This is a genomic window from Pseudomonas sp. W2Oct36 (assembly GCF_041060465.1).
In the GTDB taxonomy this organism is placed as follows: Bacteria; Pseudomonadota; Gammaproteobacteria; order Pseudomonadales; family Pseudomonadaceae; genus Aquipseudomonas; species Aquipseudomonas graminis_B.
The window spans coordinates 115,344-169,481 of sequence record NZ_JAUERW010000012.1; the positions used below are offsets into that span (position 1 = coordinate 115,344).

The following is a 54,138-nucleotide window of genomic DNA, read 5'->3' on the forward strand; positions in this document are numbered from 1 at the left end:
GCGATTGGCGACAGTGTCCAGCTCGCTGCGGTGGGTCAGCTCCGCCTGAGCGGTGACGATGCGCGACTGAGTCTTGCGCAGCTCTTCTTCGAGTTCGATGTTCGGCACACGGGGGGCCAGCGCAGACAACTTGTAGTCCAGGGCCGCGGTCAGTTCCACGCCGCCGGCGATCCGCCGGTTCCCGATGATGGCGGCTTCAGCGCCCAGCTCATCGCGAACCAGTTTCATGGCTTGTCGCATATCGGCGGCGAAAAAACGCTTAACTTGCATGACTCACTACCTCAGCCGTTAGGCCCGACAGTCGCTACGATGGTGACTTGCTTATTGTCAGGAATTTCCTGGTAAGCCAAAACATGCATATTCGGTACAGCCAACCGTCCAAAGCGGGACAACATGGCGCGAACCGGACCTGCGACCAACAAAATAACCGGCTGCCCCTGCATCTCCTGACGCTGCGCCGCTTCGATCAACGAGCGCTGAAGTTTCTCAGCCATGCTCGGTTCGAGGAGAACGCCTTCTTCCTGACCCTGACCTGCCTTCTGCAGACTATTTAGCAATATCTGTTCCAACCTTGGCTCGAGGGTGATCACAGGCAGCTCCGGCTCAATGCCGACAATGCTTTGGACGATTGCGCGGGACAATCCGACCCGTACTGCAGCCACCAGCGCGGCGGTATCTTGACTACGCGCAGCGTTGTTGGCGATAGCCTCGGCGATGGAGCGGATGTCGCGAACCGGTACCTGTTCGGCGAGCAGCGCCTGCAGCACCTTCAGCAGGGCCGACAGCGACAGCACACCCGGGACCAGCTCTTCCGCCAGTTTTGGCGATCCCTTGGCCAGCAGGGTCATCAATTGCTGGACTTCCTCGTGGCCGATCAGTTCATGAGAGTGCTTGTAGAGAATCTGGTTCAAGTGGGTCGCCACCACGGTACTGGCGTCCACCACGGTGTAACCGAGGGATTGCGCCTGGGCGCGCTGGCTGATTTCGATCCACACGGCCTCCAGGCCAAACGCCGGGTCTTTGGCAGTGATGCCGTTGAGGCTGCCAAATACCTGGCCGGGGTTGATGGCCAGTTCGCGGTCGGGGTAGATCTCGGCTTCGGCCAGGGTCACGCCCATGAGCGTCAGGCGATAGGCGCTGGGCGCCAGGTCGAGGTTGTCGCGAATGTGCACCGTCGGCATGAGGAAGCCCAGCTCCTGGGAGAGCTTCTTGCGCACGCCCTTGATCCGCGCCAGCAGTTGCCCTCCCTGGTTGCGGTCCACCAGCGGAATCAGCCGGTAACCGACTTCCAGGCCGATCATGTCGATCGGGGTGACGTCGTCCCAGCCCAGTTCCTTGGATTCCTGCGCGCGGGTCGGCGATGGCAGCAGCTCTTGCTGACGCTTGACCTCCTGCACCGCCGCGAGCTTGACCTGGTTCTCTTTCTTCCACAGCAGGTACGCGCCGCCTGCGGCGACCAGGCCGAGGCTGATGAAGGAGAAGTGCGGCATGCCCGGAACCAGGCCCATGACGATCATGATCCCGGCGGAAACCGCGAGTGCCTTGTGGGAGGCGAACATCTGGCGGCCCACCAGCTTGCCCATTTCTTCCGAACCGGACGCACGGGTCACCATGATCGCGGCCGCGGTGGACAGCAGCAGTGATGGCAATTGCGCCACCAAACCGTCACCGATGGTCAGCAGCGCGTAGACCTTGCCGGCGTCGCCGAAGGTCATGCCGTGTTGCAGGATGCCCACCAGCATGCCGCCGATGAGGTTGATGAAGAGGATGAGCAGGCCGGCGATGGCGTCACCGCGGACGAATTTGCTGGCACCGTCCATGGAGCCGTAGAACTCGGCTTCCTGGGCGACTTCGAGGCGACGGCGTTTGGCTTCGGGCTGGTCGATGAGGCCGGCGTTCAGGTCGGCGTCGATGGCCATCTGTTTGCCGGGCATGGCGTCGAGGGTGAAGCGCGCGCTCACTTCGGAGATGCGCCCGGCACCTTTGGTGACGACGACGAAGTTGATGATCATGAGGATGGCGAAGACGACGATACCGACGACGTAGTTGCCGCCGATGACGACTTCACCGAACGCCTGGATGACTTTACCGGCGGCGGCGTGGCCGTCCTGGCCGTGGAGCATGACGACGCGGGTGGAGGCGACGTTGAGGGCCAGTCGCAGCAGGGTGGCGACGAGGAGGATGGTCGGGAATACGGAGAAGTCGAGGGGCCGCAGGGCGTAGATACAGACGAGCAGGACGACGATGGACAGGGCGATGTTGAAGGTGAAGAAGACGTCCAGGAGGAACGGCGGCATGGGCAGCATCATCATGGCGAGCATGACGAGGAGCAGTAGCGGTACGCCAAGTTGTCCACGGCCCAGGCCGATCAATCCGGTTCTGGCGTGGGAGATGAGTTGTGAGCGTTCCACCGATGGGCACCTGCGCGTTAAATCAATCTTTTGACGCCGAAGCGTTGTATCGGGGTTATTGCAAGAAGGGGTCCAACATTTGACAGTGGGTTGAAAATATCAGAGTGCCAGTATTCAGATCCGCGATTTCCGTCGGGTGCCGGATGAGTCAAGATCAAAGGCATCTGCCTAACGGCAGACATTTCGCCTTCGGCGAGTTACTTGGAAAAGCACCCCAAGTAACCAAAGGTGCTTGCTCCTGGTTGGGCCCCTCCTTCGTCGGGGTTCCTTCACTCCGGTCCCGCTCCGTGGGCCCGCCGCCATCCGCCATCCATGGCGGGGGGCGGCTCTCGCCGCATCCATGCGGCTCGGCCCACTCCGCGAGACCTGCGTTCAGCCTGCACCCAAGTCGCGATGGGTGGTGTCTGGACTTTTTGTGCATGAAGATCAGAAGCGCGCTTACGCTTGGTAGAACCGGCTTTAGCCGGGAATAGGCCTGTGTGACCACCACCAATTTCACTGAATGCACGCGCTGCTTTTTGTGGGACCGGCTTTAGCCGGGAAGGCGTCAGGTGGGACACCGCAAGCCTAGCGTCCCGCACCCACGGCTGATCGCCTCGAGGGCGGCTCGAGGGGACTGATTTATTTACAGCGCTTCACCGTAAATTAATCTGTCCCCGCCAAGCGCTTGTCCCCACCAAGCGCTAGATCACTTTCACTGCCCGCCCGATGAATTGAATCGGCCCGGTGGGCTTGCCGGTCGGGGAGCCGTTGGGGTTTTCGAGGGTGAGTTCGAAGAGTTGGTTGGGTTGCAGGGGCGGCAGTTTGTTTACGGAGACGGAGAGGGTCTGGCCGGGTTTGACCAGGCCCAGGGACACGGGGCCCTGCCAGCCGTCGGCTTTTGTCCAGAACTGGAGGGCTTTGTCGGCGGGGACTGGGGTGGCGCCGAGCGGTATCAGCTGGATTTCTTCCGGGTTGCTGGCCTGAATCACCCAGCCGGGGGCCTGATTCTGTGGGGCGACGAGGACGACGAGGTAGGTCGTGGGGTTTACCGGTGCTGTCCGGGTCACCAGCATTGTGGCCAGCAGCAGCGTGGCAAAAAGACCGGCGCCGGCAAGTCCGCGCCACACCGGCAGAAGACCCCACCATGAATGCGGTTTCACGGGAGGCGCTACGTCGGGGGCTCGGCGGTCGTGGCTGCTGACGCTGCGCGCGATTCGATCCCACAGTCGTGGGCTTGGGCTTTGCGGTTCGGCCAGCTCAGTCAAGGCCAGCAGGCGCCCTTCCCACGCGTCCACCGCTGCGCGCAAATCGGTGTCCGTGGCGAGGCGGCTCTGGACGTCGAGTCGTTGCTCGGCCGGCAGTGTGCCTAACACGTACTCGCTGGCCAGTGCGTCCAGCTCATTGGCGCTGTCTTTCGACGGATAACCTGTCATCCCATGCACTCCCGCAATGCCACCAGACTGCGTTTGATCCAGGCTTTCACCGTGCCCAGCGGCGCGCCCACTTTCTGCGAGATCTCCGAGTGCGAATAGCCGTCGACGTACGCATGAAGAATGCAGTTGCGACGCGCCGGTTCCAATTGTTCAAGGCATCCATAGACGCGCCCTGAGCGGGAGCGGTATTCAAAGGTGTCGACATCGGTTGTGACGTCCAATGCGGCGTCCGCCAGCAACGCGCTTTCGCTCTGCTCGCTGACCTGAATGATGTGCGCGTTATCACGCATGAAGTTCAGCGCCAGGTGCCGGGTCACGCTGAAGATCCAGCCACGGGCCGTGCCTCGCGCCGGGTCGAAACTGCCGGCGCGGGTCCAGATTTTGAGGAAGGCGTCGTGCACGATGTCCTCGGCCAGCGCGTCGCTGCGGACGATCCGCTTGGCGATGCCGAGCAGGCGTGCGCTTTCTTGCGTGTAGAGCTTGTGCAAGGCCTGCTGCTCACCTCGGGCGCAGGCCGCCAGACAGGCTTCGTAGTCAAAACAGTCTTCAGGTAAGGACAAAATGCTCAACCGCCAACGAAAAGAAATACCCCGACCCAGGGGCCGGGGTTGCGTCGGTGCAGCGTAGATGACTTTGTGCGCCAGCGACGCTGCATGACGTGGGACGTTGGTCTACTTGGCAGCCCAGAAAATATAGTCCGCCTGGTATTTCACGATTTCTTGCTTGCCCTTGGTCGCCATCGAGCACTCCATCTTCGGCGCGACACCGCCTTTGGTCGCCACTCGCTGGATGTAACTGACCTTGCTCATCGCGCCCTTGCCTTCTGCAGGGTTGGCTTTCACCAACTGATACGGAATGTCGCCCGTGCCGGCGGGGGCGACAGCGAGTTGCGTGCCGGTGATCTTCGAACCGTCAGCGGCCTGCCAGGTCGCCGGTGGCCCGAAGTACGTGCCGACCTGCTTGCCGCTGCGATCATTCAACACCGCTTTCGGGCCGACGAACGTCCATTCGGTCTGGCCGGCAGCGTTGGGCTTGTCGCGGCACTCATAGGTGATCTCGCCCACGCCCACCGTCTCCATCGCAATCTTGTGACCGTCCGGAACCTTCACCGCGTCCGGCAACGCCATCTGTGCGTACGCCGCCGGCGCCGTGGCCAGCAGGCAAGTGGCTGCCAATGAAACACCGAACGAACCCAGTAATTTTTTAGCGTTCATGCCATCTCTCCATTAGATAAACAGGTCAGCAGCCATCGCTACTTCTTGTACTACCCGGGGGAGAACGAACTGGATGCAGGGATTTGAAAAAAAATCTGCGCGGGGATCAGCGGGAGTACGGAGGAATGAGCAAAAGGGCATTGAGTCGATCAACATGGCGCCCGTCGCAAGGCCAGACCATGGACCCGGCGGACGGAACGAGAGTCCGCCGGGTACTGCAACGATCAGTTCAGCGGCTACGGCATCAGCACCGAGTCGACCACGTGAATGACGCCGTTGGACTGCATCACGTCAGCGATGCTGACCGCGCTTTTCCCGCCTTTGGCGTCCATCACCCACAGCTTGCCGTCATGGGGCATGACGGTGAGGGATTCGCCTTGTACGGTTTTCAGCACCACCTTGCCGCCGTTCATTTTGGCGTCCGCCATCAATTGTTTGGCGGTGTGGGTACCGGCGACAACGTGGTACGTCAGAATTTTGGTCAGGTCCGCTTTGTTCTCAGGTTTGACCAGCGTCTCCACCGCGCCTGCGGGCAGTTTGGCAAAGGCTTCATTGGTGGGGGCGAAGACGGTGAACGGGCCTTTGCTGTTGAGGGTGTCTACAAGACCTGCAGCTTTGACCGCCGTCACCAGGGTCGTGTGGTCCTTGGAGTTGACCGCATTTTCGACGATGGTCTTGCTCGGGTACATGGCGGCGCCACCGACCATGACGGTGTCGGCAGCAAAGACGGGCGATGCAGCGAGGCAGAGAGCGGCAAAGGAGGCAGCGGCAACGCGTTTGGCAAGGGTCAACATGGTAGTTCTCCCAGATTTTCAGGTCCTTCGGATGAAGGTGAGAGAGATACGAAGCCGGTGCCGAAACGGATGCATCACAGTGAAGATATTTTTCCCTGGGCGACGACCGGTCCGGTTGGCAGCCCGCTCGGTGACCCGTTCAACGGCTCCAGGGTGACGGCGAGCACCGCGCCACTGGCGAGCAGGTCTGCCAGTTGCGGCGGCACGCTCAATGTCGCGGAGGCATTGGCCGGCAGCACGCCCAGCGACCGAGGCTTGCCATCGGAGGCGATTACCCAGGCCTCAGCACTTTTGCCAGGCCAGTCGGCGTGGCCCGTGCTGACGAATAGCACGCCTCGCCGGTCGGGGTTGATCGCGGCGGCAAACAGCGTATTGCCGTCGCTCTGATCCAGACGCGCCAGCAGTGCCGGGCCCGGTGTGGGTTGAGGTCCGGAGACAGGTTGCTGAAGGATCAGTACCGATGCCAGCAACCCGGCAGCCAGCGCGGCTGTCGTCCAACGCCAGAGCCCGAGGTTGTTCCACCAGCCCGACGCCCGTGACGGCGGACGACTGGCACTCCCAAACAGCTGCTGCTCAATCGCGCGCCAGGCGCCAATGGGAGTACTGGATGCCGGCAACTGGCTGAGCCACTCGGCGAAATGCGCCTGCCATTTCGCCATTGTGCGCTCATGGCGCGGGTCCAGCGCAATCATCGCCTCCACCCGCTCACGCCCTTCGCGGCCGAGCACGCCAAGCACGTACTCCGCGATCAGCAAGTCCGGGGTTTCGTCAGGGGGCACGGGATGCTCGTTCATAGGCCAAGGCACAAGCGCAGTCGAAGCAGCCCGCGACGAATCCAGCTTTTCATTGTTCCCAGCGCAATGCCGTGGCGCTCGGCCAGCTCGGCGTAAGAGCAGCCCTCAAAGAACGCGACGCGAATGTAGCGTTGCTGGGCTTCTTCGAGGGTGTCTAGACAGCGGTCCAGTTGACTGCCTTGTTGTTCGCGCTCAAGGGCCTCCGGGATGGCGTCGTGGGTGGACGATTCCGGAATGGTTTCAAGTGGGTCGTGAGGGCGATGGGCCCTGCGCCGGTCAATCGCCTTGTTGCGCGCCATCGTCCCAAGCCAGGTCATGGCGCTGGCGAGTTGCGGATCGAAGCGAGAGGCCTTCAGCCACGCCATGATGTACACCTCCTGAAGCACCTCTTCGGCCTCGGCCCGATTGCCGGCATAGTGCAGGCAGATGCCGAACAGTTTTGCCGATGTCGCGTGATACATCGCCTCGAACGCCAACCGATTGCCCCTGCCGCACGCCTGCATCAGAACATTCAAAGCCTCGGCGCTGGATTGAGCGTCAGTGAAATGCGCTGCATTCGGTCGAATGGTCAAGTGGAGAGGCCTTGAAAGGGACTGCGGTCACTCTAGACGGTTTTTGTTGGGGCTGTAATCCCCCGACTACGCGAGCGACCCTTAAGTACGGAGATCAAGAGCAGATCGAGGGCAGATCAGTCGCCAAGGACTTGTGGGAGTGAGCTTGCTCACGAAGGGGCTGGTACATCCACCGAATTTCTGGTGTTTGAAATGCAGCATTCGCGAGCAAGCTCGCTCCCACAGGGAGGGCGTCTGGTCAGCAAAATCGCCAGCGCCCCGACCGGCCCCTTCCCGGCTAAAGCCGGTCCCACTAAAAAGCAGAGCGTGCAATCAGCGGGATTGGCGATGACTGTAGGACCGGCTTCAGCCGGGAAGCTTGTGATGTGCTTTTGATCTTCATACACAAAAGGTTCAGTCACCGCCAATCGCGACTTGGGTGCAGGCTGAACGCAGGTCTCGCGCAGTGGGCCGAGCCGCATGGATGCGGCGAGAGCGCCGTCAGGACATGGATGTCCGTTCGGCGCGGGCCCACGGAGCGAGACCGGAGTGAAGGAACCCTGAGGAACGAAGGGCCCAACCAGGAGCAAGCACCCTTGGTTACTTGGGGTGCCTTTCCAAGTAACTCGCCGAAGGCGAAATGTCTGCCGTTAGGCAGACCTCTCCCCGCCGCCCCGCGCAATCGGGGACAGATTAATTTACGGTGAAGCGCTGTAAATAAATCAGTCCCCTTTACGCTCTTGACGATCCTGAAGAAGCCCTACGAATCACGCCTCAAATCCGGCGGAATCGGCAAATTCTCCCTCAACGGATCAGGCCGCTTGCCACGCCCCGCCCGATACTGCCGAATCTGATACACATACGCCAACACCTGCGCCACCGCCAGATACAACCCCGCCGGAATCTCCTGATCCAACTCCGTGCTGTAATAAATCGACCGCGCCAGCGCCGGCGACTGCAACAACAAAATCTCATGCTGCGCCGCAATCTCCCGAATCTTCAGCGCCATGAAATCACTGCCCTTGGCCAACAGAATCGGCGCCCCGCCCCGCTCAGCGTCATATTTGAGCGCCACCGCATAATGCGTCGGGTTCGTGATAATCACATCCGCCTCCGGAATCGCCGCCATCATCCGCCGCTGCGACATATCCCGCTGCAACTGACGAATCCGCTGCTTGACCTCCGGCCGCCCCTCACTGTCCTTGTGCTCATCGCGCACCTCCTGCTTGGTCATCAGCAGCTTCTTGTGCGACTCCCACAACTGCACCGGCACATCGATCGCCGCGATGATCAACAGGCCCATCGCCATCCACAGCGTGCTCCAGCCCACCAGCTGCAAACTGTGCACCACCGCCATCTCCACTGGCTCCTTGGAGATGGACACCAGGTCGGCCTTGTCCTTCATCAGCACCACCAGCGCCACCGCCAGCACAATCAAAAACTTCGCAAACGACTTCAACAGCTCAATCAGCGCCTTGGGCGAGAACATCCGCTTGATGCCGGCGGCCGGGTTCATGCGGCTGAACTTGGGTGCCAGGGAGCCGGCGGCAAACAGCCAGCCGCCGAGGGAAATGGGGCCGATGAAGGCCGCCACGGTCAACGCCAGCAGAATCGGCTGCACCGACAGCAACGCGGCTTTGCCCGAAGCCATCAGCATGATCGCCATGCTGCGCTCGTCGAGAATCGCCTCGCGGGTGATGGTGAAGTTGTCGCGCATCAGCTGCATCATCATTTCCGCCATGGAGCCGCCAAACGCCAGCAGCCCCGCCGCGCCCACAATCATCACCACAACCGTGTTCAGCTCCTTGGAGCGGGCGATCTCGCCCTTCTCCCGGGCGTCGCGTTTGCGTTTGTCCGTGGGGTCTTCTGTTTTGTCCTGACCACTCTCGCTTTCGGCCATGTCAGCGCGCCTTGACCAGGTCTCTGAGCAACTGCAGGGCGTCGACCGCCAGCGGTTGGTATTGATTGAGAATGTCGCCGAGGGTGATCCACAGAATCACCATGCCCAGCACCAGCGTCAGCGGAAAACCGATCGAAAAGATATTCAGCTGTGGCGCCGCGCGGGTCATCACGCCCATGGCGATGTTCACCACCAACAGCGCCGCGATGGCCGGCAGCACCAGCACCAGTGCCGCGCCGAGCACCCAGCCCAGACGCATCACCAGCAGCCAGATGTCCGAGGTACTGATGCCCTGCCCCACCGGCAAGGTGGTGAAGCTCTCGATGAGGATTTCGAACACCACCAGGTGGGCATTCATGGCCAGGAACAACAGGGTCACGAGCATGGTGAGGAACTGCCCGATGGTCGCCACCGACACGCCGTTGACCGGGTCGACCATGGACGCGAAGCCCATGCCCATCTGAATCCCGATGATCTGCCCGGCGATGACGAATGCCTGGAAAAACAGCTGCAGCGACAGGCCCATGCCGGCGCCGATGAGGATCTGCTGCGCGATCAGCAGCAGCCCACTGAGGTCGAGGGCGTGCACGGCGGGCATGGGCGGCAGGCTCGGCGCGACAACGACCGTGATCGCCAGCGCGAAATACAGCCGAACCCGCTTGGGCACCAGCGTGGTACCGATGATCGGCATGGTCATCAGCAGCGCGCCGATGCGAAACAGCGGCAGCATGAACGCCGCCACCCAGGTGCTGATCTGGGTGTCGGTCAACGCCAGCACAGGTTCCATCGAGGGGTCAGCCGATCACTTGGGGAATGCTGGTGTACAGATTGGTGATGTACTCCATGAAGGTGCGCACCATCCACGGGCCGACCACGATCAGCGTGACCAGCATGACCAACAGGCGTGGCAGGAAGCTCAAGGTCTGTTCGTTGATCTGCGTCGCGGCCTGGAACATCGAGACGATCAGGCCCACGATCAGGCTCGGCACCACCAGAATGGCGACCATGGTCGTGGTCAGCCACAGCGCTTCGCGAAACAGGTCGACAGCTACTTCCGGGGTCATGCTGCGCACTCCACGTCAGACGAATTCATACACCACCAAAGCTGCCGGCCAGGGTGCCGATGATCAGCGCCCAGCCATCCACCAGCACGAACAGCATGATTTTGAACGGCAGGGAAATGATCAGCGGCGACAGCATCATCATGCCCATGGCCATCAGGATGCTCGCCACCACCAGATCGATGATCAGGAACGGGATGAAAATCATGAAGCCGATCTGGAACGCGGTTTTCAATTCCGAGGTGACGAACGCCGGCACCAGAATCGTCAGCGGCGCCGCATCAGGGGTCGCAATGTCGGTGCGCTTGGACAGGCGCATGAACAGCTCCAGGTCGCTGGAGCGGGTCTGCGCCAGCATGAAATCCTTGATCGGCACTTCGGCCTTGGCCACGGCGTCCTGGGCGGTGAGTTTTTCCGCCAGGTACGGCTGCAGGGCATCGTTGTTCACCCGGTCGAACACCGGCGCCATGATGAACAGGGTCAGGAACAGCGCCATGCCGGTGAGGATCTGGTTGGACGGCGTCTGTTGCAGGCCGAGGGCCTGCCGCAGGATCGAGAAGACGATGATGATCCGCGTGAAGCTGGTCATCAGCATGACGAACGCCGGGATGAAGCTCAGCGCGGTCATGATCAGCAGGATCTGCAGGCTGACCGAATATTCCTGCTGGCCGTTGGCGCCGGTGCCCAGCGTGATGGCGGGGATCGACAACGGATCGGCGCCGAACGCCAGCGGCGCTGCAAGCAACAGCAGCAGCGTCAAAACAATGCGCATCAGTTCGTGTCCTTCTGATCCGTAGTACGTGTCGCGCCCGTCGTGCCTGGCGTACCTGCTTTCTTACCTGCGCCACCGAAAATATTCTTGCCTTTGCGTTGCCCCGCTCCGCCCTTGTTGCCCAGCGCTTCCAGCAGACGCTTTGCGAATTCCGGCTGGACGCTTTGTGGGTCAGGCACGTCAACCGGCTCGTTCATCACGTGCAACGCAGTGATGCTCCCGGGGGAGACGCCAAGCAGAACCTGTTCGTTGCCGACCTGCACCAGCACCAGCCGATCGCGAGTCCCCAGGGCGCGGGAGCCCACCAGTTTGATCACCTGATTGCCCGCCGGCCCCGCGCGCTGCACCCGGCGCATCAGCCAGGCCAGTACGAAGATCAGCCCGATTATCAGCAGCAGACCCAGCACCAGCTGCAGCAGCTGCCCGCCGATCCCGCCGTTCAGGGTTCCGGCCACCGGCGCGGCAACCGCTGGCGTGGTGGTCGCCGCCGTCGTCGCTGTCGTCGCTGCAGGCGCGGCCGGCGTCGCCGGATCGGCCGCCATCACCGCCCAGGACAATGCCAGCAGCGGCAGGCTCGACAGGGTTCTGAACAGGCCGCGCACTTAACGCAGCTTCTTGATACGTTCGCTCGGGCTGATCACGTCGGTCAGACGGATGCCGAACTTTTCGTTCACCACAACCACTTCGCCATGGGCGATCAGGGTGCCGTTGACCAGCACGTCCAGCGGCTCGCCAGCCAGACGGTCCAGCTCGATCACCGAGCCCTGGTTGAGCTGCAGCAGGTTGCGGATGTTGATGTCGGTGCTGCCCACTTCCATGGAAATCGACACCGGGATATCAAGGATCACGTCCAGGTTCGGGCCGTCCAGGCTGACCGCGCCGTTGCTTTTCGGCAGGCCGCCAAACTCTTCCATCGTCATGCGATTGGCATTGTTGCCGGCGTCGGCCGCCAGCAGCGCGTCGATGTCCGCTTGCCCGTCCCCGGCCTCACCCAGTGCAGCCGCCCACTCGTCGGCAAGAGCCTGGTCGTCAGCGGAATTCATTTCGTTGTCATTAGCCATGGTTGTCCTCGGGGAACTGTGATTCGTTTACGCAGCGCATTCGTTTTGCCGGCGACGAAGGGTCACCGGCGTTCTATGGGTTCGACGACTTGCAGGGCGAGGTTGCCCTTGTGCGAACCCAGTTTGACCTTGAAGGAAGGCACGCCGTTGGCGCGCATGACCAGGTGTTCCGGGAGATCGACAGGAATCACGTCGCCCGGCTGCATGTGCAGGATGTCGCGCAGTTTGAGCTGACGCGTGGCGACTGCGACGCGCAACGGCACCGACACGTCGAGCACGTCCTGCTTGAGCGCGTTGACCCAGCGTTCGTCCTGATCGTCGACATCCGACTGGAAACCGGCATCGAGCATTTCGCGCACCGGCTCGATCATCGAATACGGCATGGTCACGTGAAGATCGCCGCCACCGCCGTCCAGTTCGATATGGAACGTGGACACCACGATGGCTTCGCTCGGGCCGACGATGTTGGCCATGGCCGGGTTCACTTCCGAGTTGATGTACTCGAAGTTGACTTCCATGATCGCCTGCCATGCTTCCTTCAAATCAATGAAGGCCTGATCCAGCACGATGCGCACCACGCGCAGCTCGGTGGGGGTGAATTCACGCCCTTCGATCTTGGCGTGACGGCCGTCGCCGCCAAAGAAGTTGTCCACCAGCTTGAACACCAGTTTGGCGTCGAGGATGAACAGCGCGGTGCCGCGCAGGGGTTTGATCTTGACCAGATTGAGACTGGTTGGCACGTACAGCGAGTGCACGTATTCGCCGAACTTCATCACCTGCACGCCCCCCACGGCCACATCGGCCGAGCGACGCAGCAGGTTGAACATGCTGATGCGGGTGTAACGGGCGAAACGCTCGTTGATCATTTCCAGGGTCGGCATGCGCCCGCGGACGATGCGATCCTGACTGGTCAGGTCGTAACTCTTTACGCTGCCGGGGTCAGCAACACTATCGGTCTGTACCAGACCGTCGTCGACGCCATGCAACAGCGCGTCGATCTCATCCTGGGACAGCAGGTCTTGCACGGCCATGTCGTGGTCCTACTGCAGTACGTAGTTAGTGAAAAGTACCTGTTCGATCACGCTCTTGTTCAGCTCTTTCTGGCCCACTTCCTGGACCACGGCTGCCGCCTTCTGGCGCAGCATTTCCATGCCCACCGGCGTTGCGATGGTATCGAATGGCTGACCGGAGAACATCATCACCAGGTTATTACGGATGACCGGCATGTGCGCTTTCAACGCTTCGAGGTCGGCCTTGTCACGGGCCAGCAAGGTGATGCTGACCTGCATGTAGCGCTGACGGCCATTGACGTTGTAGTTGACGACGAAGGGTGGCGTCAGAGGTTCGAAGATCGCCTCTTTTTTGGCATTCGCCGCTTCGGCAATGGCAGCTGCATCCGGCTTGCTCTCGGCCTTGTGCATGATGAACCAGGTCGCGCCTACCGACACACCAACGGCCAGCAGCAGCCCCACCACGATGAGGATGATGACTTTCAACTTGCCCTTTTTTGCAGGGTCCGCCACTGCTGCGTCGTCACTCTTTGCCATGCCAATAATCCGTCACTATCCAAGGGGTTCGGTGTTGCGTGACAGAGGAAGAGCAAGGGTTGTGCCAAATGGGCGGCTTCAAGCTGCAAGTAATGAGCGGCAAGTAACAGCAAAAAGCGGCAGCGCCCGAGAAACCGGGGTCTCCCACGCACTACCGCCTTTGATCTTGCCTTTACTTGCCGCTTGCCGCTAACCACTTGCCGCTACTGACAACGCCCAAGCGTTGGCAGGGCGTTTTCAGGCGTAATAGTCAACCGCGCTGGACCCCACGACAGTCAGCGGTGCGTTGGCAGCGGCCGAAGCGGCATCCACCGGAGCTCCGTCGGCGATGAGGTCGCTGCCGCCGACACCCCTGCTGCGGTCACTGCCGCCGTTGCGTTGCCCGTCACCGCCCGACTGCTGTTGAGCCTGTTGCTGCCAGCCCTGGGACTGGTCGGAGACGTTGACGTTGACCTGACCCATGCCCTGCTGAACGAAGGAATCACGCAGGCGCGACATCTGGCTTTCCAGCGCTTCGCGCACGCCGACATGGGCGCTCATGAACGTGACCTGGGTCTGCTGGTCCGCCGCCATATTGACGCGGATGTCCAGACGGCCCAATTCAGCGGGCTCCAGCTGAATGTCCGCCTGCTTGAGGTTCTGGCTCGACAGGTACATCACGCGGTTGACCACGCCTTCGGTCCATCCCCCCTGATTCATCGCCAGTGGCTGATTGAGCAGTGGCGTGGCCGGGGCCGACGCCGTGGTGTTCTTTACCTGAGCGGCCTGGGACAAGGCCGCCAGTCGATCGGCAAAGTTATCCATCCGCGTATCGCTGGTGGCGCCCTTCACGTCTTTCAGGCCGTCAGCCAGCAGGCCGCTGAATGCTTTGTCGCCGCCGCCTTCGGTGGTGCTCTTGTCCACGGGCTGGTCACCCAGCGCCGCCAGGTTATTGGCCAGCAGCTGCGAAGGATCGGCGTTCGGGTCTTGCTTGCCCCCGCCTTTGCCGTCGCCATGCACGCCGTTATTCTGCGCCGTCTGCTGCGCCTTGTTTTCCAGGGCGACTTGCACGGCGGTCAAGCCTTCCAGCGGATCGGCAGAGGGATCGAAATCGTCGCCGGCTGCGTCGGTCGCGTCGGTCGTCGCTTGCACCGCAGGAGGCGGCATCACGGGCAGCGCGGAGGCGAGAAGCGCCGGATCCACCACGGGCTCAACGGCAGGCGCGACGGCCACAGGCTCTTGAACCGCCGGCGTCACGGCCAGTGTCGGGTCAAGCACGGGATCGACCGAAGGCGCATCCGCCACCGTCGGATCCTGGCCGGTGTCGGAGGCGTCGTCCTTATCGTCGGCGTGGCCCTTGCCCGCGCCGGGCTCATCGTCCGCTTTGCCGTTCACCGGCTTGGCAGGCAACCCATTGCCGTTATCGGCAACGGTCTTGTCATCGGCGGCAGACGTATGGCTGACGGCGGGCTTGTCGTCCGCTGCCGAACTCTTGGCGCTTGCCGCTTTTGCCGTCGCGTTGTCCGCGCTGTGGGACTTGACCGGCGCCTGCTTGGCGAACACGTCAGAGAAGCTGGAAGTGTTGTGCTTGACGGGGTCCGGCGCCTTTGCCGCCGAGGTATTCCCGGCTTTCTGGACTTTGGCCGCTGTCAAAGCCGTCAGTAATGGGTTGTTGGCGAGGGCCATGTGAATCTCCGCAAGAGCGCAATTACACAGAGACAAAGCAAATGCCGGGCCAAGTGCGCCGACTGGCTGGATCAAAGGTGGGTCAGAGGTTGAAAGCCGGGTTGGGGATACCCGGCTCAGTGGCTGGCATGGCAGAGCTGCAGTTCGTCTTCGAAAATCTTCCTGACGGCGCAGAATTCCTCCTTGATCTCGGACACCAGCCGCCTTATCCGGGCGTCGTCCGCGGCCACCAACCCGCGCCCCTGTTCTTCCAGTTGCAGGCAGAGTTCGGACAAGTGCGTAGCGCCCATGTTGCCGGTGCTGCCTTTGAAGCTGTGGGCCATGAGGCCGAGGCGTTGCAGCGAGGCGGTGGAGGCGGCAGTGAAGGAAGGGTCACGCAACAGCAGGGTCATGTCGTTGACCCGATTGACGGAATCGGAAATGAACACCTGCAGCAGCGCCGGGTATTCCGCTTCCATCACGTCACGCAGCGTGCTGAGCACGTTGAAGTCCACAGGATTATTCGACACTTGTTCACTCCTTGATCAAGACGCGCGGATTATGCCAGACCCTCCCACGCAAATTCCACGCTGGCCGTCCGCCCCTCATCGGACCACTGGCAGCGGTCGCTGAGTTGCCGGACCAGCGCAAGGCCGCGCCCGGACAATTGGGTGACCGCAGGCGGCAGCGCCAGCACCCGATCGGAATCGAAACCCGCACCGCTGTCCTGCACCCGCACTGTCAGGCGACCGCCCTCGCCGTCCGGGACGATCTGGAAATCGATGCGGATAAAACCCTCCACCAGACAATCCAGGCGTTCGGCGCGCTGCTGGTAGTAAAGCCCAAAACCTGCGGCGTCGCGCTTCAACGCCGAGTCGAGCCCGAGCACGCCGTGTTCCAGCGCATTGCTGTACAGCTCCGACAGCACGATATACAGCTCGCTGCTCTGCATGCGCAAGCCATGGACTTCCTGCAGCAGTTGCAGCAGATAAGGCAGGGGATTGAAGCGCTTGAGCGTTGCCGCGCGGTACTCGAACGAAGCGCACCAATCCAGCGGACTGGAATCGCCGCTGTCGGTATAAATAACCGAGGGCGGGCCGAGCAAGTCAGGCTCGGTGAATGCCACCTCGACCATGCTCACGTCGTCCCGCGCCTGGCCGCGAAACCGCGCCAGGGCCCACTGCACTTCTTCGATCAGCAGCGCCGGGTTGCGATTGCTCACCAGCACATTTTGCAGACGCCGGGCGCCGAACAGCTCGCCGTCCTGACCGGTGCTGTCGACAACGCCGTCGGACAGCAGAAACACCCGATCCCCCGGCCCGAAGGGATACACCTGGGTGTTGTCGTCGAAACTGCCGGCGCTCAACACACCGAGGGGCACGTTCGCCGAAATCAGCGGCGTGTGCGGCCGGCCATCGCCATGCAGCAGGTAACCATCCGGCAGGCCGCCGTTCCACACCTCGACCAGTTGCTGCTTGAAGTTCAGGCACAGCAGCGCGGCGCAGCAGAACATGTCGACCGGCAGGATGCGTTTGAGCTTGGCGTTCATTTCCCGCAGGGTTTCGGGCAAACCGTACCCCTTGGCGGTCATGCCGTAGAACACCTCGGCCAAGGGCATGGCGCCTACTGCGGCGGGCAAGCCATGGCCGGTGAAATCCCCCAGCAGCAGGTGCATGTTGCCGGACGGCGACCACGCGGCCAGCAGCAGGTCGCCGTTGAACAGCGCGTAGGGCGATTGCAGGTAGCGGATGTTGCGCGAGCTCAGGCACCCGGAGTGGGCAATCTGATCAAACACGGCCTTGGCCACGCGCTGCTCGTTGAGCAGGTATTTATGGTGGCGGGTGATCAGGTCGCGCTGGTGCAGCACAGTTTCCTGCAACACGCGGAGGCGGTTCATGGCGTTGATCTTCGCCGCCAGCACCACTTGGTTGTAGGGCTTGGCAACGAAGTCGTCGCCGCCGGCGTCGAGGCATCGGGCGAGGTCTTCGCCTTCGGTCAGCGACGTCAGGAAGATGATCGGCACCAGCGCGTCACCCGCCAGCGTCTTGATCTGGCGCGCCGCTTCGAAACCGTCCATGACCGGCATCATCGCGTCCATCAGCACCAGTTGCGGCCGCCGACGCTCGAACAGCCCGACGGCTTCGGCGCCGTCACTGGCGGTCAGAACGTCATGGCCCTGGCGGCTGACGATGGCGGACAGGAGCATCCGGTCGCTGACGTTGTCATCGGCGATGAGGACCGTCAGGCGATCGGAGGCAGACGAGATCATCAGGCGGTTATGACGATGTTGAAGAGTTTGGAGAAGTTGGAGATGTCGAGGATTTTCTTGACGTCGTTGTTGCAGTTGATCAGTTGGATATCGGCTCGTTCGCCGCCGGCGTGGTCACGCAGCAGCAGGAGCATGCCCAGCGCGGAGCTGTCGAGGTAGTGGGTGTCTTTCAGGTCGACCTTGTAGCGGCTGGCCTGTTTTTCTTTGGGTTCGTAGGCGCTCCGGAATTCCTGGTGCGTCGAAAAATCGAAGCGTCCTTTGATGGTGATGGTCAGTTCTTGGCCATCGGCGGAGCGTTCGGAGGTTACTGACATTGGCAAATTCCTTGTATGAAACAGCGCCAGACGCTTGAGTTTTAGCAGCCCTTGTGAGGCGTTGCAAATCGTTAGCTTTTACTTGGCGTTTAGGATCAAGAGCGTCCGCCTAACGGCAGACATTTCGCCTTCGGCGAGTTACTTGGAAAAGCACCCCAAGTAACCAAGGGTGCTTGCTCTCGGTTGGGTTCCTCCTTCGTCGGAATACCCTCACTCCGACGACGCTCCGTGGGCACGCGCCGAACGGACATCCATGTCCTGACGGCGCTCTCGCGGCATCCATGCCGCTCGACCCACTCCGCGTCGTCTGCGTTCAGCCTGCACCCAAGTCGCGATTGGCGGTGTTTGGGATTTTTGTGTACGAAAATCAAAAGCAGATCAAAAGCAGATCAAAAGCTTCCCGGCTGAAGCCGGTCCTACGGGTGTACGCGGTGTGGGTAGGACCGGCTTCAGCCGGGAAGAGGCCGGTCCTACGGGTGTACGCGGTGTGAGTAGGACCGGCTTTAGCCGGGAAGAGGCCAGTCTGGCCGCCATCAATTTTGCAGCGTGACTCCCGACGCCTTCCCGGCTAAAGCCGGTCCCACTATGTCGTTGTCCTCGCCGTTGCAGTTGCCGTTGCCCTCGCTTTTGCTCTTCCTACACAAAATGTCCAAACACCACAAAACGCGACTTGGGTGCAGGCCGAGCGCAGGTTTTGCGCAGTGGGCCGAGCCGCATGGATGCGGCGAGAGCGCCGTCAGGACATGGATGTCCGTTCGGCGCGGGCCCACGGAGCAAGACCGGAGCGAGGGAACCCGACGCAGGAGGGCCAAACCAGGAGCAAGCACTTTTGGTTACTTTTAGTGCTTTTTAAAAGTAACTCGCCGAAGGCGAAACAATCTGCCCCCAGGCAGATGCCCTTAAAACTGCTCGGTCCGAGGCAATCTCTGAACCAACTCATCCAGCAACTTCTGCTCGCGTTTATCTTCCAGCGCGCGCGCCTCATCGATATACCGCTGCACCAACTTACGCAGCCCCTCCACCCGCGCATACGCCTTCTGCCACTCTTCGCGCGCCTTGTTCAAATTATTCTGATGCCACGCCAGACTCTGACGCTGCTGCGCCACCGCCGTCTCCAACTGATTGAGAAAGCGCTGATAATTCATCAGCCACTGACCCGACACCCCATGGGCGCCCTTGTCGATCCACTGCTGCTGATAATCAGAACGAAATTTATCCAGCTCACCCAACTTGGTTTCAGCCAGCCGCACCTGCCCCTGAAAATGCCCCAGACGCTGGACGGCAGCCTTCTCGACCTTTTCGGCCATCTCGACCACCGGCGCCAGACGGCCTGCGCGACTCAGAGCCATGGCCAATTAACCGCCGGCCTGAGGATTGAAAATCTTCGCCAACTGCTCCTCACTGCTCTGCATGCTCTCGTTCTCCTGCAAGCCCTGGCGCAAATACTTCACCAACTGCGGCTGCAGCGAAATCGCCAGATCCGTCTCGCGATCGCCGCCGGCCACGTACGCGCCGACACTGATCAAATCGCGGCTCTGCTGATAGCGCGACCACAACTGCTTGAAATACTGCGCCTGCACCATGTGCTGCGGATCGACCACAGACGGCATCACCCGGCTGATCGACGCTTCGATATCGATGGCCGGGTAATGGCCTTCTTCGGCCAGCCGCCGCGACAGCACAATGTGGCCGTCGAGCACGCCCCGGGCCGAGTCAGCGATCGGGTCCTGCTGGTCGTCGCCTTCGGACAAGACGGTGTAGAACGCGGTGATCGAGCCACCGCCCGCCTCGGCGTTACCGGCGCGTTCCACCAGCTTGGGCAGCTTGGCGAACACCGACGGTGGATACCCTTTGGTCGCAGGTGGCTCGCCGATGGCCAGGGCGATTTCCCGCTGGGCCTGGGCGAAACGCGTCAGCGAATCCATCAGCAACAGGACGTTCTTGCCCTTGTCGCGAAAATACTCGGCGATACGCGTGCAGTACATCGCGGCGCGCAGACGCATCAACGGCGCATCATCCGCCGGAGAGGCCACGACGACCGAACGCTTGAGGCCCTCCTCGCCCAGGCTGTGCTCGATGAACTCCTTCACCTCGCGACCCCGTTCGCCGATCAGCCCGACGACGATGATGTCGGCCTCGGTGAAGCGGGTCATCATCCCCAGCAGCACACTCTTGCCCACGCCGGTGCCGGCGAACAGGCCCAGACGCTGGCCGCGCCCGACCGTCAACAAACCGTTGATGCAGCGAATGCCCACGTCAAGCGGCTGGCTGATGGGGTTGCGCTTGAGCGGGTTAATGGTCGGGCCGTCCATCGGCACCCAGTCTTCGGCTTTCATCCCGCCCTTGCCGTCGAGAGGACGACCGGCGCCGTCGAGGACGCGGCCGAGCATGGTCATGCCCATCGGCAGACGGCCGGTGTCCGGCAGCGGCACGACGCGGGCGCCGGGCGCAATGCCGGAGACGCTGCCGACCGGCATCAGGAACACCTTGCTGCCGGCAAAGCCCATGACTTCGGCTTCAACTTCGACCGGATGATGACTGCCGTCATTGATCACCATGCAACGGCTGCCCATGGCAGCGCGCAGGCCCTCGGCTTCAAGGGTCAGGCCGACCATGCGCAGCAGCCGTCCTTCGACGATCGGCTGCGTAGGCAGGGAGATCGCGTCAGGGTACGTGCTCAGGCGCTTGGCGAAACTGGTGCGTTCAAGGCGCATCGACAGCACCCAGTGGGTAAGTGGTTTTCTCGGCGCTCTGGAGCGCCTCTTCCAGTTCGATCGTCACATCGGGCGGCGCCGGGTGCAGGGCCTGCTCGTGCAGCTGGTCGAACATTTTGCCAAGGGCCTGACTGATTCGCGCCTCGACCGTGGCGTCGATGCGGCTGTGCTCACTCTCGACCCGGCAACCACCCGGCTGCAGCGTCTCGTCCTCGAGAATGCGCCAGGTTTCTTCGTGACGCTCGCGCATGGCCTTGACCAACGCGAAGTCCTGCGGATTGACCAGAATGCGCACGTTGGCCGCGCCCATCGGCAGCAGGCGCAAGGCTTCGCGCAGCACCGTGCCGATCTGGCTGGAGTCTGTTTTGAGCTCGCGCTGAATGACCTGGCGTACCACATGCTCGACCAGCGACACCATCGATTTCTCGATCTGCGCATCCTGGTCGGCGATGGGTTCGAACAGATGCCCCATCAGGACTTCCATGCTGTCGAGCTTGGCCGCCAGCGCCACTTCCGCTTCCTGACGAACCTTGAGCTGAGTGCTGTGAAAACCCTCTTTTTCGCCGATGGCAAACCCCTCGTTGTAGGCGTCCTGACGGATGCTTTCCAACTCTTCCAGGGTCATCGGCTGGACTTCTTCCAGCGGTACTTCTTCGCTTTCGGCGAGCTCGGCTTCCTCGATAACCGGTTCCGGCTCGGGTGCTTCCACGTGCGGGTCGAAGCTGGGCAAGGCCCAGACGTCGATCCCGCGCAAATCCTGGGCGCGGATGAGCTCACTGGGTGGTGCTTTATCGGAGCTGGACATCAACGGCACCTACGCTTAAATCATTTCCTCGCCACCTTTGCCGCCAAGAACGATCTCCCCGGCCTCCGCCATACGACGGGCAATGGTGAGAATTTCTTTCTGGGCGCCTTCCACATCGCTGACGCGAACCGGGCCTTTGGCTTCCAGGTCGTCGCGCAGCAGTTCGGCGGCACGTTTGGACATGTTCTTGAAAATCTTTTCTTTGATGGCGTCGTCCGAGCCCTTCAGTGCCAGTACCAGCACATCGGAGGAGACTTCGCGCAGCAAGGCCTGAATCCCGCGGTCGTCGACGTCGGACAGGTTGTTGAAGACAAACATGAGGTCTTCGATCTGCGTCGACAGGTCTTCGTCCACTTCGCGGATCGAATCCATGAGCTGGCCTTCGATCGAGCTGTCGAGGAAGTTCATGATATCCGCCGCACGCTTGATACCGCCCAAGGTAGTACGCGATGTGTTGGCGTTGCCCGAGAACTGCTTCTCGAGGATCTGGTTCAATTCTTTCAGCGCCGCCGGCTGCACGGTGTTCAACGACGACACGCGCAGGATGATGTCCAGGCGCACTTTGTGGTCGAAGTGGCTCAGCACTTCACCGGCCTGATCGGCGTCCAGGTAGGCGACGACGATGGCTTGAATCTGCGGGTGCTCGAAACGGATGACGTCGGCCACCGCGCGCGGTTCCATCCACTTCAGGCTGTCGAGACCGCTGGTGTTGCCGCCCAGCAGAATCCGGTCGATGAGGCCGTTGGCCTTGTCCTCGCCCAGTGCCTGGGTGAGCATCTTGCGGATGTAGCCGTCCGAGCCGATGCCGACACCGGTCTGATCGCCGACCACGTCGACGAACTCGCTCATCACCTGTTCGACCTGCTCGCGGTGCACATTGCGCATCTGCGCCATGGCCACGCCCACCCGTTGAACCTCTTTGGGTCCCATGTGACGCAAGACCTGCGCGGCGTCCGTCTCACCCAGGGTGAGGAGCAGAATCGCGGCCTTGTCCACGCGGGTCAATTTAAGTGCAGCAGCTCTATCACTCATCAGCGTTGATCCACTCTTTGACGACCTGGGCTACACGCGCCGGATCCTCGGCCACAAGGCTCTTGATTGCGTTGAGCTGTGCGTCATAACCCTCGGTAGGGCTCGGCAACAGAATACTTTGCGGACCGCCCAGACTGACGCGGTCGTTTGCCAATTCACCGTCCATCCCGACCATGCCGCCCAGCTCGGAGTCGCCGTCGAGGCGCTTGCCTTGCGGATTGGTGATGCCCTTGAGCACCGGACGGAGCACACCGAACACCAGCACCAGGATGAACAGCACGCCCATGGCCTGTTTGACGATGTCCCAGAACCACGACTGCGAGTAGAACGGAATATCCGGGATCACTTCGCCGCGATCGGTGGAGAACGGCACGTTGATCACGCTGACGCTATCGCCACGGCTGGCATCGAAGCCAACGGCGTCCTGCACCAGACGGGTGAAGCGCGCCAGTTGCTCGGCGGTCCACGGCACCATGGTGGTTTCGCCATTGGCCGGGTTGACCTTAACCTGATCATCGACCACCACGGCGACCGACAGACGATTGACCTTGCCCTGCTGCTGCTTGGTGTGGCTGATGGAACGGTCGAGCTCGAAGTTCTTGGTCGACTGGTTACGCTTGTCCGCCGGGTACGGCGCCAGCATCGGCTGACCGGTGGCCGGGTCCATGATCTGTTGGCCGTTGGCGTCGAGCAGCGGTTGGCCCGGGGCGATGGCGCCCGCGGCTCCGGCAGCACCGGCGGCGGCGTTCTGTGGCGCCGTTGCCGGGCCTGGCGGCTGGTTGCTCAGCGCACCGGGTACGCCCCCTGAACCGCTGCTGCTGGAGCGCTGTTCGTTGACCGTCTGCTCACTGCGCAGCGCAGGCGTGTCCGGGTTGAAGCTTTCGGCGGTGGATTCGACGGCGCTGAAATCAACGTCTGCCGACACTTCTGCCTTGTAGCGGTCATTGCCCAGCACCGGCTGCAGAATGTTCTGCACACGCTGAGTCAGCATGCTTTCCATGCGGCGGGTGTAATCGAATTGCTTGCCGGCCATGGACAGCTCGGAGTTCTCGGCCTGATCGGAGAGCAGATTGCCCTTCTGATCGACGACAGAAATCTGCGACTTGTTCAGTTCCGGGACGCTGGTGGCGACCAGGTTCATGATCGCCAGCACCTGACCCGGCTCCAGCGAACGACCGGCATACAGCTCAACCAGAATCGAAGCGCTGGGCTTGCGATCGTCACGCACGAACACCGAGCTCTTCGGAATCGCCAGGTGAACACGAGCGCCCTTGACGTTGTTGAGGCTGGAGATGGTCCGCGCCAGTTCGCCTTCCAGGCCACGACGGTAACGAGTGGCCTCCATGAACTGGCTGGTCCCCAGGCCTTGATCCTTGTCGAGGATTTCGAAACCGACGTTGCCGTCGGTCTGGGCGATACCGGCACCCGCCAGCTTGATGCGGGCACGGGACAGGTCCTCGGACTTCACCAGCAGCGCGCCGGAATTGGGCTCGACGGTGTAGGGAATGTCGGCCTGGGCCAACGTGTCCATGACCTGCTTGGTGTCGACACCCGACAGGCTGCCATACAGCGGCTTGTAATCGGGCTGCTGCGACCAAAGCACGACGGCAAAACCAATCGCCACGCTGGCAGCCAGACCGACCATGAGGCCGACCTGACGCAGCATGGTCATCTCGGAGAGATTTTGCAGGAAGGCCAGCCCGAACATTGGCGGCTTGCTTCCTGGCGCACCCGTTTTGGCAGGTACGTTATCGACGACGGCTTCGGCCATGACTTAAATCGTCCTCAAACCGGCATTTGCATGATGTCTTGGTACGCCTGAACCAGCTTGTTGCGTACCTGGGTCAGCGCCTGAAACGACACGCTGGCTTTCTGCGAGGAGATCATCACGTCGGTGAGGTCCACGCCGCTCTTGCCCATCTCGAAAGCGGTCGACAGCTGATTCGACGCCTGCTGGGTGTCGTTGACCTTGTTCACCGCCATGCCGAGCATGGCAGCGAAACTGCTCGCACCGGCCTGTTCTGGCGCTGCGATGGCCTTGGGCTGAGCCATGGCGTCCATCTGCATGGAGCGCATGTCCAACATCAAGCGATTAAATTCAACACCTTGGGTCATGACGTTTCTCTCAAAAGGGCCGCAAATTTTTGACACGGATTCAGCGGTTACCTAAGCATTAGCAACAAGGGTGCCAGACCAATAGCGGCGATATGCCACGTTTGATGAAAGTGTTCGGATGAGTATTTAAACGGACACATAAACGCTGAGGCGCTTCACGCATTGACACCGCGCGATGCCCTATCAGACGCAGTCCCTTTGGGAGTGAGCTTGCTCACGAAGACGGCATCACACTCACTGAAAAATCAGCGGGTTGTTGAATGTCTGTCGTCAGCTCCAGTCAGGCAGGCATCCATCTCACCGACACGCGCGCCTGCTCAGGATGCAAACAGAAACCCTTCGACATCCATCCCCGCATCACGCATCTGCGCCAGCTTGTAGCGCAACGTACGCGGGCTGATACCGAGGCGTTCGGCGGCCTCTTTGCGACGGCCACGCTCGGCACGAAGGGTGTCGATGATCATCTGGAACTCACGGCGACGCAGGTCTTCACCCAGGGCGCCCGCCCCTTCCCCGCTGCTCGCCTCGGGCGACGCTTCCATGGCGCCAGTCGCAACTGGCACCACCAGAGGCGTCGGCGCGGCGGCGAAGGTTACCGGGCCGGCCAGGCAGAAATCCTCAGCCTGAATGACACCGCCCTGCTGCAGGATCAGCGCCCGCTGCACGGCGTTATCCAGCTCGCGAACATTGCCAGGCCACGCATAGCTGATCAGACACGCCTGCGCCTCGGCCGACAGCCGCACCGGGGCATGCTTCATTTTATTGACGTGTTTGGCCAACAGACGCTCGGCCAGCGGCAGAATGTCGGCGGGACGCTGGCGCAAGGATTGCCACGCGAGCGGGAACACCGAGAGACGGTAAAACAGGTCTTCGCGAAAGCGCCCTGCGGCCACTTCTCCCGCCAGATCGCGGTTGGTGGTCGCCAGCACGCGGATGTCCAGTTCGATGGGCTTGCGCGCACCGACCCGCTCCACTTCCCGCTCCTGCAACACACGCAACAGCTTGGCCTGCAGGCCCATGGGCATTTCGGAAATCTCGTCGAGCAGAATGGTGCCACCTTCGGCCTGCTCGAACTTGCCGGCCTGGGACGCAATGGCACCGGTAAACGAACCCTTCTCGTGGCCGAACAGCGTGGCTTCGAGCATGTTGTCCGGAATCGCCGCGCAGTTGATCGCGATGAAAGGCTTGCCGGCGCGGGGCGATTGCTCATGAATGAAACGCGCCAGCACTTCTTTACCGGTGCCGGACTCGCCTGAAATCAACACCGTCGAATCACTCTTCGCCACGCGGCTGGCAAGGCTGAGCAACTGCACGCTGGCAGGCTCGACCGCAATCGGACCCTCGCCATCGGCCGGGCCGAGGCGACCCAGTGCATGGCGAGCCACCAACGCCAGCAACGCCTTGGGCTCGAAGGGCTTGACCATGTAATCAGCCGCGCCCTGGCGCATCGCCTCCACGGCGCGGTCCACCGTACCATGGGCCGTCATCAACAGCACCGGCAACTGGGGGTAGCGGCTGCGCAACTGGCTGAGCAATTGGTGGCCGTCCATGCCGGGCATATTGACGTCACTGACCACCAGGCTGAACGGCGAATCGGCAGCGGCAACCAACGCCTCTTCCGCCGACCCGACCGGCTGATAGGCATGGCCGGCCAGCGCCAGGGTTTCGCCCAGCGCTTCACGCAGAGAAGGGTCGTCCTCGACCAGCAGCACCTTGATGCTCATGAGCGCTCACCTGAAGCAATCGTCAACGGACCGGCCTCACTGCCAGTGGACGGCTCATTCCCAGCCCCCGGAACCAGCGGCAGCGACACGATGGCGCAGGTGCCACGACCCGGACGCGAGCGGAATTCGACACGCCCCTGATGCGCCCGCGCCACCGCAGTGACAACGGCCAGCCCCAGGCCGGTGCCGGTGGTTTTGGTGGTGAAGAAGGGCTCGCCGATACGGGCCAGGGCCGCCGGCTCGATGCCGCTGCCACTGTCGCTGATACACAGACGCAGCGTATTGCCGCGGTTGTACGCATGAATCTTGATGCGCCGCCGCCCGTCAAGCTGGCCGGCACTGGCCTGGACGGCATTTTCAATAAGGTTGAGCAGCGCGCCGACCAGCGTGTCGCGGTTGCACAGCAATTCCCCCGCCGGGCTGTCGCACTGCCAGCGCACGGCCACGTCACGCACGTGAGTCTGGGCTGCGGACTCTAGGGCAGCGACCAGCGCAGTCGGCGTCACCCGATCGGTCAGCGGCAGTTCGCCACGGGCAAACACCAGCATGTCGCGGACCTGATGCTCGAGCTCATGCAGGCGCTCCTTGAGCCGGCCGGCGAAGCGCTGTTGGGTCTCGACGTTCAACGCCTGTTCGGCCAGATGGCTGGCGTAAATCATGGCGGCGGACAGCGGCGTGCGGATCTGATGGGCCAGTGATGCGACCATGCGCCCCAGGGACGACAAGCGCTCATGACGCGCCAGCTGACTTTGCAGATGGCGGGTTTCGGTCAGGTCATTAAGCAGCACCAGCTGGCCCGGCTCGGCGTCCAGGGAACGGGTGGCAATGGACAGCCGGCGCCCGTCCTTCAGGGAGATTTCGTGGCCGTCGTCCTCGCGCGGAGCAAAGCAGCGGGCGATGACATGGCGCCAGAGCATGCCGATCAACGGTTCGCCCAGCAGATCCAGCGCGGCAGGATTGGCCTCACGGACCCTGCCGGTGCCGTCGATCACGATGACACCGCCGGGCAGCAGGTCGAGCAGGTTTTGAAGGCGGTTCGCCAGACGCTCTTTCTCAGCAAGCTCCTCCATGCGCTGGGCGCTGACCACCGCCAGCTCGCCCTTGAGCTCGGTGACCCGTGCTTCCAGCAGGCCGTAGGAATCGGTGAGCTGAGTCGACATCTGGCTGAACAGCGCGAAGGCCTGTTCAAGCCCTTGCCTGCTCGCCACTTCCGGGGACTGCTGCACTAACGAACCAATGGATGAACCGGGTTCGGAAGACATCTGAGCGGCCTGGGGCATAGTTGATCTCTCGGGTAGCGAACCGTCAGTAAACGGTATGTTCCCAGAGACATAGCAATCCTCGTGCCGAAAAAAAACCGCTGAGAAATCAGCGGTTTATTTTTGACGCGTCAAACGACAGTCAGTCGTCGACCTGCTCGTCGCCTTCGCGACGGCTCATGCCGTACTTGCGCATTTTCTCCACCAGCGTGGTGCGGCGGATACGCAGACGTTCGGCGGCGCGTGCCACGATCCCGTTGGCATCGTCCAGCGCCTGCTGGATCAAGCCCTGCTCCAGACCGCCGAGGTAGTCCTTCAAGTCCAGACCTTCAGGCGGCAGCAAGGCGCTGCTGGCGAAGTTCGGCGTATGGCCGTTGATGGCCACGCGCTCTTCCAGATCGCTGCGCAGGCTGTCGACCAGTTGCTCGTCTTCGTCGTCGACGTAGCGGAATTTTTTCGGCAGCTCCGAGACACCGATGACACCGTACGGGTGCATGATCGCCATGCGTTCGACGAGGTTGGCAAGCTCACGAACGTTGCCGGGCCAGCCGTGACGACACAGCGACATGATGGCGGCGGAGTTGAAGCGAATCGAACCGCGCTTCTCGTGTTCCATGCGCGAGATCAGCTCGTTCATCAGCAGCGGAATGTCTTCCACACGCTCACGAAGCGGCGCCATTTCGATCGGGAACACGTTGAGGCGGTAGTAGAGATCCTCGCGGAAACTGCCGATCACGATCATGTCTTCAAGATTTTTGTGCGTCGCGGCAATGATGCGCACATCAACGCTCTGGGTCTTGTTGCTGCCCACGCGCTCGAAGGTGCGCTCCTGCAGGACGCGCAGCAGCTTGACCTGCATCGGCAGCGGCATGTCGCCGATTTCATCAAGAAACAGCGTGCCGCCGTTGGCCAGTTCGAAGCGCCCTGCCCGGCTGGTGATGGCGCCGGTGAAAGCACCCTTCTCGTGGCCGAACAGTTCGCTTTCGAGCAACTCGGCCGGAATCGCGCCACAGTTGACGGGCACGAACGGCGCATCGCGGCGCTTGGAATGGTAATGCAGGTTACGGGCGACGACTTCCTTGCCGGTCCCGGACTCACCGAGGATCAGCACGCTGGCGTCGGTGTCGGCGACCTGCTGCATCATCTGGCGGACGTGCTGAATGGCACGGCTGGTGCCGACGAGGCTGCGGAAAAGATTGGGTTCGCGCTGACGCCCACGTTCACGGGCCTGGTCGTACATCTCGCGATAGACCTGGGCACGGTGCAGGGAATCCAGCAGTTTGCTGTAGCTGGGCGGCATCTCGACGGTGGAGAGGACCCGGCGACGCAGATCGTCCGCCAGTTCGGACGAGGAGTTCTCGCCCATCAGCAGGACCGGGAGAAACTCGTCCCACGCGGCCACGGTTTTGAGCAGGCCTTGAAGGCTGCCCGGGGCGTTCACGCTGCCGACCAGCACGCACAGCACTTCTCGGGTAGAGGTCAGCGAACCCACGACTTGCTGCCAGTCTGTGCTGGAGCAGGACAGGTTCTCATCACCCAGAAAATTCAGAATCACCGCCATGTCACGGCGGCGCTGGCTATCGTCATCGATCAGCAGGATTTTGATTTCACGCCACATGCAATAGCAACTTCCCTAGTCAACTCGATGCCCGATCACGGGCAAGCTTTGGCTTTTGTTTCGTCCGTTGAGACGTGTCAATCACCAGAAATTAGTGAACTTCACTAGTTAAGTCAAAAATCCGTACACAGTCAATTTTATGGCGTACATATTTTGGCTACCGACCAAGTGTCAACCGAACAGATGGTAAACCTTTGCCGCGCTTTTCGCTCGCTGGATCTGGGACATTTCGTCGACGATCGCCTGACGTTCGCCCACAGCGACGTCGATAAGCTTGCGATAGACGCCTAGCAGCTCTTCCAGATTTGTTCGCAACTCAGGCTCATCGTTGCTCGCCTGACTGATGACTTCATCGACGCAGGCCCGGCAGGCCATATCGAGCTGGCCGATTGCCTCCCAGTCACGCTGCTCGAGGGCATCGACCAAGGCTTCACGGGTTTCTTCGATTCGCTTGAGTGCAACGCTCATGGGGTTCTCCTTCAGAGCACGGGTTGCTGATCGCCGATCGCATCCCAGCCTTCCTTGACCGTGATCAGCAGGCCGCTGACTTCGTCGAGGATCTTCGGATCGGATTTGATGTTCGCTTCTGCCAGACGCTTCATCAGGTAGACGTAGAGGTTGTCGACGTGGGCCAGGGCTTCAGCCTGTTTTTCCATGTCCAAGCCTTCGCGCAGCCCACCGATGATTTCAATTGCCTTGCCAATCAACAGCCCTTTGGCGGGGATGTCCTTGCGCTCGATGGCGCCTTTGGCCTGGGCGATACGGTCCAGGCCGGCTTCCATCAGCATCTGCACCAGACGGTGTGGCGTGGCCACGGCTGTCTGGGCTTGTGAGTTGACCTTCTGATACTGCCGAAGGGCTGCCATACGGTTCATTGTCTTACCTCGCGCAACGAAGTTTCTATAGTGAGGGTATCGACACGGCCCAGGAAAACTTTAAGGCCAGATGCCAAAAACCCGGCACTGGGAGCCGGGTCTTGATCAAGTCGTCAACGGTCAGCCACTTTTCTGGGCATTGAGCGAGTCGAAGAACGAGGTGATGCTGGTGGAAGAGGCTTTCAGCTGCCCCACCAACAAGTCCATCGCGTTGTATTTGGCGGTCAGAGTGGCGGTCAACGTCGTCACCCGCAGGTCGAGGGCGGCCTGTTGGTTTGTCAGATCGGTCTGCTGCTTGTTGAGGCTGGTGGTGCGCGTGTCGAAAATACCGCCCGTCTGGGTGTAAGGCGTAATGGCAGCCTGCATCCGCGAGAGCAAGCCGTTGGTGCTGTCCGTGCCACTGAACAGTTGCTGCACGTCGCCCGCCAGGCCCTGGTCCATCGCCTTGCTAAACTTGGTGGCATCGAGGCTCAGCGTACCGTCGGATTGACCGGTGGTGATGCCCAGCTGCGAAAGCACGGAAAGGCCACCTGGGGCACCGGTCGTCACCAGCTGGTCGCGGATGGCCGAGAGGATCGAGCGCGGCATCGCATCGCCCGTCAACGCCGCAGCCGTCACGGTTGCGCCGGTGGTTTTGTCCGGGGTGTCGCTTACCGTCGCCTTGGTGACACTGGACACGGCTTTGACGACGGTGTTGTAAGCATCGACGAAGGTTTGCAGCGAGGCTTTCAGGCCATCGTTGTTCCCCGACACCGTCACAGTCGAAGCACCCAACCCCCCCACCAATGTCATGGAAACGCCGCCGAGGCTCTTGTCGATGGTGTTGCTGGCACTGGTGATGCTCAGGCCGTTGACGGTCAGACTGGCGTCTACCGCTTGCTTATCGATGTAGCCGGCGCTGGTGGTGCTTTTCGGGTCAAGCGCAGCGCCGGCAACAATGTTGAATTCACTGGACGTCGTGCTCGACGCCGTGATGTCCGTGCCTTTACCCGTCACCGTCGAGCTGAACACCAGGCGTGAACCATTGTCATCGGTGATGATGTTGGCGCTGATCTTCGAGGTCGCGCTTTGTGCGTTGATCTGCTTGGCCACCGACGCCAGCGTGGCACCGGTCGGGATGGTGATCTTGGTGTCAATGCCATTTTGAGTGAGGGTCAAATCGCCACTCGGAATAGCACTGGCGGACCCGCCGGAGAAAGAAGCGCTTGCGACACTGGAACTGGTGGCAAGGCCTATGACGTTGATGTTGTAAGTACCGGGCACGGCCGAGTTATCGGACGTTACGGTCAGCTTGGTCGCGTCGGAGGCTTTTGCCGCATAGCCGGCGAATGCAGGCGTGTCGGTTTTGCCAAGGTTGGTCAGGGCGGTCTGGAAGGCAGTCATCGCGCTTTGCAGCGTGCCGATGCCGGAAATTTTGGTGGTGACCAGTTTGGTCTGTGTTGTGATCTGGGTCTGCTTGGCCGACTTGTCGGAGTTGACCAGCGCGGTGACGATGTCACCGATTGCCAGGCCCGAGCCGAGGCCGGTTGCAGGTGTAATAGGACTAGCCATGTGAGTCTCCTTTCAGTTGTAGTCGGCATTTTGACGAGCACGCCACACCCAAGTGCCGCGTTCACGTTTCATGCCATTTAAACTTTCGCGTCGAACAACAGGCTGTTGGCGTTCTTCAGACTGTCGGCGAGCTTCAACGCTTCAGCAGACGGCAATTGCCGCACCACTTCACCTGTATCGGCGGCGATCACTTTCACCACCACTTTCCCCGACTTGTCGTCGATGGAAAACTCCAGGTTACGATGAACCGGCTGAAAGAACTTTTCCATTAGCTTGACGGCCGCTTCCAGTTCTTCTGGCTTCCTGTCTGGATCTGAGTCTTTACTTGTCGATGAGTCTGACGACGATGAAGCCGCCGGAGCAGGAACGACTTGAGGCGCCACGGCTGGCTTGTCAGCAACCACAGGCACCGCGGGCAACGACTGGATCATTGGATAAGACACATTCATCCTGTTACTTATGTCCATGTACACTCACCTCTCGAAAGTAAAAAGCGGGAGAGCACGCAAGCATACTCCCCCGCCAAAACTCTAGCCGTTATTACTGAAGCAGTTTCAGAACAGCGGATGGCAGCTGGTTAGCCTGGGCCAGAACAGAGGTGGAAGCTGATTGCAGAGTCTGTTGTTTGGTCAGGTTAGCGGTTTCAGCGGCGAAGTCGGTGTCTTGAATACGACCCAGTGCAGCAGTGGCGTTTTCGTTAACGTTTTGCAGGTTGGAAATGGTGCTGGTCAGACGGTTTTGCGAAGCACCCAGGCTCGAACGGGTGCTGTTGATCGTTGCCAGAGCCGCGTCGATTGCCGAAATAGCGGCGTCAACGTTGGTGTGGGCAGAGGTGTTGTCGCTGCCGCTGATCGAGCTGCTACCGCTCGAAACGCCCAGAGCCGAAGCAGTGAAGCTGCCGGTCAGGACCAGGTCGATGTGGTTCGAAGTACCGGTGTTGGAACCGACTTGCAGAGTCACGGTGCTAGCGGAACCGTCCAGCAGGTTCTTGCCGTTCAGGTTGGTGGACTGAGCGATACGGGTCAGTTCGTCAGACATCTGGCCGTATTCGGCGTTCAGCGAGTTACGGTCAGCAGTGCCATTGGTGTCGTTTCGGGACTGAACAGCCAGTTCACGCATACGCTGCAGAATGTTGGTCGATTCTTGCAGAGCGCCTTCAGCGGTCTGAGCGATCGAGATACCGTCGTTGGCGTTCTTGATGGCAACAGTCTGGCCGCGGATTTGCGAAGTTTCGCGGGTTGCGATCTGCAGGCCGGCTGCGTCGTCTTTAGCGCTGTTGATTTTCAGACCGGAAGACAGACGAGTCATCGAAGTCGACAGTGCATCGGAAGCTTTGGACAGGTTCTTCTGAACAGCCAGGGAAGCTACGTTGGTGTTTACGCCTAAAGCCATGATGAATTCCTCGTGAGTTGTTTGCTGCGGCTATCCGGCCCTGGCAAGCGCCGGGTGTGGCCTAGAGAACCTACGTAATGTTTATCGTCGCGGTTGCCAGGAGCTTGAGGGCTTTTTCAAATTTATTTGCCACCAGAGCGCCACCCCCGCAGTTTGTTGTCCGGGGATACACAGCGTTTCGGCGCAACCCTTGGAAGCTTTAACCTGACCCGGCGATTTGTTAACCAGTTCTCAAAAACCCGGGCGCGCTCTGCGGCGCGCCCGGGTTTTGGGGGCCTCTATCTATAGAAGCGGTTATTTATTGCAGAAGCTTCAAAACGGCGGACGGCAGCTGGTTCGCCTGGGCCAGCACTGCCATGGAGGCTTGCTGCAGGGTTTGCTGCTTGGTTAGCTCCGCGGTTTCGGCGGCGAAGTCGACATCCTGAATCCTGCCACGAGCAGATTGAGTGTTTTCATTCATGCTCTGCAGGTTGGCGACCGTCGAGGTCAGTCTGTTCTGCGACGCCCCCAAGGCCGCCCGGGTAGACGTAACAGACATCAGAGCTTTATCGATTGCTAGCATCGCCGCGTCAGCATTCGTATGGGCATCGGCAGTGGTCGCTCCTGATAACGCCAACGTCGGGGAATCCACTCCCATTGAAACAGCATCGAACTTAGCGCTTAAATCCAGAGTAATTCGAGATGCGGCGCTCGTGTCGGTACCAATCTGCAGCTCCATGACCCCCGCAGAACCATCAAGAAGCCGCCGACCATTGAGCTTCGTATCTTCGGAAGTTCGGGTGAGCTCGGCGCTCATCAAAACAAACTCATCATGCATGGCGGCGCGCTGGGCAGTACCGTTATTGTCATCACGAGCTTGAATCGCCAGCTCTTTCATCCTGGTGAGAATATTTGCTGTCTCGTTGAGCGCTCCTTCCGCTGTCTGCGCCATTGATACTCCATTGTTAGCGTTTCTCAACGCGACGCTTTGCCCTCTTATCTCATTGGTCATCATCGTCGCGAGCTGCAGCCCGGCTGCATCATCCTTCGCGCTGTTGATCCGCAACCCCGACGACAACCGTGTCATAGAGATACTCAGCGCATCGCTCGCACGATTGAGTTTGGTCTGAATCGCAAGCGACGCAATATTGGTATTTACGGTTAAAGCCATTTTTAATTCCTCGCTGATAGAAACGGAGGGTTCTCTAACATCGGGGAAGTCCATTTCTCCCGGAGAACCTACAACTGCTGTATCGACGCAACCGATACTCGCTTGAGCAACTTTTTCCATACAGTCCTTATACAACCACTACATATGTAGGATAAATTTTGACGTAAGCCACTGTAGGACAACGCTTTCGAAATCTTTTAATTTTTTTTAAAATTTTGCACGGTCGGCGGATGGCTTGATGCTCAAATCCGAAATAGAAAATTCGCACATTAATATAGGAATCTTCTGAATATGATTTTTTTCTGAATTACGGCTTAGATCTCGTCAGCACTGCGCCATATGAATGGTGCAGGACAAACGACAGAGACTGAGGCATTTATGAACGTGATATCAGGAACATTGAAAGCGGACAGCTTAAAAGGGACAGCTGGTAGCGATAGCATCGAAGGTCTGGCTGGCGATGACAGGCTCCAGGGCGATGGAGGTGCAGACATATTAAATGGCGGAGATGGTTTTGACACAGCCGTATTTAATGACGCCTCGAACCTTAACCTAAAAACCAATCAACATACCGGCCACGCGGAAGGTGACACATTCATTGAAATCGAAAGATTTGAAGGCTCGTCCCTATCAAATACATTCATCAGCGACGCACGCCTCGCTACATTCAACGGCGGCGGCGGGACCGATACGATGGATTACTCCACTTCACCTGAAGCGGTCAACGTTATCTTGACTGCCAAAGGATCGATCAGTTCTGGAGGCGATGCCGAAGGCCACACGCTCATCAATATCGAAACTGTGATCGGCTCCGCTTTTAACGACACATTGACAGCCAGCATTCATGGGGCAAGCCTGGAAGGTGGCGCGGGCGATGATACTTATGTAATCAACGCAGATGGCGGCCACTTAACGGTTGTCAAAGAGCAAGAAAGTGGCGGGCACGACGAGGTCAAATCCCACATGGGCTTTTGGAAACTTTCCGATCATGTGGAAACCCTCAGCTATCAGGGAACTTCCAACTTCACCGGGCATGGGAACGACAGCGACAATCTTATTACCGGCCTGACTGGTAACGACAGTTTGAAAGGTGGAAATGGGAATGATCACCTTATAGGAGGCGGTGGTAACGACATTCTTCGAGGTGATGAAGGCGCTGACATTTTAGACGGTGGGGACGGCTTCGACACGGCGCTGTTTGAGGACGCTTCAAGGCTCAACTTAAAAACCAATCAACACACCGGCCATGCGGAAGGTGACACGTTCATTGGTATCGAAAGATTTGAAGGCTCTACCTCACCTAACACTTTTGTGAGCGATGCACGCCCCGCTACATTCGATGGCGGCAGAGGCGGCGGCGGGATCGACACGATGGACTACTCCACTTCACCTGAAGCGGTCAACGTCATCTTGACTGCCAAAGGATCGATCAGTTCTGGAGGCGATGCCGAAGGCCACACGCTCATCAATATCGAAACTGTGATCGGCTCCGCTTTTAACGACACATTGACGGCCAGCATTCATGGGGCAAGCCTGGAAGGTGGCGCGGGCGATGATACTTATGTAATCAACGCAGATGGCGGCCACTTAACGGTTGTCAAAGAGCAAGAAAGTGGCGGGCACGACGAGGTCAAATCCCACATGGGCTTTTGGAAACTTTCCGATCATGTGGAAACCCTCAGCTATCAGGGAACTTCCAACTTCACCGGGCATGGGAACGACAGCGACAATCTTATTACCGGCCTGACTGGTAACGACAGTTTGAAAGGTGAAAAAGGAAATGACCACCTCATAGGAGGCGGCGGCAACGACATTCTTCGAGGTGATGAAGGCGCTGACATTTTAGACGGTGGAGACGGCTTTGACACGGCGCTCTTTGATGACGCTTCGAACCTCAACTTAAAAATCAACCAACACACCGGCCATGCGGCAGGTGATACGTTCATTGGTATCGAACGATTTGAAGGCTCGTCCCTATCAAACACATTCATCAGCGACGCACGCCTCGCTACATTCAACGGCGGCGGCGGGACCGATACGATGGATTACTCCACTTCACCTGAAGCGGTCAACGTTATCTTGACTGCCAACGGATCGATCAGTTCTGGAGGCGATGCCGAAGGCCACACGCTCATCAATATCGAAACTGTAATCGGCTCCGCTTTTAACGACACATTGACGGCCAGCATTCATGGGGCAAGCCTGGAAGGTGGCGCGGGCGATGATACTTATGTAATCAACGCAGATGGCGGCCACTTAACGGTTGTCAAAGAGCAAGAAAGTGGCGGGCACGACGAGGTCAAATCCCACATGGGCTTTTGGAAACTTTCCGATCATGTGGAAACCCTCAGCTATCAGGGAACTTCCAACTTCACCGGGCATGGGAACGACAGCGACAATCTTATTACCGGCTTGACTGGTAACGACAGTTTGAAAGGTGGAAATGGGAATGATCACCTTATAGGAGGCGGTGGCAACGACATTCTTCGAGGTGATGAAGGCGCTGACATTTTAGACGGTGGGGACGGCTTCGACACGGCGCTGTTTGAGGACGCTTCAAGGCTCAACTTAAAAACCAATCAACACACCGGCCATGCGGAAGGTGACACGTTCATTGGTATCGAAAGATTTGAAGGCTCTACCTCACCTAACACTTTTGTGAGCGATGCACGCCCCGCTACATTCAACGGCGGCGGCGGAATCGATACGATGGATTACTCCACCTCACCTGAAGCAGTCAGTGTCAGCCTGAATGCGAAGGGCTCTATCACCTCTGGCGGTGACTCCGAAGGACATCAGCTGATCAGCATCGAAAATGTAATCGGCTCTGCTTTCGCCGACACCTTGGCTACAGAGCTCCCGAACTCGGCTCTGCAGGGAGGGCTTGGAAACGATATCTACATCGCAGCCGGTCTTGCGAATTCCACCACGAAATTTGTGGAGGAAGCAGACGGAGGGGACGACGAAGTGAGGACTGCCTTACCCAACTGGACGCTTGATCCCCATATCGAGCGCCTGGCATACACTGGCTCCGCCAACTTCATCGGAACGGGCACTGAACAAGCCAACACCCTGACCGGCGGAGCCGGTCACGACAAATTGCTGGGAAAAGGCGGGCCGGACCAGCTAATGGGGGGGAGCGGTAATGACGTACTCGAGGGCGGCGCAGACGCAGATGTCTTGAATGGCGGAGGCGATTACGACATCGCAAGTTATTCAGACAGTCCTGAAGCGATGACTTTCAACTTCGAGACCAATGTGCACTCCGGTTTTGCCAGCGGCGACACATACATTGATGTTGAGCTGATACGCGGGTCTAACCACGCCGACACGTTTATCCCAGGCCAGATACCTACCTTTTTTGACGGCGGCGCCGGTATAGACCTTGCAGATTACTCCGCATCGACTGCGGCTGTTGCGGTAGACAGGTCGCTGACTTGGACCCAAGGTACCTCGCCTGTGGCAGACGTTTTGACGAACGTCGAGGTGTTCAAAGGTACGCAGTATGATGACACTTTCATCGGTGGTAATGATGCCGAAAACTTTATTGGCGGTGCGGGGAAGGACAGCTTCAACGGCGGTAACGGAGCAGATGGCGCCTGGTATGTGACCAACTACCAAGCGGTGGAGATCGACCTAGCAAAGAATATCGGCAAGGGCGGGGATGCAGACGGTGACGCCTTTACAAGCATCGAGAACATCATTGGTACCAGCTTTGACGACGTGATAACCGGGGACCATCTCGCAAACCAACTCGAAGGCGGCGCGGGAGATGACGTCATTCACGGAGGTGCCGGTGATGACTTCATCTATGGAGGCATGGTGTCGTCGACCGGAGCTGTTCCGATCTCTCCTGGTAACGAAGGGAATCAGGCAGACACTCTTTATGGAGGGGAAGGTAATGACACCATCCGAACCCACGCCGCCGATGAAGGCTCAGTGATCTATGGAGAAGGTGGTAACGATTCCCTGACGGTTAATTCAGGTGTAGCCCATGGAGGCGTCGGAAATGACCGACTAGCTGCGTGGGGATCGGATTATGAGGTTCATGGCAACTTCGGCAATGACAGCTTTGAGCTACAGGGTCGGGGAGATGCCCATGGCGGAGAGGGGGATGATCAGTTCGTGATGTATAACGCCGGTAGTGTCTTTGGTGACGAAGGGAACGACGTCTTCCAGATGATCGGAGTCGCTAATGCTTATGGTGGCGAAGGCTCGGATACCTATATCGTCGAATCTTATGCAGGTGGTGGTATCGGTGATGAGGGGACAACCGGCCACGACACCGTAAAATTCTTAAGTATTTCAACCTTAGATGATTTGAAGGTGACGAAAGTGGGTTATAACGTTTTCATTCATTCGCAACAAAATCAAGGCGCTAATATTGGTGACAATGCGTTCATACTTTTTGATTGGTTCAATGGACAGCAGACCATTGAGACGTTTCAAGTAGCGAACGGAGACAGCTTCTCGATCGAGGGTATGGTGAGCTGACGCAAGCATGAGGCGTGGTTAGCAGACCACGCCTCTTCATTGAAACGTTGGCAGCGCCCTACTCTTCTTTGAAAGCCCGCTGCGAATGGTCCATGATCGGCTTGATCAAGTAAGACAACACTGTCCTGTTGCCAGTCTTTATCAGTGACTCAACAGGCATTCCCGGCACAAGCTTAAGCTCTTCCAGCTTTGCCAACTCAGATGGAGGAATGACGATGCCAACGCGGTAGTACCCTAATACATTTTCCGGCGGGCTTACCAAGTCAGGAGAAATTCTTAACACTTCGCCTAGGAGTTCGGGTGTGGTGTTAAGGTTAAACGCCGTCAAACGTAATATCGCCGGCTGCCCGACAGCCAGCTGATCTATATCTTGCGGGGCGACAGTGGCCTCAACAATGAATTCGTGGCTCAATGGAACAATGTCCATCAAGCGTTCAGCTGGAGAAATAACGCCCCCCTCGGTATGGATTGACAACTGGTGGACACGTCCGGCCAATGGCGCTCTGATTTCAGAGGCGGCTAGCTGAGCAGCCGCAGCAATTTCTCGCTCTCTAAGCTCGCCTACACGAACCTGAAGGTCACGTAATTCAACAACGACATTGCTTAGGAATGTCTGAGCCACCAGGAGAAGCTCTATCTCCGTCTCGGCAATTTTGCTTTTAGTTTCCGCGACAGCGGCAACGAGTTGACCTTGCTCACCCTGCAGTCTGGCATGGCTACGCGCGAGTGCATTCATACGATCAAGCGTCATCATGCCCTTTTCGTACAACGTGGTGACCGCCTTAAGCTCCTGCTCCACCAGTTTCATTTCCGCACCTTTAGTTCTCTGTTGCAGCGCGTGGCCTTTGATTTTCTCGCGCAGCTGACTAATACGCTCGTTAAGCTGCTTTTCTTGACCTTCTCGCAAGCGTCGATTTTCGGTAAACAGTCGGCGCTCACTCAACACTGCCGACTCTATCGTCTTGCCTTCTCGCTGTTGAAGAATCCAAGGCACCTCAAAGGAAGAAAGACCGTCTCGTTCAGCTTCAAGCCTGGCCTCTCGCGCCCAAGATTGCTCAAGCGCTTTACTAACAATAGCGAGGTTAGTACGGTTCAACGTCGCATCCAGGCGGATGAGTATCTGCCCCTCATGTACTTGCTGCCCTTCGGTGACTAAAAGTTCTCCAACTACACCGCCGCTGAGATGCTTGACGGTCTTTACATGACCTAATACCGCAACGCTTCCGGGCGCGACTACTGCGCTGGCTAATTGTGCGACACTTGACCAGCCTATAGCGCCGCCAGCGAGTGTAAGTATGCAGATTGAACCACCCCAAAGATGTTGCTTTATGGACTTAGCTGCCCATACCTGATGATCCACGCTCATAACGAGGTACTCCCCGCAGTCACATGTCCATTATTTGCAGATTTCAACACCTTATCTTTGGGGCCAAATGCAACCTGAAATCCACCATTAAGAATTAGCACCTGATCGAGAACAGCGAGGATATTAGTGCGGTGAGCTACGACCACAACAATTCCACCTCGGCGTTTCACGGACAAAATAGCTTCGGATAAAGCCAGCTCGCCATCCCTGTCCAAGTTCGAATTAGGTTCATCCAGCACCACCAGAAATGGATCGCCATACAAAGCACGAGCCAGCGCGATACGCTGCTGCTGTCCCGCGCTGAGTTTTGATGCATCTTGACCGACTAGGGTCTGGTAGCCATTTGGCAACTGCAATATAAGCTCATGGACTCCGGCGATCCGGGCTGCGGCGATGACTTGATCATCAGTGGCGGCCGGATCAAGGCGTGCAATGCTCTCTGCAATGGTGGTACCGATCATCTCAGTGTGCTGTGCCATGTAGCCGATCAGTTGACCTTGTCGACCAGCGGGAAAAAGGCTGAGTGGGACGCCATCAAAACTAACCTGCCCACGGGCGCAGCCCCAGCTCCCCACTAAGGCCTTTGCTAATGAAGACTTGCCCGAAGCGCTGGCTCCAACCACTCCAAGCGCGCTGCCCGCCTCCAGTGAAAAATTCAAATTCTGAAGCACTAGATTCTGCGAACCCGGAGGCGCCACAAACAAACTTTTGACGTTGACCCGCTTGGCAGGCATCGGCACCTGAGTCTTTTCGGGTGCAGTGGGGAATAGCGCAAGCAGGTCTTGAAGTCGGCGCCAGGCCTCCCTCGCATCAGTGAATGATCGCCAAGTAGCTATAACTTGTTCAGCTGGTGCCAAGGCTCTAGCCACAATTATCGACGCGGCAACAATCATCCCTCCACTCAACGAACCATTGATCACAAGATAAGCACCTACCGCCAACGCACCGGATTGCACAGTCAGTCGAATAGTCTTGGATACGCTCGCGCACAACCCTGCTATATCGGTCGCTCGTCTGTGCCCGGTAATGCCAGCACAATGATGTTGAAGCCAAAGCACTGAAACGCGACTCTGCATTCCCATCGCGGCCAATGACTCGGCGCTTCCAATTGCCTGCTGCGCGACAACATTTCGCTGCGTCATATTCAAACTGGCGTTTTGCAGCCAGCGCCGTGTCATGACGTGCGTGGTGGCTGTTAAAGCGACTAACAAAAAAATGACGGTGGTCGCCATCCATCCAATGTACGGATGAATCCAGAAACACAGCGCCAAATACACGGGGACCCAAGGCAAATCAAAGAAAGCGACGGGTCCAGGCCCAGATAGAAAGACACGGATTTGGTCAAGCTCCTGCACCGGGCGCTGCCCATCACCTGACACTTTTGTTTTGAGAGGGACGCCGATAACGGCGGAGAACACCCTGGACGACAAAGACGTGTCGAAAGCCGATGCCAAGCGAATCATCAAGCGGGTACGTACGACGTCGATTGCGCCTGAGAAGAGGTAGGTAGAAACGACCAAGGACACCAGCGCTACCAGCGTGGGCGTGCTCCTGCTCGGTAGCACACGGTCATAGACCTCCAACATGAACAGCGGCCCGACCAACCCGAGAATGTTGGCAACGCCAGCGAACATCGCGGCGCCCACTAGGCTTCTTATGAGCATCGGCTGAGAAGGTTGAGCGAACCTATAGACGGAACGATGCTTTATTTTTTTTGGCATGACTGGCTCGCAAGTAGATGATCTTGCGCGACTTCATACTTTTTTCTTAACGACGAATAGATGCGACGAGGCGATCAGGAACAGTCCTACACAAAAACGAGAACTTGCGGATAAGCCTCCTTGCTTCGGGACGGGGGGAGCCTCCGGCAAATAAAAACACCTATCAGCCGTCGTCGTTATTTAATGAGCACTGCGCCTATCAAATCAACAAACTCAACTTCAAGCCAATCCGCCAACCCCAACCAGTCCTGCCGCTCCTGGCACGCCAGAATCGCACTCAACACCCTCCCCCATTCAGCCTGTCTTTCGACAGAAGCCCCATCCATCAGTGGCAGCGACCGGTCAATCAGTTCGACCATTTGCAAGGCCCCTTCAATATCGCGGCCCAGGCGAAACAGCTTCGCGCATTCGCGCGCTTCATATACAACGTGTTCAGGCAGGGTCATGGCGCGGTCCAGTCCGGGTCGAAGTCGGCGCCGGCGATCAAAGCACCGTCGCGGCTGGTATTGAGGAACGTGACCTCGGGGTGGCGGGCGATGAAGCGTTCGAGTTCGATGAGGTAGCTGCGGAAATTGAGCTGCGTCTTGACCTTGTTGCCCCGGCCGTCGCGCACCCAGTGTTTGGCGATGCTTAGGGCAGGCCCCAGATCGCCGTCCTGCCAGCCGGTGTGGGTCTTGCCACCGGGAAAGGCGAAGTCGGCGCCGAAGAGGGTGATCCGCGCGGCGCCCATTTTGACCGCGAGATCGACGGCCGGATGAATGACGCTGCCCCCCACATGCAAGGTGGCCTTGGGAATCTGCTCGCGCAGGTGGGCATACAGCGGGCTGGTGGAATAGCCGACGTAGCGCGGGCCTTGCCATGCCTTCAGCATTGCGGCTTCCTGGCCCGGCACATAGACCAGCGCGATGTGCGCCGAATCCTCGGTGGGGAGATGTCGCGGGGTGATGCGGTGGTCGATGCTCACCACCACATCCGGGGTGATGCCTTGGTTGCGAAGCGGCACGTACGCCGTATCGACGCAAATGATCAGCGGACGGTTGGCGCTGTTCGACGTGCTCAAGAGGCGCGGCAAATGCTGTTGCAGACTCGGCCCCGTGGCGATCACGAACACGTCGCACCCTGATTGACTGTCAAACAACTCGGCGACATCGGTGTCCTGTTGCAGCAGCGCCCTGCCCTGTTCCAGCAGGCGCGCGTTGTCAGGGGTGTCGGCGGCGAACGCCTGGTTGTTGAAGTTGACGTGCACTTCGCTGACCAGCCGATCGCGGATCCGCGCGCTGCTGTCGTCGGCCAGCACCAGTTCGGCGGGCAGCGCGAAGAATGGCAGCTGAATCTCGCTGCGGGCGTCGGCATAGGCGAGGTTCACGCGGGGGTCGGACAGCCAGTCATCCTGTTCCAGCAGTTGCAGCATCAAGGCAAACAGCGCGCCGTTGAGGATGTGGACGTGCAGCGTTTGCAGGGAAGCGTCGGCCAGCAATACCCGCTGCAGATCGCCGAGGGCGGTGCCGTAAAGATGGACGACGGGGCTGTTGGCGGGGAGGCTTTGCGCCTGGGTTTGCGCTTCGGCGAGGCGATCATGGCGGCTGGTGAGCTGAATGCCGCCAATGCTGAGGGTCGATTGTCGGCCTTCGATCAACTGCGCGGGAATGGATTCGACGTTTTCGGCCCGCAACCGCTGGGCCACGTCCGGCCAGCGCTGTTCGATCACGGCGAGGTTGTGCTGGAGAATCTCGCTCATGACGGCAATCCTTTTCCTGGGGGAAGTGCAGAAAGCAAAACGGCGACCTGAGTCATCAGCGTCGCCGTTGTGCAGGCTGGAGGCAGCCCGGTGATTCGCTGTCAGGGACGATAAAGGATTGCCGAGCCCCACGACAAGCCCACGCCGAAACCGCTGACCGCGATGCGCTTCCAGGTGGCGTTCATGACGTGTTTTTCCAGCAGCAGCGGAATGCTGGACGACACCGTGTTGCCGGTCTCGAGCATGTCCTTGACGAATTTCTCCGGCGACTTGCCGTCCTCGAACCGACGGGCGACCGCATCGACGATGGCCGCGCTGCCCTGGTGGATGCAGAACGCATCGACGTCGGAGGATTGCAGGCCGGAGTCTTCGAGCAATTCGTTGAGGTGCGAGGGCACTTTGACCAGCGCGAAGTTGAACACCTGACGCCCGTTCATGTAGAACGCGCCGTCGGTGGTCTTGAGGAACTCTGCGCCGGAGCCGTCGGTGCCGAACTTGGATTTACCCAGCTGCCATGGGGCGTCGTCGCTCATCCAGGTGGCGGTGGCGGCGTCGCCGAAGAGCATGGTGGTGTTGCGGTCTTCCGGGTCGACGATCTTCGAATACGGGTCGGCGGTGACCAGCAGGCCGTTTTTCAGGCCGGTCGCTTCCATGAAGCCTTTCAGCGCATAGATGCCGTAGACGTAGCCCGAGCAACCCAGGGAAATGTCGAACGCGGCGACGTGGGTCGGCAGGCCGAGTTTGTGTTGAACGATGGCGGCCGTGTGCGGCAGGCCTTCTTCGTCACCGTTTTGGGTGACGACGATCAGTGCGTCGATGGCGTCCCGCGAGAGACCGGGGTTGTTGGCGAACAGCTGGTTGACCGCTTCGACGCACAGGTCCGAGGTTTCCTGGGTGTCGTCTTTGCGCGGCAGAAAAGCAGAACCGATCTTGCCAAGGATGAAGTCTTCATCCTTTCCGAATTTGGCACCCTGGGCGTAATTGTCGACGCCGGCCGTGGGCACATAACTCGCTATGCTCTTGATGCCAATCATCATGGCTTCCCAATAAAAAACTGCTGAACATCACCCGGCGCGGTTAGGCGGGGCGTTGAAAATCCGGGGCTTGCGGCCTGAAAAAAAAGGCAACGTACAGGTCAGGGCGACACCAGAATCGCTCTGGAATCAGCCCGAGGACGTCACGGACCGCCAACACGATACAGTGAAGATGCCCGTTATGACCCACAGGTCACCAAAAGTTTTACAAGCTTTTAGCTGACCGACGAGTGCCGCGCAACATCAGATCGCTGCTCAGACAGGTGATTGACATGAAGATGTCACGGGATTGTGGCGTGTGGTCGAGCTTCAACGCGCTGTTTAGTAGGACCGGCTTCAGCCGGGAAGAGGCCCTTACATGCACCCTCGATTTTGCGGTGTAGCGCCTGCCGTCTTCCCGGCTGAAGCCGGTCCTACATTCGTGTTCACCGCCAATCTCACTGGCTGCACGCGTGCTTCAGTGGGACCGGCTTCAGCCGGGAAGAGGCCCCCATGTACAGCCTCATTTTTGCGGTGTGACGAATGCCGTCTTCCCGGCTGAAGCCGGTCCTACATTCGTGTTCACCGCCAATCTCACTGGCTGCACGCTTGGTTTAGTGGGACTGGCTTCAGCCGGGAAGAGGCCCTGATGTACAGCCTCATTTTCGCGGTGTAACGAATGCCGTATTCCCGGCTAAAGCCGGTCCTACATTCGTGTTCACAGCGAATCTCACTGACTACACGTTTAGTAGGACCGGCTTCAGCCGGGAAGAGGCCCTTATATGCACCCTAGATTTTCGCGGTGTGATGAATGCCGTCTTCCCGGCTAAAGCCGGTCCTACATTCGTGTTCACCGCCAATCTCACTGACTGCACGCGTGCTTTAGTGGGACTGGCTTTAGCCGGGAAGAGGCCCTGATGTACAGCCTCATTTTTGCGGTGTGACGCCTGCCGTCTTCCCGGCTGAAGCCGGTCCTACATTCGTGTTCACAGCGAATCTCACTGGTTGCACGCGTGCTTTAGTGGGACCGGCTTCAGCCGGGAAGAGGCCCTTATATGCTCCCTAGATTTTCGCGGTGTAACGAATGCCGTCTTCTCGGCTAAAGCCGGTCCTACATTCGTGTTCACAGCACAAATCCCAAGTGATGCCGGTCCAGCCTTCACTTAACCCACCACATCCCAGCTCAAAGCGGTCCCGCGGTTCAGTGCGTGTCGGGCTTTGCGCCCCAGCACGGCATCGATGTGTTTGGGCGCCAAACCGAGGCCGGGGCGGATGGCGCGGATGTTGTCGGTGCTGAAGGCCTCGCCCTCGGCGATGTCGCGCACCACGTACAACGAGCGGCGGTATTGCAGCGATTTCTGTTCGGCTTCGGTGGCGCCGTATTGCACGTGGCCCATGCCTTGCCACGCGCGTTCGGTTTCGATGACCAGGCTGGCCATTTCCGCCGGTTCCAGGGAGAAACTGGCGTCGACCCCGCCCTCAGCGCGGTCAAGGGTGAAGTGTTTTTCGATGACCGTCGCACCCATGGCCACTGCCGCCACCGACACGCCGACGCCCATGGTGTGATCCGACAACCCCACCTGGCAGCCAAATAAGCCGGCCATGTGCGGAATCGTGCGCACGTGGCTGTTGGCCGGGGTCGCCGGGTAGGTGCTGGTGCATTTCAGCAGCACCAGATCCTTGCAGCCTGCGGCCCGCGCCGCGCGTACGCTCTCATCCAGCTCGGCGATGCTGGCCATGCCGGTGGAAATGATCATCGGCTTGCCGGTCGCCGCCACTTTGCGGATCAGCGGGATGTCGGTGTTTTCAAAGCTGGCGATCTTGTAGGCCGGCACGTCGAGGCTTTCGAGAAAGTCCACGGCGGTCTCATCGAAAGGCGTCGAAAACGCCAGCAGCCCCAACTCTTTGGCCCGAGCGAAGATCGGCGCGTGCCACTCCCACGGCGTGTGCGCCTGTTCATACAGCGCATACAGCGAGGTCCCGGCCCACAAACTGTTGGGGTCCTTGATGAAGAACTCACCCTCGGCGATGTCCAGGGTCATGGTATCGGCGGTGTAGGTTTGCAGTTTGAGGGCATGGGCGCCCGCCCTGGCCGCCGCCTCGACGATGCGCAACGCTTGATCCAGCGACTGGTTATGGTTGCCGCTCATCTCGGCGATGATGAACGGCGGCGCGTCGGGGCCGATGGTTCGGGAACCGATCTTGAAAGAAGTCATCGTTGCTCACTCGTTGCAGTGACGTCGGTCGGCCCAAGGCCGGACGATAAAAATAGGAACGGGCAGCGGCTCATGCGCCCTGCCGCGTTACGGCGGTAGCTGGACTGTCTGGGTTGACCAGGGCCGCCAATGCATCAGCGATGCGCCGGGCACCACGGCCATCCACCAACAACCTCGACTGTTCGGCGAAGGACCGGCGTAAAGCGGCATCACCACACAGCTGCCCGATCGCATCACGCAAACGCCCGGCCTCAAGCTGCACATGGGGCCCGAGGTACACATGCACACCGGCCTCGGCCAGCAATTGCGCATTGAGCTGCTGATTGTTCGCCACCGAAATACAGATCGTCGGCAACCCCAGCGCCGCGCGCTCCCAGGTGGTGCCGCCGCCGGCGCCGATAAACAGATCGGCCGCCTGCATCAGCGCGAAAAAATCACCGGTCAGCGTGTGCAAATGCCACTCAGGCCGAGAGGCTGCGAGATCGCTCATCGCCTCCCAGTGGGGGTTATGCAAACCGGCGACGAAATCCACCTGCAGATCATCGAAGCCTTGAAGCGCCAGCATCGTGGCGTACACCTGCCCGGCCGCATCGAAGCCACCGAAGTTGACCAGCACCCGTTCGACACGCGGCTTGATCGCGATGGGGTCGCACTGAAACTCGTCGCGCAGCAGGGCAAATCGCGGCCCCAGAAACGCCTGGCACTCACGGTCGATCCAGGGGGCGTAGGGCTGATTCAGCGCCTGCGCGCTGTAATTCTGGTCGAGCAACACTTCAACCGAATGGGGCCGGTTGGCCAGATCGTCGATCGCCATCACTCGATCGGCGAGACCGCGCGCCGCCGTTTCCCAGCGCGCATCCAGCCCGTAATGATCAACGATCAGCCAGTCAAAGAGCGGCTCATCCTCAAGCTCTTCGGCCAGGGCAGACAGGTCCGCCTGCCAAGGCAACGCTGCTTCGATGTCCTGGTCTTCCTGCGCGCCATAGCGTGCCGGCAGGGCGTAGGCAACATAGCCCTGATCCGCCAGCCGCTGAAGCAGATGCCCCGGCAATTCGCGGCAGGCAAAGCGCACATCGGCGCCATCTGCACGCAGCGTGTTGGCGAGCGTGACGCAGCGGGCGATGTGGCCGCTGCCGATGGTCACCGAGGCGTCGGCGCGGATCAGCACGCGCATCATTGCAGCTCCCCACCGGCCTTGAGCGCGGCGTACAGGTATTCCGCGCGCAACCAGTCTTCCGGGCTGTCGATGTCCTGCACCAGATGCCGGGGCAGAATCACCGGCAGGCTGAGCTCGGAAAACACCGTGTCGCCGCGCCGCCAGGCGTCGCTGCGGCCCCAGTAGAACTGGCCGGCGTCCTGATAGGCGACGGGCAGATCCTGAGAACGCACGCTGCGAAATTCCGGGTGCATCGCGCACAGGCTGCCGTCGCTGTCGATCAACAACGCACGCTGCACCGGGAAGCCGAAGCTGCACACCGAGAACGCATAGGATTTTGCCGCATCGGCTTCGAGTACTTCCAAGCCATGACGCAAATAACGCGCCTGCAACAGCGGCGCAGTGGCGTAGAGGCAGCAAGCGTAATCAAAGCGCTGATCAAGTGCGCAAAGCGCGTGTTGGATCACTGCCGCCGTGCCTGTGTGGGCATCAGCCAGGTCCGCCGGGCGCATGAACGGCACGTCAGCGCCACAATCGCGGGCAACGTCAGCGATTTCTTCGTCGTCGGTGCTGACCACGATCTGATCAAACACCCCGCTCGCCCGCGCTGCACGAATGGAATACGCGATCATCGGCTCGCCGTTGAACAGCTTGATGTTCTTGCGCGGGATGCGCTGGCTGCCGCCCCGTGCGGGGATGATGGCGACGGCGCTCATGCTCGTGGGCCTGTCATGGGTTCGTCCGCATCATTCACTCATCCGCGCAGTTTCGCCGAGCAGGCGGCGAAGCTGGTTGACGACGTAATCCTGCTGCGCATCGGTCATTGCCGGGTAAATCGGCAGACTGATGGCCTGGGCGTAATAGGCCTCGGCTTCTGGGAAATCACCCGGCGTGAAGCCCAGGTCGCGGTAATAGGGCTGCAGATGCACCGGGATGTAGTGCACGTTCACGCCGATGCCTGCCCCGCGCAAACCTTCGAAGACTTGCCGATGGCTCAGCACAAGCAGGTCGGTCTGCAGGCGCACGACGTACAAGTGCCACGCAGAATCGGCCTCAGCCTGAAGGGTCGGCAAGGTCAGCGGCAGGTCGGCCAGCAGCGTCTGATAGCGCGCCACCAACTGCCGACGCCGGGCCAGAAAACCGTCGAGCTTGTTCAGCTGCGACAGCCCCAGTGCCGCCTGCATGTCGGTCATGCGGTAATTGAAGCCCAGCTCGACTTGCTGGTAATACCAGGGGCCGTGGCTGGGCTCGTCCATCTGCCCCGGGTCACGGGTCATGCCGTGGCTGCGCAGGCGGCGCAAATGTTCGGCCAGTTCAGGGCGATTGGTCAGCACCAGGCCGCCTTCGCCGGTGGTCACGATTTTGACCGGATGAAAGCTGAACACCGTCATGTCGGCGAATTCGCCGCAGCCCACCGGGCGCCCGGCATAGTGCGCGCCCACCGCGTGGGAGGCGTCTTCGATCACCACAAAACCGTAACGCCGGGCCAGTTCGCCGATGGCGCGCATGTCGCAGCTCTGGCCGGAAAACGCCACCGCCACCAGCACCTTGGGGAGCGTGCCGTTGGATGCCGCCACTTCAAGCTTGCGCGCGAGGGCGTCGGTGTCGAGGTTCCAGGTCAGGGGATCGATGTCGACAAAGTCCACATCGGCGCCGCAATAGCGCCCGCAATTGGCCGAGGCCAGAAACGTATTCGGGCTGGTCCACAGCCAGTCGCCCTGCCCCAGTCCCGCCGCCAGACAGGCAATGTGCAGCGCCGCCGTGGCGTTGCACACCGCCACCCCGAAACCGGCTTCACAGCGCTCGGCCATGGCCGCTTCGAAGCGTTCGAGGGTTGGGCCCTGGGTCAGCCAGTCCGACGTCAGCACCTCGACAACGGCGTCGATGTCGGCCTGATCAACGCTCTGCCTGCCGTACGGAATCATGGCTGAACGTCAGCGTGCAGCGCGCCGATCTGGCGGATCGACAGGAAGTCCGGGTTGGTGTCGGAGCGGTACTCGAACTCGTCGTGAACCGCTTTGCCCTGGGCGCCGGTGGCGTCGACGGCGAAGTCGGTGTCGACGTTGTTGAAGCGAATCGACGGCACGATGGTGTAGTGGTCGTCGAATTCCAGGGTCATGCGCGCGTCGTCCTGGGGCACCATCAGCTCGTGGAGTTTTTCCCCGGGACGGATGCCGACGATCTTGTGCGGCAGGTCGGGGGCCATGGCCTGGGCCAGATCGACGATGCGCACCGACGGAATCTTCGGCACGAACACTTCGCCGCCGTGCATGCGCTCGAAGCTCTGCATGACGAAATCCACGCCGTGGTCGAGGGTGATCCAGAAGCGCGTCATGCGCGAATCGGTGATCGGCAATTCAGCCGCCCCACCCGCCAGCAGCTTGTTGAAGAACGGCACGATGGAGCCCCGGGAGCCGGCCACGTTGCCGTATCGCACCACGGAAAAACGCGTCTGCTCCTCGCCGCCGATGTTGTTGGCGGCGACGAACAGTTTGTCCGACAGCAGCTTGGTGGCGCCGTACAGATTGATCGGGCTGGCGGCCTTGTCGGTCGACAGCGCCACGACCTTCTTCACGCCGTTGGCGATGGCCGCCGAGATGATGTTTTCGGCGCCATTGACGTTGGTGCGGATGAACTCGGTCGGGTTGTATTCCGCCGCCGGCACATGCTTGAGCGCCGCCGCGTGGACCACGTAATCGATGCCGCGCATGCCCTGCTGCAAGCGATCGGCATCGCGCACGTCGCCGAGGAAATAGCGCATGCAGGGCGCGTTGAATTCCTGCTGCATTTCGTACTGCTTGAGTTCATCGCGGGAGAACACCACCACGCGCCGGGGCTGATAACGCGCCAGCAGCGTGCGGATGAACATGCGGCCGAACGAGCCGGTCGCGCCTGAGATGAACACTGATTTGCCGTTGAACATGACGTAGTCCTTTAACCCGGAGGCCTTAAGCGAGCAGCTCGGCCCAACTGGAACCGTCGGCCTGAGCGAGGGTGAAGCCCTTGCCGGTCAGTTGCAGATTTTTGTTGTACGCCAGGTCGTGCGCAAACGCCCCGGACCATTTGTCTTGCAGCGCGGCCAGCGCCTGTGGCGCGTCGGGTACTGCGCCCGAATGCACGAACTGCACGTGAGGCGTCCACACCGTCAGGTACCCGGCCTGGGCCACCTTCAGGCACAGGTCCACATCGGCGAAGGCGTCGGCAAAATGCCCTTGATCCAGGCCGCCGACGTCATCGAACAGCGACGAGCGCACCATCAGGCAGGCGTCGGACACCGCCGAATAATTCTGATCCAGCAACAGTCGGCTCATGTAGCCCGCGGCGTCTTTCGCTTCGCCCATGAAGGCCGAACCCACACCGCCGTCCATGCCGAGGATCAAGCCGGCCTGACTGACCGTGCCGTTGCGGTCGATCAACTTGGCGCCAACCACGCCGACTTCCGGGCGCATCGCCTGATTGAGCAAGGCGTCGATCCAGTTCGGGCTGATGACTTCACCGTGGGCCGAGAGCAGCGCCAGGTATTCGCCGGTGGCCTGTTCGCGCAGGGCGTTGACCCGCGCTGAATGACTCAACGGTTGATCCATGGCGATGACCCGCACGCGACCTTTGTGCTGGCGACCCAGCCATTCGCTGAGCTCCGCGGAGACACTGTGATCGTCCGCGATCAGCACTTCGTAATTCGCGTAGCGCGTGCGCAACAGGACACTCGCCAGGCAACGCTGCAGCACGGGCAGGTCGTCAACGCCATGGACGAGGATCGACACCAGCGGGCGCTGGATGTGGCGGTAGTCGATGCGCCAGGTACCCGGTGCTGCCGGACTGATCTGGGCCTTGAAGCCGCGATTGTTCAGGTGCCGGGTCAGCGCCAGGCGTTGCTGGGCGTTCTCTTCCAGCGGTTGCGCGTCGGTGACCAGCAGCGGCTCGTCCAGATGCGCCAGCCAGCCCATGCCGCCCTGCTCGATGATGCGCAGCAGGAGTTCGAATTCGGCGGCCTGGGCGAAGTCGGCGGAGTAACCGCCGGCCTCGACCAGCACGTCGCGGCGGACCAGCCAGTGGCGGGACATCAGCGTCGGGTTGCTCAGCAACAGGTCGAGGTTGAAGCCGGGGCGCATGACGTGGGTCAGCGCACCGCTGGCCTCACGTTGAACTTCATCGGCGAACACCGCGCGGCAGTCAGGCGCGGCCTGCAGTTCCAGCGAGGCGCGCAGCAGGCCGCCGGCGGTGAACGCATCACCGACTTCGGCCAGCATCAGCCAGTTGCAGGTGGATTGGCGGGCGATCTGATTGACCTTGTCGACCCAGTTGCTCTTGCTGACCTTGACGAAATGCAGGGTGTTTTGCGCGCTGGTCGCCGCCGGTGGCTCGCCGCTGGTGAACACCACGACCTTGAAGGTCTTGCAGTGGCCTTCGACCAGGCTGTCCAGGGTGACCTGGAGTTTGTTCATGTCATCGTCGAGGTCCAGCAACAGAATGCCGAACTGCGTTCCGCCGCCGAGGCTGTCGATGCGGCTGAGCATGGCTTGTGCGTCGCTCGGGCTCGGCTGGCGTGCGTCGAGCCACTGCAACAGCTGACCCGATGGCATGTTGGCGAGGGTCACGCGATGGTCCTGGCGCTTGACCGAATTGAGGCGCTGCAACCAGCGCGACATTTCCAGCGCTTCTTCGGGGTCACCCTGACGCGCCATGAGACCGGCGAGGGGCTCGACGATGTACGGGTTAAAGATGTTCAGGGCCATCGCTTCCCACATCCGGTTGGCGATGGTTTCGGGGTTGTCGTTGCCGTGGCTGCGCAGCAGCACTTCGTGCTGAACCCAGGTCCCTTCGAGCTGTTCCATCTGCAGCTTGCCGGCCGGCAGCGCGTGGATCAGAAACTCGATCTCGGTCAGGACGTCGAAGAAGGCCTGGTTGTAAAACGGCATTTCGACGAACTGACGGGGACCGAACTGGCGGTCCGCGGGTTTGAACACGTCGTTCCAGCGCGACAGCACGATGCTGGTCAGGCCCAGGGAACGCTGGTCTTCGAGACAGGCCTGCAGGGCGGCGTAGGCCTTTTTGACCTGCTCGGTGCCGTCGGCTGCATTCAGCTCACCGTGGGTGGTGGTCAGGGCTGCCAGAAAACTGGCGAATTCGTGGCGCTCGAGGACGGCTGACGGATCGCTGTCACTGAGCTTTTTCAGCATGTGAGTCGGGCGGTCGGAGAGCCGGTGGTTGAGCTCACGGACCACGTAAGGTATCGGCAGGGTCCGCGCCCTGGCGGCCGAGAGCAGGAAGTAGGCGTGACCGAACTCTTGCAACTCGCCACTGACGCCTTGGGGCAGCGCGGCGAACCATTGTTGTAGCAGCGCCGTGCGGGTGACGGCGTAGAACGGCGGAATGTAGTGGTCCATGAAGCTCAGGACGCGCTCGCCGCTGTTGTCGGCGGCGAAGTCTTCCTGGCCCTTTTTGTCGCGGCGGAAGTATTCGACCTTATCGCCGTGGGCCTGGTACATCAGGCAATAGCCGTGGCAGAGGCCGTAGTCCGGGTGGGTAGCCAGAAATTCCACCGACTGGGCCAGCGCGTCATGCATCAGAAAATCTTCGTCGCCCACGAACGCCATGAACGGCGTGGTCACTTGGGTCACGCCATGGGCGATCCTGCTCAGGACCCCGGTCTCGGCGAACTGCGGCACGTGGCGGTAATCCACCTGCGGGAACAGCGCGGCGACGTCGGCGGCTGACTGCTGCGAAGCATCCAGCACCAGCACGTGGGCCGACGAGGAGCTGTAGTACTGCAATGTCCGGCGCAGGAGTGCGGGCCGGTCATGGGTGAGGACCACAAGCGTCAGTTGGGCATCGAGCGGCATGGTGTTTCCCGGAGATGAATGAGGGTGCATTACGTTTTCCCTGTGATGCGGCCAAGCGTCAAAAAGATGATCAATGGCGATATCGGGGAGACGAAGCAGGAAGCACGCCAACTCTGGATGGCGGGACTGCGCGCAATGGGCAGGATGGGCTTTAGCCGGGAAGACGTCAGGCGTCACACCGCAGGATTGAGGGTGCGCCTACAGGCCCCTTCCCGGCTGAAGCCGGTCCCACTAAAGCAGCGTGTGCAGTCAGTGAGATTGGGGGGAACGCGGGTGTAGGACTGGCTCAAGCCGGGAAGACGTCAGGCGTCACACCGCAGGATTGAGGGTGCGCCTGCAGGCCTCTTCCCGGCTGAAGCCGGTCCCACTAAAGCAGCGTGTGCAGCCAGTGAGATTGGGGTGAACGCGGGTGTAGGACTGGCTTTAGCCGGGAAGACGTCATTCGTCACGCCGCGGGATTGAGGGTGCACATGCAGGCCCCTTCCCGGCTGAAGCCGGTCCTACATTCACGCCGCGTACCGTCAGTGGGATTGGGGTGAACGCGGGTAGGACCGGCTTTAGCCGGGAAGACGTCAGGCGTCACGCCGCAGGATTGAGGGTGCACATGCC

General features: G+C 60.2%; 46 protein-coding genes and 1 pseudogene (1 of these 47 cut by a window edge). 1 reads left to right on the forward strand and 46 read right to left on the reverse strand.

Annotated features, from left to right (window positions below; genetic code table 11):
* The 35 genes and pseudogenes from flhF to QWI18_RS17025 all read right to left on the reverse strand — a co-directional run.
* Window positions 1–270, reverse strand: partial view of a flagellar biosynthesis protein FlhF gene (gene flhF / locus QWI18_RS16855; RefSeq protein ID WP_065987310.1) — the 5' portion only. The gene continues 1,074 nt to the left of window position 1, outside the view; 270 of the gene's 1,344 nt are visible here — the first part of the coding sequence; its start codon is at window positions 268–270; its stop codon lies off the left edge, out of view.
* 11 nt (window positions 271–281) lie between these two features.
* The gene (flhA, locus tag QWI18_RS16860) at window positions 282–2,411 is read right to left on the reverse strand and encodes a flagellar biosynthesis protein FlhA (RefSeq protein WP_065987309.1); all 2,130 of its coding nucleotides are present in this window, start codon (window positions 2,409–2,411) and stop codon (window positions 282–284) included.
* Window positions 2,412–3,094: 683 nt separating this feature from the next.
* Entirely contained in the window at window positions 3,095–3,826 is a 732-nt protein-coding gene (locus QWI18_RS16865) for an anti-sigma factor (RefSeq protein ID WP_369319321.1), read from the reverse strand.
* Window positions 3,823–4,386, reverse strand: a complete 564-nt coding sequence (locus QWI18_RS16870) for a sigma-70 family RNA polymerase sigma factor (protein ID WP_369319322.1) — start codon at window positions 4,384–4,386, stop codon at window positions 3,823–3,825. The genes QWI18_RS16865 and QWI18_RS16870 overlap by 4 nt, the downstream gene beginning before the upstream one ends.
* 111 nt (window positions 4,387–4,497) lie before the next feature.
* Window positions 4,498–5,040, reverse strand: coding sequence for a DUF3455 domain-containing protein (locus QWI18_RS16875; protein ID WP_369319323.1), 543 nt, complete (start codon window positions 5,038–5,040; stop codon window positions 4,498–4,500).
* Window positions 5,041–5,276: 236 nt separating this feature from the next.
* Window positions 5,277–5,834, reverse strand: a complete 558-nt coding sequence (locus tag QWI18_RS16880) for a fasciclin domain-containing protein (RefSeq protein WP_192130037.1) — start codon at window positions 5,832–5,834, stop codon at window positions 5,277–5,279.
* A 74-nt stretch (window positions 5,835–5,908) separates the two neighbouring features.
* Window positions 5,909–6,613: an anti-sigma factor gene (locus tag QWI18_RS16885; RefSeq protein WP_369319324.1), complete on the reverse strand. Its 705-nt coding sequence runs from the start codon at window positions 6,611–6,613 to the stop codon at window positions 5,909–5,911.
* An 11-nt stretch (window positions 6,614–6,624) separates the two neighbouring features.
* Window positions 6,625–7,200 carry a sigma-70 family RNA polymerase sigma factor gene (locus QWI18_RS16890; RefSeq protein WP_197985812.1) on the reverse strand — a complete coding sequence of 192 codons (576 nt, stop codon included), beginning with the start codon at window positions 7,198–7,200 and terminating at the stop codon, window positions 6,625–6,627.
* Between the two features lie 739 nt (window positions 7,201–7,939).
* Window positions 7,940–9,079 (reverse strand): flagellar biosynthesis protein FlhB, encoded by a 1,140-nt coding sequence (flhB, locus tag QWI18_RS16895; RefSeq protein WP_369319325.1) that lies wholly within the window; start codon window positions 9,077–9,079, stop codon window positions 7,940–7,942.
* Window position 9,080: 1 nt separating this feature from the next.
* Entirely contained in the window at window positions 9,081–9,866 is a 786-nt protein-coding gene (fliR, locus tag QWI18_RS16900) for a flagellar biosynthetic protein FliR (protein ID WP_065987305.1), read from the reverse strand.
* Window positions 9,867–9,873: 7 nt separating this feature from the next.
* Window positions 9,874–10,143, reverse strand: a complete 270-nt coding sequence (gene fliQ / locus QWI18_RS16905; RefSeq protein WP_065987304.1) for a flagellar biosynthesis protein FliQ — start codon at window positions 10,141–10,143, stop codon at window positions 9,874–9,876.
* Window positions 10,144–10,168: 25 nt separating this feature from the next.
* On the reverse strand, window positions 10,169–10,912 hold the full coding sequence (gene fliP, locus QWI18_RS16910) for a flagellar type III secretion system pore protein FliP (RefSeq protein ID WP_065987303.1): 744 nt from the start codon (window positions 10,910–10,912) through the stop codon (window positions 10,169–10,171).
* 119 nt (window positions 10,913–11,031) lie between these two features.
* A pseudogene (gene fliO / locus QWI18_RS16915) lies at window positions 11,032–11,505 on the reverse strand (flagellar biosynthetic protein FliO); the annotation flags it as partial.
* A gap of 9 nt (window positions 11,506–11,514) precedes the next feature.
* Window positions 11,515–11,973: a flagellar motor switch protein FliN gene (gene fliN, locus QWI18_RS16920; protein WP_192130035.1), complete on the reverse strand. Its 459-nt coding sequence runs from the start codon at window positions 11,971–11,973 to the stop codon at window positions 11,515–11,517.
* Between the two features lie 62 nt (window positions 11,974–12,035).
* A complete protein-coding gene (gene fliM, locus QWI18_RS16925; protein WP_065987300.1) occupies window positions 12,036–13,004 on the reverse strand; it encodes a flagellar motor switch protein FliM in 969 nt (322 codons plus the stop codon).
* Window positions 13,005–13,013: 9 nt separating this feature from the next.
* A complete protein-coding gene (gene fliL, locus QWI18_RS16930) occupies window positions 13,014–13,520 on the reverse strand; it encodes a flagellar basal body-associated protein FliL (RefSeq protein ID WP_192130034.1) in 507 nt (168 codons plus the stop codon).
* 237 nt (window positions 13,521–13,757) lie between these two features.
* Window positions 13,758–15,185, reverse strand: a complete 1,428-nt coding sequence (locus tag QWI18_RS16935; RefSeq protein WP_369319326.1) for a flagellar hook-length control protein FliK — start codon at window positions 15,183–15,185, stop codon at window positions 13,758–13,760.
* 116 nt (window positions 15,186–15,301) lie between these two features.
* Window positions 15,302–15,694 carry an Hpt domain-containing protein gene (locus QWI18_RS16940; RefSeq protein ID WP_369319327.1) on the reverse strand — a complete coding sequence of 131 codons (393 nt, stop codon included), beginning with the start codon at window positions 15,692–15,694 and terminating at the stop codon, window positions 15,302–15,304.
* A 29-nt stretch (window positions 15,695–15,723) separates the two neighbouring features.
* Window positions 15,724–17,433, reverse strand: coding sequence for a fused response regulator/phosphatase (locus tag QWI18_RS16945; RefSeq protein WP_065987297.1), 1,710 nt, complete (start codon window positions 17,431–17,433; stop codon window positions 15,724–15,726).
* The gene (locus QWI18_RS16950; RefSeq protein ID WP_369319328.1) at window positions 17,433–17,747 is read right to left on the reverse strand and encodes an STAS domain-containing protein; all 315 of its coding nucleotides are present in this window, start codon (window positions 17,745–17,747) and stop codon (window positions 17,433–17,435) included. Before QWI18_RS16950 ends, QWI18_RS16945 begins: the two co-directional genes overlap by 1 nt.
* Window positions 17,748–18,646: 899 nt before the next feature.
* Entirely contained in the window at window positions 18,647–19,096 is a 450-nt protein-coding gene (gene fliJ / locus QWI18_RS16955; protein ID WP_065987295.1) for a flagellar export protein FliJ, read from the reverse strand.
* 6 nt (window positions 19,097–19,102) lie between these two features.
* Entirely contained in the window at window positions 19,103–20,461 is a 1,359-nt protein-coding gene (gene fliI, locus QWI18_RS16960; protein ID WP_065987294.1) for a flagellar protein export ATPase FliI, read from the reverse strand.
* A complete protein-coding gene (fliH, locus tag QWI18_RS16965) occupies window positions 20,451–21,266 on the reverse strand; it encodes a flagellar assembly protein FliH (RefSeq protein WP_065987293.1) in 816 nt (271 codons plus the stop codon). Before fliH ends, fliI begins: the two co-directional genes overlap by 11 nt.
* A 15-nt stretch (window positions 21,267–21,281) precedes the next feature.
* Window positions 21,282–22,298 (reverse strand): flagellar motor switch protein FliG, encoded by a 1,017-nt coding sequence (fliG, locus tag QWI18_RS16970; protein WP_065987292.1) that lies wholly within the window; start codon window positions 22,296–22,298, stop codon window positions 21,282–21,284.
* Window positions 22,291–24,069 (reverse strand): flagellar basal-body MS-ring/collar protein FliF, encoded by a 1,779-nt coding sequence (gene fliF / locus QWI18_RS16975; protein ID WP_065987291.1) that lies wholly within the window; start codon window positions 24,067–24,069, stop codon window positions 22,291–22,293. The genes fliG and fliF overlap by 8 nt, the downstream gene beginning before the upstream one ends.
* 14 nt (window positions 24,070–24,083) lie before the next feature.
* A complete protein-coding gene (gene fliE, locus QWI18_RS16980) occupies window positions 24,084–24,413 on the reverse strand; it encodes a flagellar hook-basal body complex protein FliE (protein ID WP_369319329.1) in 330 nt (109 codons plus the stop codon).
* A 317-nt stretch (window positions 24,414–24,730) separates the two neighbouring features.
* Entirely contained in the window at window positions 24,731–26,137 is a 1,407-nt protein-coding gene (locus QWI18_RS16985) for a sigma-54-dependent transcriptional regulator (RefSeq protein ID WP_369319330.1), read from the reverse strand.
* Window positions 26,134–27,399 carry a PAS domain-containing sensor histidine kinase gene (locus QWI18_RS16990; protein ID WP_369319331.1) on the reverse strand — a complete coding sequence of 422 codons (1,266 nt, stop codon included), beginning with the start codon at window positions 27,397–27,399 and terminating at the stop codon, window positions 26,134–26,136. Before QWI18_RS16990 ends, QWI18_RS16985 begins: the two co-directional genes overlap by 4 nt.
* A 139-nt stretch (window positions 27,400–27,538) precedes the next feature.
* Entirely contained in the window at window positions 27,539–29,014 is a 1,476-nt protein-coding gene (locus QWI18_RS16995; protein ID WP_065987287.1) for a sigma-54 dependent transcriptional regulator, read from the reverse strand.
* 171 nt (window positions 29,015–29,185) lie between these two features.
* Window positions 29,186–29,482, reverse strand: a complete 297-nt coding sequence (gene fliT, locus QWI18_RS17000) for a flagellar protein FliT (protein ID WP_065987286.1) — start codon at window positions 29,480–29,482, stop codon at window positions 29,186–29,188.
* An 11-nt stretch (window positions 29,483–29,493) separates the two neighbouring features.
* A complete protein-coding gene (gene fliS, locus QWI18_RS17005) occupies window positions 29,494–29,889 on the reverse strand; it encodes a flagellar export chaperone FliS (RefSeq protein ID WP_296309079.1) in 396 nt (131 codons plus the stop codon).
* 120 nt (window positions 29,890–30,009) lie between these two features.
* Entirely contained in the window at window positions 30,010–31,440 is a 1,431-nt protein-coding gene (gene fliD, locus QWI18_RS17010; protein WP_369319332.1) for a flagellar filament capping protein FliD, read from the reverse strand.
* Window positions 31,441–31,517: 77 nt separating this feature from the next.
* Window positions 31,518–31,907: a flagellar protein FlaG gene (locus tag QWI18_RS17015; protein WP_282371595.1), complete on the reverse strand. Its 390-nt coding sequence runs from the start codon at window positions 31,905–31,907 to the stop codon at window positions 31,518–31,520.
* A 73-nt stretch (window positions 31,908–31,980) separates the two neighbouring features.
* The gene (locus tag QWI18_RS17020) at window positions 31,981–32,832 is read right to left on the reverse strand and encodes a flagellin domain-containing protein (protein ID WP_282371597.1); all 852 of its coding nucleotides are present in this window, start codon (window positions 32,830–32,832) and stop codon (window positions 31,981–31,983) included.
* Between the two features lie 298 nt (window positions 32,833–33,130).
* The gene (locus QWI18_RS17025; protein ID WP_369319347.1) at window positions 33,131–33,982 is read right to left on the reverse strand and encodes a flagellin domain-containing protein; all 852 of its coding nucleotides are present in this window, start codon (window positions 33,980–33,982) and stop codon (window positions 33,131–33,133) included.
* A 339-nt stretch (window positions 33,983–34,321) separates the two neighbouring features.
* Between QWI18_RS17025 and QWI18_RS17030 the strand changes: the two genes are divergently transcribed.
* Window positions 34,322–38,476 (forward strand): calcium-binding protein, encoded by a 4,155-nt coding sequence (locus QWI18_RS17030; RefSeq protein ID WP_369319333.1) that lies wholly within the window; start codon window positions 34,322–34,324, stop codon window positions 38,474–38,476.
* A 58-nt stretch (window positions 38,477–38,534) separates the two neighbouring features.
* Here QWI18_RS17030 and QWI18_RS17035 read toward each other — a convergent pair whose 3' ends face one another.
* From QWI18_RS17035 to QWI18_RS17085, 11 genes are all read right to left on the reverse strand, one after another.
* Window positions 38,535–39,842, reverse strand: coding sequence for an HlyD family type I secretion periplasmic adaptor subunit (locus QWI18_RS17035; protein WP_369319334.1), 1,308 nt, complete (start codon window positions 39,840–39,842; stop codon window positions 38,535–38,537).
* Entirely contained in the window at window positions 39,839–41,563 is a 1,725-nt protein-coding gene (locus QWI18_RS17040) for a type I secretion system permease/ATPase (RefSeq protein ID WP_369319335.1), read from the reverse strand. The genes QWI18_RS17035 and QWI18_RS17040 overlap by 4 nt, the downstream gene beginning before the upstream one ends.
* A gap of 176 nt (window positions 41,564–41,739) precedes the next feature.
* Entirely contained in the window at window positions 41,740–42,009 is a 270-nt protein-coding gene (locus tag QWI18_RS17045) for a hypothetical protein (protein WP_369319336.1), read from the reverse strand.
* A complete protein-coding gene (locus tag QWI18_RS17050; RefSeq protein ID WP_369319337.1) occupies window positions 42,006–43,301 on the reverse strand; it encodes a motility associated factor glycosyltransferase family protein in 1,296 nt (431 codons plus the stop codon). Before QWI18_RS17050 ends, QWI18_RS17045 begins: the two co-directional genes overlap by 4 nt.
* Before the next feature lie 101 nt (window positions 43,302–43,402).
* On the reverse strand, window positions 43,403–44,335 hold the full coding sequence (locus tag QWI18_RS17055) for a ketoacyl-ACP synthase III (RefSeq protein WP_192130025.1): 933 nt from the start codon (window positions 44,333–44,335) through the stop codon (window positions 43,403–43,405).
* Between the two features lie 1,142 nt (window positions 44,336–45,477).
* Window positions 45,478–46,530 carry a pseudaminic acid synthase gene (gene pseI / locus QWI18_RS17060; protein WP_192130024.1) on the reverse strand — a complete coding sequence of 351 codons (1,053 nt, stop codon included), beginning with the start codon at window positions 46,528–46,530 and terminating at the stop codon, window positions 45,478–45,480.
* A 70-nt stretch (window positions 46,531–46,600) separates the two neighbouring features.
* Complete coding sequence (gene pseG, locus QWI18_RS17065) at window positions 46,601–47,707, reverse strand: UDP-2,4-diacetamido-2,4,6-trideoxy-beta-L-altropyranose hydrolase (RefSeq protein WP_369319338.1); 1,107 nt, start codon at window positions 47,705–47,707, stop codon at window positions 46,601–46,603.
* Window positions 47,704–48,402, reverse strand: coding sequence for a pseudaminic acid cytidylyltransferase (gene pseF / locus QWI18_RS17070; protein ID WP_369319339.1), 699 nt, complete (start codon window positions 48,400–48,402; stop codon window positions 47,704–47,706). The genes pseG and pseF overlap by 4 nt, the downstream gene beginning before the upstream one ends.
* Window positions 48,403–48,432: 30 nt before the next feature.
* Window positions 48,433–49,611: a UDP-4-amino-4,6-dideoxy-N-acetyl-beta-L-altrosamine transaminase gene (gene pseC, locus QWI18_RS17075; protein WP_369319340.1), complete on the reverse strand. Its 1,179-nt coding sequence runs from the start codon at window positions 49,609–49,611 to the stop codon at window positions 48,433–48,435.
* On the reverse strand, window positions 49,608–50,609 hold the full coding sequence (pseB, locus tag QWI18_RS17080; protein ID WP_369319341.1) for a UDP-N-acetylglucosamine 4,6-dehydratase (inverting): 1,002 nt from the start codon (window positions 50,607–50,609) through the stop codon (window positions 49,608–49,610). The genes pseC and pseB overlap by 4 nt, the downstream gene beginning before the upstream one ends.
* A gap of 25 nt (window positions 50,610–50,634) precedes the next feature.
* A complete protein-coding gene (locus QWI18_RS17085) occupies window positions 50,635–53,529 on the reverse strand; it encodes a TIGR00180 family glycosyltransferase (RefSeq protein WP_369319342.1) in 2,895 nt (964 codons plus the stop codon).
* Between the last annotated feature and the right edge of the window lie 609 nt (window positions 53,530–54,138).

What these genes read in the sequence shown, in the direction of transcription:
- fliI (WP_065987294.1), bottom strand. Translation starts at nt 20,461, where the DNA reads ATGCGCCTTGAACGCACCAGTTTCGCCAAGCGCCTGAGCACGTACCCT.
- QWI18_RS16985 (WP_369319330.1), bottom strand. Translation starts at nt 26,137, where the DNA reads ATGAGCATCAAGGTGCTGCTGGTCGAGGACGACCCTTCTCTGCGTGAA.
- fliT (WP_065987286.1), bottom strand. Translation starts at nt 29,482, where the DNA reads ATGAGCGTTGCACTCAAGCGAATCGAAGAAACCCGTGAAGCCTTGGTC.
- QWI18_RS17020 (WP_282371597.1), bottom strand. Translation starts at nt 32,832, where the DNA reads ATGGCTTTAGGCGTAAACACCAACGTAGCTTCCCTGGCTGTTCAGAAG.
- fliD (WP_369319332.1), bottom strand. Translation starts at nt 31,440, where the DNA reads ATGGCTAGTCCTATTACACCTGCAACCGGCCTCGGCTCGGGCCTGGCA.
- QWI18_RS17030 (WP_369319333.1), top strand. Translation starts at nt 34,322, where the DNA reads ATGAATGGTGCAGGACAAACGACAGAGACTGAGGCATTTATGAACGTG.
- fliP (WP_065987303.1), bottom strand. Translation starts at nt 10,912, where the DNA reads ATGCGCATTGTTTTGACGCTGCTGCTGTTGCTTGCAGCGCCGCTGGCG.
- fliL (WP_192130034.1), bottom strand. Translation starts at nt 13,520, where the DNA reads ATGGCAAAGAGTGACGACGCAGCAGTGGCGGACCCTGCAAAAAAGGGC.
- QWI18_RS17055 (WP_192130025.1), bottom strand. Translation starts at nt 44,335, where the DNA reads ATGATTGGCATCAAGAGCATAGCGAGTTATGTGCCCACGGCCGGCGTC.
- pseB (WP_369319341.1), bottom strand. Translation starts at nt 50,609, where the DNA reads ATGTTCAACGGCAAATCAGTGTTCATCTCAGGCGCGACCGGCTCGTTC.
- QWI18_RS16935 (WP_369319326.1), bottom strand. Translation starts at nt 15,185, where the DNA reads ATGGCCCTCGCCAACAACCCATTACTGACGGCTTTGACAGCGGCCAAA.
- fliG (WP_065987292.1), bottom strand. Translation starts at nt 22,298, where the DNA reads ATGAGTGATAGAGCTGCTGCACTTAAATTGACCCGCGTGGACAAGGCC.
- flhB (WP_369319325.1), bottom strand. Translation starts at nt 9,079, where the DNA reads ATGGCCGAAAGCGAGAGTGGTCAGGACAAAACAGAAGACCCCACGGAC.
- QWI18_RS16995 (WP_065987287.1), bottom strand. Translation starts at nt 29,014, where the DNA reads ATGTGGCGTGAAATCAAAATCCTGCTGATCGATGACGATAGCCAGCGC.
- QWI18_RS16945 (WP_065987297.1), bottom strand. Translation starts at nt 17,433, where the DNA reads ATGATCTCGTCTGCCTCCGATCGCCTGACGGTCCTCATCGCCGATGAC.
- pseF (WP_369319339.1), bottom strand. Translation starts at nt 48,402, where the DNA reads ATGAGCGCCGTCGCCATCATCCCCGCACGGGGCGGCAGCCAGCGCATC.
- QWI18_RS17040 (WP_369319335.1), bottom strand. Translation starts at nt 41,563, where the DNA reads ATGCCAAAAAAAATAAAGCATCGTTCCGTCTATAGGTTCGCTCAACCT.
- QWI18_RS16950 (WP_369319328.1), bottom strand. Translation starts at nt 17,747, where the DNA reads ATGTCAGTAACCTCCGAACGCTCCGCCGATGGCCAAGAACTGACCATC.
- fliJ (WP_065987295.1), bottom strand. Translation starts at nt 19,096, where the DNA reads ATGGCTCTGAGTCGCGCAGGCCGTCTGGCGCCGGTGGTCGAGATGGCC.
- QWI18_RS17025 (WP_369319347.1), bottom strand. Translation starts at nt 33,982, where the DNA reads ATGGCTTTAACCGTAAATACCAATATTGCGTCGCTTGCGATTCAGACC.
- fliR (WP_065987305.1), bottom strand. Translation starts at nt 9,866, where the DNA reads ATGGAACCTGTGCTGGCGTTGACCGACACCCAGATCAGCACCTGGGTG.
- pseI (WP_192130024.1), bottom strand. Translation starts at nt 46,530, where the DNA reads ATGACTTCTTTCAAGATCGGTTCCCGAACCATCGGCCCCGACGCGCCG.
- pseC (WP_369319340.1), bottom strand. Translation starts at nt 49,611, where the DNA reads ATGATTCCGTACGGCAGGCAGAGCGTTGATCAGGCCGACATCGACGCC.
- QWI18_RS16880 (WP_192130037.1), bottom strand. Translation starts at nt 5,834, where the DNA reads ATGTTGACCCTTGCCAAACGCGTTGCCGCTGCCTCCTTTGCCGCTCTC.
- fliE (WP_369319329.1), bottom strand. Translation starts at nt 24,413, where the DNA reads ATGACCCAAGGTGTTGAATTTAATCGCTTGATGTTGGACATGCGCTCC.
- QWI18_RS17035 (WP_369319334.1), bottom strand. Translation starts at nt 39,842, where the DNA reads ATGAGCGTGGATCATCAGGTATGGGCAGCTAAGTCCATAAAGCAACAT.
- QWI18_RS16865 (WP_369319321.1), bottom strand. Translation starts at nt 3,826, where the DNA reads ATGACAGGTTATCCGTCGAAAGACAGCGCCAATGAGCTGGACGCACTG.
- QWI18_RS17015 (WP_282371595.1), bottom strand. Translation starts at nt 31,907, where the DNA reads ATGGACATAAGTAACAGGATGAATGTGTCTTATCCAATGATCCAGTCG.
- QWI18_RS17045 (WP_369319336.1), bottom strand. Translation starts at nt 42,009, where the DNA reads ATGACCCTGCCTGAACACGTTGTATATGAAGCGCGCGAATGCGCGAAG.
- fliM (WP_065987300.1), bottom strand. Translation starts at nt 13,004, where the DNA reads ATGGCCGTGCAAGACCTGCTGTCCCAGGATGAGATCGACGCGCTGTTG.
- fliH (WP_065987293.1), bottom strand. Translation starts at nt 21,266, where the DNA reads ATGTCCAGCTCCGATAAAGCACCACCCAGTGAGCTCATCCGCGCCCAG.
- QWI18_RS16875 (WP_369319323.1), bottom strand. Translation starts at nt 5,040, where the DNA reads ATGAACGCTAAAAAATTACTGGGTTCGTTCGGTGTTTCATTGGCAGCC.
- QWI18_RS16990 (WP_369319331.1), bottom strand. Translation starts at nt 27,399, where the DNA reads ATGTCTTCCGAACCCGGTTCATCCATTGGTTCGTTAGTGCAGCAGTCC.
- fliN (WP_192130035.1), bottom strand. Translation starts at nt 11,973, where the DNA reads ATGGCTAATGACAACGAAATGAATTCCGCTGACGACCAGGCTCTTGCC.
- fliQ (WP_065987304.1), bottom strand. Translation starts at nt 10,143, where the DNA reads ATGACCCCGGAAGTAGCTGTCGACCTGTTTCGCGAAGCGCTGTGGCTG.
- fliS (WP_296309079.1), bottom strand. Translation starts at nt 29,889, where the DNA reads ATGAACCGTATGGCAGCCCTTCGGCAGTATCAGAAGGTCAACTCACAA.
- fliF (WP_065987291.1), bottom strand. Translation starts at nt 24,069, where the DNA reads ATGGCCGAAGCCGTCGTCGATAACGTACCTGCCAAAACGGGTGCGCCA.
- pseG (WP_369319338.1), bottom strand. Translation starts at nt 47,707, where the DNA reads ATGATGCGCGTGCTGATCCGCGCCGACGCCTCGGTGACCATCGGCAGC.
- QWI18_RS17050 (WP_369319337.1), bottom strand. Translation starts at nt 43,301, where the DNA reads ATGAGCGAGATTCTCCAGCACAACCTCGCCGTGATCGAACAGCGCTGG.
- QWI18_RS17085 (WP_369319342.1), bottom strand. Translation starts at nt 53,529, where the DNA reads ATGCCGCTCGATGCCCAACTGACGCTTGTGGTCCTCACCCATGACCGG.